Genomic DNA, 56,859 nt, shown 5'->3' on the forward strand with positions numbered 1-56,859 from the left:
GCGCATTGGCGAGAGTCAATTCACAGGTGGACTCCAGGACGTTCCATATTGGCTTCCACAGCACACCGGTGCTCTCCATCGCTACCTCTCGGCACTCGCGCTCCTCGAGCCAATCCTGCAGCTCCAGCAATTCGCGGGTAGTGGTACCGAACGTGCGGATTTCGGACTTGGGTTTGTGTTCCAACGAACCCGACAAGACGCATGCAACTACGGTTTCCTGATGGACATCCAGACCAGCACAAATTTGACGTACAGCATCCATACCAACACCCTCTTGTTTCAGATTAAACAGACCATGCAGTCCTAAAGGAGAGAGTTTATACGCGTCTTTAGGGACAATGGGCGGCTCTCGCAAACTGCAATAAGACGGATTACTCAACGGGGGACCAATAAATTTCCGTCTTTTGATCTGTTCATTATCTGTTTGTCCAGAATGTAAGAAGGATAAAAGGATGCGTACGACCACATTTTCATCTATGGCGGTGACGGTAACGTCATAGGGGATTACTCAAGTGTGTGCGGATCGTTGCGGACGACGGGTCGAGATGAGTCGTTACGACTCAACTGGAGAGACGGCGTGCGTGGAGAGGCGGCAAGATGAGTAATATTTACTCAAGTGCGTGCGAATCGTTGCGCAAGGCGGGTCGAGATGAGTCGCCACGACTCGACTGGAGCGCGGAGGGCTGGCCGACTTCCGAAGCGAATGTGAGAAGGCGGCACAGCCGCCAACGCAGCTTTGCCGCCTTCTTCGTTACCTTACCCGAAGCCATTTCTGAATCGGGCTTCTCATTCGGCGCATCGCCCTACGCCGTCTTGCGATGCCGAAGACCGTCGTGCCGGCTCCCAAAGCCAGGAGCGACATCAGCGTTCCGCGGTTGTTCATTTTCCTCCACATGGAAGAGATCCATTGCATTCGGGTTCACCGCCTTTTGAAGGATTGAGCCTCATGCCTTGAATCGGATTTAGTTTGCGAACGAACCGGCCGCCCCATACAGGAACATGATGACAACGATGGCGGCGCGGAACGCGAAAAACCATGTCTTTCAATTGCTTTGCGCAAGCCGCTGACGCTGCGCCTCGAACAGCAGGGCCGTTGCCGCCATGGCGACGTTGAGCGATTCCGTCCGCCCCGTCATCGGGATGATGATCGGACGATCGACAAACTCCATAACATCGGGCGACAGGCCGCTTCCCTCGTTGCCCATCAGCAGCCACGGACTGCCGGACAAATCGCAATCGTAGCAGGATTCCGACGCCCGCAGGCTGGTCCCGAACAGCGGGATGCCTCGCTCCTTCGCCTCGGAAAGCAGCGACGGCAACTCGGCCTCCAGCACCGGTATGTAAAATAAAGCCCCCATCGTCGAACGCAGCGTCTTGGCATTGTACAAGTCCGCCGTGCCGCGGCCGAGCACGACCGCCGCCGCTCCGCTCGCCGCCGCGCTGCGGACGATCGTCCCGACGTTGCCGGGATCCTGCACGCCGTCCAGCAGGACGACCGGTCCGCCGTCCTGGCGGAAAAGCCATTCCGGCTCCGCCTGCTTGCGCAGCGCCACGGCAAATACCGGCTGCGGCGTCTCCGTCTCGCTGCACTTCGCGATAATGTCGGGCGACGCCGGTATCCATGCCGGAAGCGTGGCGCCGGCATCGACAACATCCGCCCGATCAGCATACCCGATCAGCTCCTCCGGAATGCCGAGCCCCTCGTCGAAAACGACGCATTCGAGCGGCCACCCCGCCGCGAGCGCCTCCGCGACCAGGTGAATTCCTTCCAGCTTGAAGCGGCCTTCCCGCTGCCTGTATTTCCGTTCGGACAGCTTGGCCCAGCCTTTGACTCGCGGGTTCGAAAGCGAAGCAAGCGCAGGCTCAAGGTTCGGCATACGCTTGCTCCAATCGGTTGAGCTGGTCGTTGCGGCCGACGATAACGAGCACGTCCTCCGAATTCAAAGACTCGTCCGGATGCGGCGTAATGTTCATTTCGCCGTCACGCTTGACCGCAAGGACGTTGCAGTTGTATTTGACCCGAATATCGAGCTGCTTGAGGTTTCTGCCGACGATTTGCGAAGGCACCTTCATTTCCACGATACTGTAGTCGTTGGATAACTCGATATGCTCCAAAATATTCGGCGAAACGAGATGATGCGCGACGCGCAGCCCCATGTCCCGTTCGGGAAAAATGACTTTGTCCGCGCCGATTTTGCTCAGCACCTTGCCGTGCAGTTCGTTTTGCGCCTTGACGATAATTTGCTTGACGCCCAGATCCTTCAAAATCAGCGTCGTCAAAATGCTCGCCTGAATGTCTTGTCCGATGGCGACGACGACGACATCGAAATTGCGGATGCCGAGCGCCCGAACGGCTTCTTCGTCCGTCGAATCGGCCGATACCGCATGCGTCACAATGTGGGCAACGTCCTGCACGAGTTCCTCGTTTTCGTCGATCGCCAGCACTTCGTATCCCATTTCCGACAAAAATTTCGCGACGCTTGAACCGAAACGGCCAAGACCGATAATGGCGAATTGCTTTTTGTCCATGACTGACAGCTCCCTTTTCCGATTGCATCCATTGCTTCTTATTATAGCACAGCGTCACAAGCATAAGCTCGAACCCGCGGGGTACCCTATTGGGGATCATCCTTCCCATCCGCCAAAGGAGGTACTCCCTGTGAATATGACGATGAGTTTGCGCCAGGCCATCCTTCATCGGGTCAAAGACGACACCCGCGAAGAGCTGAGGGAAGTCATTCAGGATTCCATCGGAAACGCGGAAGTGACGCTGCCCGGTCTCGGCGTCCTTTTCGAATTGATTTGGAAGCACAGCGCCGAAGAGGATAAAGAGCGAATGCTCCAGGTGCTGTACGATCAGGTTCAACAGGAGGCTTCGTCGTAATCCGCATAGTCCCTCGTCTCCATAACGAGGGTGCCGCCCACGACCGTCCGGCTCGCGAGCGGACATCCCCGAACCTCTTTGACCACGATCAGATCGGCCCGTTTGCCCGGTTCCAGAGAACCGATGTCGTTTTGTCGGCCGAGCGCCCTCGCGGGATGGAGCGAAGCCATCGCAACCGCGCGTTCCAGCGGGATCCCCTCGCGGTGCAGGACGAACACCGCTTGCAGCAGCGAAGCCGGATGGTAATCCGAGCATAAAATGTCGGCCGCTCCCGCCCGTACCGCGTCCAGCGCCTTCAGGTTCAAATCGTGCGAGCCGCCGCGCACGACATTCGGCGCGCCCACGCAGACGCCGAGCCCCTGCCGGGCGGCATAATCCGCCGTTTCCAAATTCAGCGGAAATTCCGCGATTTCCGCCCCGAGCCGGCGGGAACGGTCGACTTGCTCCGGAGAATCGTCGTCATGAGAGGCGACGGCGATGCCGTTTTTTTTCGCTTTTGCCGCGAGCGCCGCGAGCTTGGACCAATCGACGCGCGCTCGGCGCTCCTGCAGCTCCGCGACGATCCCGTGCACTTCGGCCAGGGCCACGCCCTGGTTTTTCATCACGTACCGCTCGAACGAGCCGGGACGCTTGTATTGTCCGATGCCCGGAGCATGATCCATGAACGACAAATAATCGATCAGCCCTTGCTCGATGCACCGCTCCGCCAGCGGAAAGCCGGTCAGATGGGACACTTCGTAGCGCAAATGGACGCGGTGGCGAATCATCGCCCGTTCCTTGCGCCATTCGGCGATGCGGCCGATCAAATCCGCCACCAGATGCTCTCCCCGAAGGCTCAAGCCCACTCCCAGCGAAAGCGAATGGAACATCGTCGTAATGCCGTGACCCGCAAGCTTCCGCTCGAACTGCAAAAAAGCCATATCCGCGGGAAAAAGCGTGTTCGGACGCGGCTCGATTTCCTTTTCGATCGCGTCGCAATGAATGTCCACGAGGCCGGGCAGCACCCATTCGCCTTCGGCCTCGACAATTCGGTCTCCGGGCAGGGCGTTGCGTTCCGCGGCGTCTGGTTCGATGGCTGCGATCCGGCCGTTTTCCACGAAAACGTCCGCTTCCTCGACGCCTTCCGGCGTCACGACCCGTCCGCCTTTTACAAACAGCCGGTTGCTCATCCGTTCCCCGCCTTTTTTCTGAAATGGTAGACGAAAACACCCCGCTTCGACCAGGCGGCCGCGTTTCGTTCCGCTCCGCCGTCGTCGCAAACGGGATGTCGTTCTGTCGCTCTTGTCCGCGCTTACGGTGCCGTCTCCAAAAACTTCACGTCCGGCATCCGTTCCATCGCCGTCCGCATCGCGTACTCGTTTTCGAACAGGGCGACGTAGTTGTCGCTTTTGTCCTTGACCAAAGTGGAATTGATGCGGAATTTGCTCGGGTCCACCTGATTGGCGACGATCCACCGGGCAAACTGGAACGTCGTCCGTGCCAGTTGAATGTCGACCCCGTATTCGTTCTTCATCCGGTACTCGAACACGTCGAATTGCAATTGTCCGACGACGCCCAGGTACGTATCCTCGAACGGGCCGATCGAGCGGAACACCTGCACCATGCCCTCTTCGGTGAGCTGGTCGAGCCCCTTTAAATATTGCTTTTGCTTGAGCGCATTCTTCACGCTGACTTTGGAGAAAATCTCCGGCGAAAACGTCGGCAGCTCGTCGAACGTAATGCTGCTGCCTTCGCTCAAGCTGTCTCCGATGCGGAAAATGCCCGGGTCGAACAAGCCGATAATATCGCCAGGATAAGCCGTGTCGACGATTTCTCGGTCCTGCGCCAAAAATTGCTGAGGCTGGGACAGCTTGATTTCCTTGCCGACGCGAACGTGCTTCACGCTCATTCCGCGTTGGAACTTGCCCGAGCAGATGCGAAGGAAAGCCAGCCGGTCGCGGTGAGCCGGGTTCATATTCGCCTGAATTTTGAAAATGTAGCCCGAAAACTTTTCGTTTTCCGGCTCGACCGGTCCGTCCGTGCTGCGGCGGGGCGTCGGCGCCGGGGCGAGCTGCAGGAAGTTTTCCAAAAACGTCTGCACGCCGAAATTGTTGACCGCGCTGCCGAAAAACACCGGCGTCAGTTGGCCTTTCATCACTTTGTCGTAATCGAACGGATCGCCGGCCACGTCCAGCAGCTCCAGCTCCTGGGCCAGCTGATCGGCAAGATATTCTCCCGCCATCTCGCGGATGATCGGATCGTTATAATCCTCCGCCTTGCGGACCTCGATTTTGGAGTGATCGTTGCCCTGGAACAGTTCGACCTGCTTTTTCATCCGGTCGTAAATGCCGCACAGCTCGCGCCCCATGCCGATCGGCCAGTTCATCGGCACCGAGCGGATGCCGAGCACGCGTTCGATCTCCTCGAGCAGGTCGAACGGATTCTGCCCTTCGCGGTCCAGCTTATTAATGAAAGTAAAAATCGGGATCCCGCGCTTCGCGCATACCTGGAACAGCTTGATCGTCTGCGCTTCGACGCCCTTGGCGACGTCGATCAGCATGACCGCGCTGTCCGCGGCGGTAAGCGTCCGGTACGTGTCTTCGCTGAAGTCCTGGTGGCCCGGCGTGTCCAGAATGTTGACTTTATGCCCGTTGTATTCGAATTGCATGACCGAGGAAGTAACGGAAATTCCCCGCTGCTTCTCGATTTCCATCCAGTCGCTCGTCGCGTGGCGGGCCGCTTTGCGGGCCTTGACGGAACCGGCGATATGAATCGCGCCCCCGAACAGCAGCAGCTTCTCGGTCAGCGTCGTTTTCCCCGCGTCGGGGTGGGATATAATCGCGAAGGTACGGCGCTTGGCCGCCTCTTGCTTCAGTTCTTCGCGGGTCGTTTGGCTCATCGGTTCAAAGTTCCCTTCCATAGGAAAATAACAGCTTCCATTATAGCACAATGTGCCGCGGAAAAGGGAACGCCTTCGGCCGGAGCAGGCGATGCCGTCGCATTCTCGCGACGGCGTGTTAAGGAGTTTAAGCCGTTCAGTCCTATTGCGCTGCCGCTTGCGGTATCAGGAGGCCTGGAATTCAAAACGATTGCGGAGGAGCCGGTAGTTGGAAATTTGTATCGGCGATGAGGGCATGGATACACAGGGAGATTACCAGCCGGATTGCGGAGATGGGGGCGAAATTTTCGAGTCTCCTCGAAACGGCAATCGTCCCCCGGCACACTTGGCCAGGGGACGATAACCCGTTACGCTATTGGATAATGCCGACCTGGCGCAACGTCCGCGCGATGTCGGCCTTTGCCTCTTCGCCGAGCGTGCGGAAAGGCGCGCGAACCGGCCCCGAGGGCAGTCCGACCAGTTCCATGGCCGCTTTCGCCATCGCCGGCTGGCCGTATTTGCGGGCCAGCTCCCGGATCGGCTGCCAGCGATAGTAGCGTTCAAGCGCCCGGTCGTTTTCCCCGCGCCGGAACTCGTCGTACAGGGCAACGAATTCTCTCGCCATAAAGTTGGCGTTCGTCGACGTGCAGCCCGGCAGTCCGCTTGCAAGCGCGCCGAGGATGAGACCGTCGGACCCGCACATGACCGAGATGTCGCCGCCCGCATAAGCGACGGTCCGGACGAGCGCGTGCAGATCGACCGCGCCCTGCTTGACGCCGGCGACGTTATCGAGCTTGGCCAGCACGGCGATTTCCTCCGGCGACAGATGCACGCCGATACTTGCGCTGTTGTAGATCAAAATGGGCAATTCGCCCGCTTCGTTCAACAACTCGAAATGATGCAGAATATCCCCGGCGCGAACTTCCGAAACGTATGGAGGCGTCACCATGACGCCGTCCGCCCCCGCCGCCTTCGCCGCCTTTCCGAGCTCGATCGCTTCGTACGTTCCGCTCGCCGCGGTGCAGCAAAGCAGCGGCACTCGCCCCGCGACCGCTTCGGCGGCGGCGGAAAACAGCTCCTTGCGCTCTGCCGTCGTAAGGCTCGGATATTCCGCATAGGTCCCGCCGACGATAATGCCGTGCGCTCCCGACGCGATATAATGGTCGATATTTCGTTTCAGCGCCGCCGCGTGAAAAGAAAAATCTTCTTTCATCGGGGTGAGCGCCAGCACGTAAACGCCTTTTAATCGTTCTTTCAGATCGGTCGTGGTCATCGATGTCTCCTCCTTCATGTACGTAACGCCGATACTAGCCTTTCAAGCCGAGCAGCGCTTCCATTGCCGCAAGTCCGCCCTGCATTTCGGGCAGGGCAACGGCATACGACAGGCGCAAATGCCGCGTGCTCCCGAATCCGGTGCCCGGCATGACGGCTACGCCCGCATCCTTGAGCAAAATGTCCGCCAACTCGTCCATTGAACCGACGGTTCTCCCGTTCAGCGTCCGACCGATCCAGAAGGAAGCGTCCACCCAAACGTAAAACGCGCCCTCCGGCTTCAGACAGTCCAGCCCGCGGATGCGGCGGACGCCTTCGACCAGAATATCGCGCCGCTCGATGTACCGGTTCCGAATCGTCTCCAAATCATCCTGCGGTCCCTCGATTGCGGTAAGCGCGGCCTTCTGGGCGATCGACGAAGGGTTGCTGGTCGTATGCGACTGAAGGAGGAGCATCGCTTCCGAAACTTCGGCGGGAGCCGCCGAATAGCCGATACGCCAGCCGGTCATGCTGTACGTTTTGGACACCGCGTTGATGACGACGGTGCGCTCCCGCATGCCCGGAAACGACGCGATGCTCGTGAAGCCTTCCGACGAAAACGCGTATGCGGCATAAACCTCGTCGCTGATGACCCAAATGTCGCGCTCCCGGCAAAACGCCGCCAGCTCCGCCAGCTCTTGCTTGTTGTATACCGCGCCGGACGGATTGTTCGGCTGGTTCAAAATGAGCAGGCGCGTCGATTCGTTCGTCCGTTTGGCGAGAAGTTCCGGCGACACTTTATAGCCCCCGGAAGCTTCCGTCGGAACGAATACGGGCTTCGCGCCCGCGAATTTGACCTGCTCCGGAAACGAAACCCAATACGGCACCGGAATCAGCACCTCGTCTCCCGGCCGGCACAGGGCGCAGATCGCGTTGAACAACGCATGCTTTCCTCCGACGCTGACGACGATCTCGTCCGGCCCGTAGTCCAATCCCATATCGCGTTTCAACGCATGCGAGATCGCCTGGCGCAACGGCAAAATTCCCGCCGTATCCGTGTAGCCGGTAAAATCGTCATGGATCGCCCGGATCGCCGAATCCTTCGCGCGCTCCGGCGTTGGAAAATCCGGCTGCCCGAGGCCGAGTCGATACACCGTCCGACCTTCCCGCAAATAGGACGCCACCGTCGATTCCAGCAGCGCGGTCGGAGACGGCAGCAGCCGCTGTGTCCATTCCGCCAGCCTTGCGGGCTGCAATGAAATGTTCGATCGGGATATCGCCATAACCATCACCTCTTCGTTTATTTCGTCTTGGCTGCAACTTCCCAGGCGATGGAAGCATAAACCCGCGCAGCTTTCTCCAGTTCGGCCAGCTCCACCCATTCGTCGGCTTTGTGCGCCACGCTGAAATCGCCGGGGCCGTAAATGACCGAAGGAATGCCCCGGGCGACAAAATGAGTCATGTCGCAATTGGCGGTCAGACCGACAAGCTCGGGGGCGCGTCCGTATACGCTTTCGATCGATCGAGCCGCAAGCGCGACCAGCGGATGGTCCGGCGGCGTTTCCGACGCCTCGCCCGTCGTCGGCACGAGCCGGTCGATCCGCACCCGACCGTTCATCCCGGGCAGGCCGGAAACGACGGCTTCGATTTCCCGGAGCGCTTCGGCTTCGTTTTCTCCGGGAATAAGGCGCCTGTCGATCAGCGCCTCGCACCGGTCCGGAATCATCGATTCTTTGATGCCGCCGCGCATGACCGTGACGGACAACGTCGATGGCCCCGTCAGCGGATGAATCCTGGACGAGAGCGTTCGCTCGCCGAAATCGTCGAGCGCGACGAGCGCGCGGGCCATGAGCATGACGGCGTTGACGCCAAGATGAGGCGTTGACGAGTGCGCGGATACCCCTTCCGCCGCCAGAACGGGACGCACGCTGCCCCGATGGGCGATCGCCAGGTTGCCGTTCGTCGCCTCGCCGATGACGGCTAAATCGCCTTGCAGATGGTCCGGCAGCCGCCTGGCGCCGATGCTGGCCGCTTCCTCGTCAATGACGGCGGCCAGCACGATGTCCCCGGCCGGTTTCTCGCCCGACGCGGCAATCGCTTCGATCGCCGCCATCATCGCCGCAAGCGGGCCCTTGGCGTCCATAACGCCGCGGCCGTATGCGCGGCCGTCCTTGACGATCATCTCGAACGGATCGGAGCTCCATCCTTCTCCGGCGGGGACGACATCCATGTGCGTGTTCAGGATGACGGTGCGTCCGCCGCCCGTTCCCTTCAGACGGGCCAGCACGTTGGGCCGGCCCGGCTCGACTTCCTGAAGCTCGACCTCGCAGCCGGCAGCCTTCATCGCCTTGGCGATATAGGCCGCCGTTTCCCCCTCGGAGCCGGTCGGATTGACGCTTTTGAACCGGATCAAATCGCCAAGCAGCTCAAGCGTCCGCTCCGGCCGGAGCGCCAGGCGCACGTTGTCCGGCAGCTCCGGCGCCGTCCTTGCGCTCTCCGTTCCGTTCCCCGCGCTCATATCGACCTCACCATCCCGCCGTCCACCAGCAGCGTTTGGCCGGTCACGTAGCTGGCCCCGTCGGAGCAAAGAAACGCGACGACCCGCCCGAGCTCCTCCGGCTTGCCGTAACGGCCGAGCGGAATGGCCGCTTCCGTTTTCGCTTTATAGTCTTCGGCCGTAACCCCTGTCTTCTCCGCGCGCAGCCGGTCGAGCGAACGGACCCGGTCGGTGTCGATCCGGCCGGGAGCGACCGTATTGACGCGAATGCCGTAGCCGGCCAGTTCCTCGGACAACGTCTTGCTGAGGCCGGCGACGCCCGTCCGCATCACGTTCGAGAGCGTAAGTCCCGGTATCGGCTGCTTGACCGACGAGGACGCGAGATTGACGATCGCCCCGCCGCTCTCCTTCAAGTGAGGCAGCGCGAAGCCGACCAGCCGGACTATGCTCATCAGATTGAGCTCGAACGCTAACCGCCAATCTTCCTCCTTCAGCGCCTCGAACGTTCCGGCCGGAGGTCCGCCCGCATTCGTGACGACGATGTTCAGTCCGCCGAAAGCGGCGACTGTCTCCTTCACGCAGCGCTCCAGATCCTCGGCGGAGCAAACGTCCGCCTGCAGCCCGAGCGCCGGCGATCCCGTTTCCGCCGAAATCGCCGCCGCCGTCTCGGCGGCCGCTTCCGCGTCCCGGCTGAACAGCGCGACCCTCGCGCCGCCGCGTGCCAGCTCGAACGCCACCGCGCGTCCCAAGCCTTTGCTTGCCGCCGCTACCAAGGCGGTTTTTCCCGCGAACATGCCGCTCATGCCCTCGCCCCCTCTGCGATCGTCAGTTCCCTCGGCAGCGTCGTCAGCACTTCGCAGCCCGTCTCGGTTACCAGAATCGTTTCGCTGAAGCCGACCCCGTACCGGTTCGGCACGCGCAGCGCCGGCGGAATGTGGAATACCATTCCCGGAAGGAGCACTCGCTCGTCGTCCCGCTGCAAGCTCATGATGTGGCCTTCGCCCCAGTCGGGAGCGAACGCGATGCCGATCGAATAGCCGGTCCGCTTGCGGAATTGCTCGTACATGCCGGCCCGCTCGATCGTGCCGCGGCAAGCCTCGTCCACCTCTCCGGCGGTGACGCCCGGCTTGATCGCCGCTAGCGCCGCGTTCAGCGATGCAATGCACACTTCGGTCGCCCGCTTGATCTCGTCTGTCGGCGTTCCCGTATAGGCGGCGCGCATCAAAGCACCGTGGTACCGGTTGCGCGCTCCCGCCACCTCGAGCAGCAGCGTCTCGCCGCCGCCGATAACTTTATGCCCCCAGGCGGAGTGCATATTGCCCGAGCGATAGCCGGAGGAGATGAACGGCTCCATGCCGAGATATTCACCTCCGGCCAAAATCATCGCCGAAAACATCGCCGCGGCAGCCTCGTCTTCGTTGACGCCGGCCCGAACCGCGTCCAGGCCGGCTTTCATCGACTTGTCCGCTACCTCGCAGGCCTCGCGGATATAGGCGATTTCCGCCGGCGACTTAACGACCCGCAGCGATTCGACCGTGCCCTGGGCGTCGACGAGCCGGTATTCCCCGAGCAGCCGCTCAAGCTTATGATAGTGGCGAACCGGCAGAAACCACGATCCCGTTTCCAGGCCGATATTGCCTTTTCCGATGCCCATCTCGGCGACCGTCTCAGCGGTCAGCGCCACCGGATCGTTCGTGTCGTCGTACGTCCGGACCCCCTCCATCGGCAGCCAACTGTAAGCTTGAACGTTGGAAAGCTCGCCGCGCCGCAAAACGAGCACCGGGCGGCCGGACGCCGGCACGACCAGGCATTGGTACATATAATAGCCGGGGCTTTGGTAGCCGGTCAGATAAAAAATATTTTCCGGCGTATGAATCAGCATCCCGTTCAATTCCCGTTTGGCCAGTTCGGCCTGTATGCGCTCAAGGCGGGTTTGAAATTCCTCCTGCGAAAAAACCAGATCTGTCGTCGTTCCCATGTTCGTCTTCCTCTTTTCCGGATTGAATTTCAAGCCCGATAGCCGTAAGTTTCGATTCTAAGGTCCCGCAAATAAGGGATCGAAGACGAAGTCTTCTCGTTTTGGGCCAAATCGATTTCCAGCAGCTGCATCGTTTCTTCGTTCATTGCTCCGTCCAGCAGCAGCTCTCCCCGTGGATTCGCGACCTTGTTGTTGCCGAACAATTCGAACGCTCCCGCGCCGCCTACTCCGTTCACCGCGGCCACGAAACGCGTATTCTCGAGCGCCCTCGCCGGAAAGTACAAATCCCACCGATGCTTGTCCGGCAGCGAAAAAGCCGACGGCACGACCAGCAGTTCGGCTCCTTGCAAAGCGAGCGTGCGCGCCGCTTCCGGGAAGCCCGCGTCGTAGCAAATGAGCACGCCCAGCTTGCCGAAATCCATCTTGAATACTTGAAAACCGCGCCCCGGCGTAAAATAGTTTCGCTCATCCTCCCACAGATGCACCTTGCTGTAAACGCCCGCTACCTTCCCTTCGCGGTCGATTACGACTGCGCCGTTGCCGATCGCGCCGTTCTCCTCAAGCTTCAAGGCCATCGGAACGACCAGGTTGACGCCATGGCTTTTCGCCGCGATGCGAAACGCGTTCACGATCGGCCCGTCAACCGGCTCGGCCAGCTCGCGATAGCGCACCCCGATCCGATCGGTGTCGTATCCGGTAACGAACAGCTCCGGAAAAACGACCAGATCGGCCCCCCGTTCTCCCGCATCCCGGACAAACCTCAAAGCCTTGCGAACGTTCGCTTCCGGGCGCATCGGCTCGCTTTCGAATTGCACGAGCGCCAGCTTCGCCTTCCTCATGTTCCGTTTCCCCTCCCTTCGCCGTCGTCGATCCTGTTGTCCTTGCCTCGGCAGGAGTCCGCCGCGTCCCCGTTGCAAGCTCAATAATGCGTAATCTGATTCAAAAACTGCTTCAGCCGCGGATGCTTGGCCGCTTCCTCCAATTGCGAAGAAGGCAAATCCTCGACGACTTTTCCTTGATCCATGAAGATGATCCGATCCCCCACCCGACGCGCGAATTCCATTTCGTGGGTGACGATGACGACCGTCATTCCTTCCTGTACGAGATCGACGATGACGTCGAGCACTTCTCCCGTCATTTCGGGGTCGAGCGCCGAGGTCGGCTCGTCGAACAGCATCAGCTTGGGGTCCATCGCCAGCGCCCGGGCGATTGCGATCCGCTGCTGCTGTCCGCCGGACAGCTGCTCGGGATAATAGGTCGCCCGCTCCTTGAGCCGCACCCGCTCCAGCAGCGAGATCGCCCGGGTCCGCGCTTCCTTGTCGCTCGTTTTTCGCACGACCTTCGGCGCCAGCATGATGTTGTCGATCGCGCTCAGGTGCTGAAACAGATCGAACGACTGAAACACCATGCCGATTTCGGCCCGCGCGCCTTTCGATTCGTTGATGTCCTTGCCGTTAAAGCGGATATGGCCCCCTTCGATCGTCTCCAGACCGGCCATGCAGCGAAGCAAGGTCGATTTTCCCGAGCCGGACGGACCGATGATGACGACGCGCTCGCCTTCGCGGATTTCGAGGGACACTTCTTTTAAAATCGGTTCGCCGTGATACGACTTGGACACGTTTTCTACACGCAGCATAGATGTCAGCTCCTCTCGAATCATGCGGCTTGCTCGGAGTCTCGCCCGGACATTCGCCAAATCCGCCGTTTGGCGGGACGGGAGGTTCTCCGGCTAATGTCCATCCTGCGTTCCAGATACGATTGAAAAAGGGTGAAAATGGCCGTAAACGCCAGGTAGTAGACGACTGCGGCAACGAGCGTATCGACGTAGTTGAAGTTGGCGCTCGCCGTTTGCTGAGCGGTCATCAGCAAGTCGGTATAGCCGACGACGGAAGCCATCGCGGACGTCTTCAGCATGCCGACGAATTGGTTTGCGGTCGGCGGCAAAATGACGCGAAACGCCTGAGGAAGTACGATGTGCCGCATCCGCTGCCAGCTGCTCATGCCGAGCGCCCGGCCTGCCCGTTGTTGGCCTTTGCCGACGGAGGAAAGTCCGGAACGGACGATTTCCGCCATGTAGGCCGCTTCGTTTAACGCGAGCGCGACGAAGGCCGATTCGAAGGGAGACAGCTTGATGCCGAATTGCGGCAGGGCGTTGAAGACGAAAATCAATTGCACGAGCACCGGAATGCCGCGGAAAATCCAAATATAAGCCGAGGCCAACCCCTGCAGCGCCTTCCAGCTGGACATTTTAGCGAGGGCGAGAACGAAGCCGAGAATGACGGCCGCCGCCTGCGCCGCAAGCGTAAGTTTTATCGTGTTGAGGGCGCCGATGAGAAACGAACGGGAAAAAATATAGTCGCCGACGCCGGCGATCAAGTCCTGAAACCCGGTCATGCGTAAACCTCCTTTGCGGCTCCGCCGGAACCGGCGGGCGGCTTGCGCCAGCCCGTCCCGATTCCGGCGGCATGCGTTTCTTGGTGTCCGTTACGCGGTTTAGAACAAGCTCATTTCGTCCGGCAGGTTGTATTTTTTCATCAGTTCGGCGTACGTCCCGTCTTCCACGACTTTTTGCAGCGCGGCTTCGATGGCCGATTTCATTTCGGCGTCGCCCTTCTGAATGGCGATCCCGATTTGCGTGTCCGAGTTCATCGTGGCCGCAATTTCGAATTCGCCGGGCAATTCCTCCATCAGATAAGCCGCCCCCGGGGAGGAGTGAAGAACGGCGTCCGCACGTCCTTGTTGCGTGGCGAGCACGGCGTCGTTCGCCGTCGGCAGCGCCAAAATCTTGATCGGTTCCTTGCCGGCGGACTTGAACAGCTCGTTTTGCTCATTGGCGTAAATTTCCTCGATAGCGCCGCGCGTTACCGCAACCGTGAGGCCGGAAAGGTCGTCCATCGATTGAATGTTTTTCTCGTTGCCGGTTTTGACGACGATCGAGCGGCCGATGTGCATATACGGAACGAAGTCGACCTGCTCCTCGCGCTCCGGCTTGATATACATGGCGGAATTGATAATATCGATCCGTTTTCCCTGAAGCGCCGGAATCAAGCCTTCGAAGTTCATCGATTGAATATTGACTTCAAGGCCCATTTGTTCCGCGATGGCTTGTCCCAGCTCGATGTCGAAGCCGGTGAATTGTTCGTCTTTCATATATTCGAACGGAGGAAAGGTCGCCGCCGTGCCGTAGGTCAGCTTGCCGGCTTCGGCCAGATTGGACGGAGGAGCGACGGCCGCCGTTTGCTGCACCGGCTGGGTGCCGGACGAAGAAGGGACCGGCGCGCTGGCGGAGCTGCCTGCATTGCCGCCGCTATTCGAACCGCATGCGCTAATTACGAGTAATGCCGCTGCTGCGACCGCGCCGATAAGCGCTCGCTTGTTCTTTTTCATGATGGATGAGTCCTCCTTAGTTGTTGGGTTGAATTCGCATGACGTTTAAAACGACTTTTTGCGTTTTGCGATTATGCTCTTCCAGGTAGCGGCTCGCCTCCTCGGCTTTGCCGCGGCTCATCAGCTCCACCAGATGACGGTGCTCGTTCAGGGAACCGTCCACCATGCCCGGCTGAACCAGCAAAATCCGCCGGTACCGTTCGCTCTGCTCCCACAGCCGTTCGATGATGCCCAGCAGCACCGGACGCCTCGCAAGTCCGTAAATGTACATGTGGAATTCGCGATTCGCGGACAGAATGAGCTCGGTGTCGGCATTCGGATGGTGAGCCAAGGCGTCCTGCCGATGCAGCATGTCTCGCAAAACGTTCAGGTTATCCTGACCGAGCTGCTCGGTCGCAAGACGCACGGCCAAGCCTTCCAACTGGCATCGGACAAGGTAAATGTCGTCCAGATGCTCCTCCGACAACCCTTTTACCGTCGCCCCCCGGTGAGAATGAAGCACGACCAGATCCTGGGCGGCCAATTTCTCCAGCGCGCTCCGAACGGGCATTTTGCTGACGCCGAGCCGCGCGGCCACCGCGTCCTGATCGATTTTTTCTCCGGGCGCCAGTTCACCGGACAACACCCATTGCTTGAGCACGACGTAAACATGCTCCGAAGCCGTGACGATTGCGGGAATCTTGCTCAACCCCTAGGCCCCTCCTTCTGCTCCCATACGCTCACAATTTTGATATTTGATCAAATATCACTGATCATCTTGTGAAGTTGTCTCACATTCTACGCTCTCCCTATTTTGTTTGTCAACATTTTTATCATAAAAAGTCATGATCTGCGGAAAAAACGCGAAGAAAGTCGAATTCTTTCGTGGATTTAGTTGCAATATCTCCAGATCCGTTTGTATAATGGCAGATATATTTGATCAAATATCAAATATTGCAATATTTATGTAAAGTTATGTGACTCGATTATAACGAATAGGCGAGGTGCTCCTATGTTCATCGTCGGAATCGACGTTTATCGCAAAGATCTTCGACTCGATCCCCCGTTTACCCATGCCTCTTCGGGCACCGTCACCCATTTAAAAGAAGTTTACGTCCGCATCCGCACCGATGCCGGATGGAGCGGCTGGGGCGAGGTGCGCGGAAATTGCGAATACGTGACCGGCGATACGCCCGAACGAGTCGTGTCCGTCCTGCGGCATACGTTCGCTCCCGCTATGCTGGGCAAACCCGCGCTGAACCGCAATGCGATCAACGCCGCGCTCGATCGCCTCATTTCGGGCAACAGCGCGGCACGCGCAGCCGTCGATATCGCGCTGCTCGATCTTGCGGGCAAAGCTTTGAACGTGCCTGCCTCCGAGCTCCTTGGCGGAAGGCTGCGAACGGCCGTTCCGAGCGACGCGACGATCGCGTTCGGGACGCCGGAGGAGGCGGAGATGGAAGCGGAGGATTATTTGGAGGCCGGCTTTCGAACCATCAAATTGCGCGTCGGACCCGATCGCGCGGGGGATCTGGAGCGCATCCGCAGAGCCCGCGCCGCTATCGACCGAAAAGGCCTCGGCCGGGAAACGCTGCTGTGCGTCGATGCCAATCAGGGCTGGACGCCGAAGCAGGCGGTCATCCGCCTTCAGGAACTGGAGCCCCTTGGCGTGGAATGGGCCGAACAGCCCGTCCCCGCCGACAATTTGGCGGGACTTAAGCTAGTCAAGCAGCGGACGAGCGCCTCCGTCGTCGCGGACGAAAGCTGCCGGACGCCCGCCGACGTGGCCCGGATCGCGGCCGAGGAAGCCGCGGACATTGTGCATTTGAAGCTGATCAAAGCGGGCTCCGTCGCGAACATGCAGAAGATGATGGCCGTGGCGGAATCGTTCGGGCTGCCCTACATGCTCGGACAAATGGACGAGGGGAGACTCGCCACCGCCGCTTTGGTGCAAATCGCCGCCGCTTCGAAGGCCGGCCACTTCGAAGTTTGGGGATTTCAGCGGGTACGCCCGGAAGACGATCCGGTATCGGGGCTTGCGATCGCGGGCGGCTCCGTGATCGTTCCCGCAGGGCCCGGCCTCGGCGTGACCGTGGACGAGTCGCAGCTGGAGCCGATATTCTCGGTGCGGGCGGAGTAGGAGTGCCGGAGCGATCGGATCAATGGCGGACTGAGATGAGGCACCACGACTCATCTGAATCGTTAGCGTGCGACCGGAGAGGGCGAGATGAGTAATATTTACTCAAGTGCGTGCAGTTGGTTGCGGATGGCAGGTTGAGATGAGTAGCCATGACTCAACTGGATCGTTAGCGTGCGACCGGAGGCTGTGAGATGAGTAATATTTACTCAAGTGCGTGCGGCTGGTTGAGGATAACGGATTGAGATGAAGTAAGTGTCAAATAATCGCGTCAAGCACGGAAAGCACTGAAGCCGTTTTATCGCGCCCCTCGTCGCTACCTCTGGAACAGGCACTTCGGCTTTATGAAATTCAAGAAAACAACGGCCCCATCTACTTCCGAAGATGAGGCCGTCGTACCGTTTTTTCGCACCTTGCAACCTAACCGTCGATAAACTGCAAATAGCGAAGCATTCGTCTCAATACGGCCGCGCATTCGGCGCGCGTCGCCGGCTCCTTCGGGGCGAAGGCGCGATCGTCGACGCCCTCGGCAATTCCCGCCGCAAGCAGCCCGGCAATCGCTTCCTTGGACCATTCGGCCATATCGTCAACATCGACATATCGCTCCAACGCAGCCGCGTTCTTCGGCGCTTTTCCGGCAAACTCTAATGCCCGCGCCGTCATGGACGCCATCTGTTCGCGCGTGACGGGAGCATCCGGACCGTACGCTCCGTTCTCGTCTCCGTAGACCAGTCCGACTTCATAAGCGGTCTTCAACGCCCCCGCGTGCCAATCGTCCTCCGATACGTCGGAAAAAGCGGTTGCGCCGGCCGTTTCGGTCAATCCGAGCGAGCGGACGAGCATCGCGGCAAACGAGGCGCGTGTAACCTTTTCGTGCGGCGCAAACAAATTTTGGCCGATTCCGTTTACAAGCAGTTTGTTGGCAAGCAGTTCGATATCGTTTTGAGCCCAATGACCCTGAATGTCGGCAAACGTCTGCTCCGATCGGATCACGGTATACGAGCTGTTGTGCGGAACGTAAAACGTCGCCAGCGTTTCACCGTTCTCCGCCGCAAAGACCGATGGAACAAATTGCGGCCGATGGTCCGCATCCAGCCGTACGACCGTTGATTTGCCGGGATCCGCGGCCGAATCAAACGTTATCGTTCGTTCCGTATAAACGCCTCCGAACGATGTCATTTCCAGCCCATCGATGTAAACGGTAAAATCCACCGGAGCCGCGAGCATCGAAAACCCTTGTTCCGCCAATGCGTCGTTCCGTTCTTCGTTCGCAAAGTCCGTTTCTTTTCCGATGGCGACCGTGATGACCGCATCTTCGCGGACGCCGTTCCAAACACGAAGCGGAAGCGTGTAGCTCGCTCCGTTCACCCGAATCCCTATCGTAGCCCCGGGCCTGCGCCCCTGAATATCGATTAGTCCCGCAGCGGGCAAATCGACTTTTACGACAGGGTTCGCGTTGTCGATTTCGATGACCGCATTCCCGTTATCCGAATACAGATCGTTTATCAAGGCCGAGTCAACGACGATTCGCGTCACGGATCGTCCGTCGGGCATCTTTTCATTTAAAACGGATAACCATACATCCCGGCCGTTAAGTTTAACGGCCATTTTCGGCGTTTCATCCGGCAGCGGAACCGGTATTCCCGGATAGGCGGTAGCTTCGGCCTCCATTTCGATTCGGCCGACATCGGCCGTTTCACCCGCTGCGACATCCACGGTAATCTCCCTTGGTTTGTAACCGGCGGCCGAAATCGAGATCGTCCTGCCGCCCGGCTCGACTTCCGTCAGCGTAAAGGCTCCCCGAACGTCGGTCTTGACGCCGATCTCATCGACCGAAACCGTCGCTCCCATGAGCGGGACATCGCCGGCTCCGTACACCTCGCCCTTGATCGTCCCGACGGTTGGCGGCGCCGGCAGTACCGTCACGCTCGCGCTCGCCTGGAACGCTCCGTCAGCCGTCGTCGCCGTAATCGTCGCCGTTCCCGCGCCGACCGGCGTCACCTCGCCCGTCGCGTCCGCCGCCGCCACGTCCGGGTCGCTCGTACTCCACGCGACCGCCTTGTTCGTCGCCTCCGCCGGCTCCACCAGCGCCGTCAGTTTCTGCCCCGGCTCCCCGACCGTCAGCGTCAGCGCCGACGGCGTCACGCTCACGCCCGTCACCGGCACGATCACCGGCGGCGCCGGCAGCACCGTCACGCTCGCGTTCGCCTGGAACGTTCCGTCAGCCGTCGTCGCCGTGATCGTCGCCGTTCCCGCGCCGACCGGCGTCACCTCGCCCGTCGCGTCCGCCGCCGCCACGTCCGGGTCGCTCGTACTCCACGCGACCGCCTTGTTCGTCGCCTCCGCCGGCTCCACGAGCGCCGTCAGCTTCTGCCCCGGCTCCCCGACCGTCAGCGTCAGCGCCGACGGCGTTACGCTCACGCCCGTCACCGGCACGATGACCGGCGGCGCCGGCAGCACCGTCACGCTCGCGCTCGCCTGGAACGCTCCGTCAGCCGTCGTCGCCGTGATCGTTGCCGTTCCCGCGCCGACCGGCGTCACCTCGCCCGTCGCGTCCGCCGCCGCCACGTCCGGGTCGCTCGTACTCCACGCGACCGCCTTGTTCGTCGCCTCCGCCGGCTCCACGAGCGCCGTCAGCTTCTGCCCCGGCTCCCCAACCGTCAGCGTCAGCGCCGACGGCGTCACGCTCACGCCCGTCACCGCGATTTGATCTTGAAAATGAACGTCAAACAGCAGAACGATTTGCCACGCCCGTATCCGGGACGAGGCATCGATCTCGTACATCGTCAAAAATTGTCCCGGACTTGCGCCTGGAATATCGCGGCCGAGCGTGTAAGCGACCGCGTCTTCCGGAAGCCCCTCCCCGAGCAGCGGGCGTTCCGCCCCAACATCGTCAAGCATATAAGCAAATGCATGCTCGGAATCCGCAGGCTCCGCCGTCACGCTCGTCGTCCCGAACGCCTTGCCAGGCCCGATGCCGAAATCGGCGATTTCCGGCGCGCGTTCCGCCACGGTCAACCGAAGGGTCGCCGAAGCGGTCGCTCCCCCGGCATCCCTTGCCGTGATCGCAACGTCGTAAGCGCCGGTCTCCCGGGGCGTGCCGTGCAGCAGCCCGGAAGCGTCCAACGCCAAGCCTTCCGGCAGTCCCGAAGCGCTCCAGTCGATTCCGCCTCCGGCGCCGTCGAACGCCTCGAGCCGCAGCGAATAAAGTTCGCTCTTGACGCCGTCCGCCAATCCTGTCGTCAAGATAACGGGACGCAGGTACGGATACCCGTCGTTTATGGACGGATGCAGAGCCCAAACCTCCTCGAAGTTCCAGCCGACATACGTCGACGGATCCCGCATCTCGGCGGTGGACTTGCCGACCGCCCCGCTTTGGTCGGGCCCGTCGCTTGCGCCGATGCCGACCGTTTGTCCCGTCGTCAACCTGTCGAAGTAGGAACCGCTCACGGAGCTGCTTCCGGCAATCTTCACGATCAAGCCGTTAAATAAGGCAAAGAGCGTTCCGTCGGCATTCGAGTCGTCGACGTGACCGGCCGCATACGTATTGACAATGTTGCTGTGTATGCTAAACGCCGCCAAACCGGCGGCTTGCAGGTAATATAAGCCGCTGGCCGTTTGATTGGAAACCATCCCCATCGCATAGGAATTCCGGATTTCGCCGTTGCCTGACGACCCGACCAGCCCTCCCGCATACATATTTTTGGAAGCGGCGACTTCGACATAAGCACCGGAAAAGGAGTTCGCAATCGTTGCATGATTCGCGATTCCAGCCAACCCTCCGGCCGAAGTGGAATCCGGAATCGCGTTTGCCTTCCCCGAAACCTTGCCTGTTGAATAGGAGCGCTCGACGCTTCCTCCGGACAGATAACCCGCCAAACCTCCCGCATGAACGCCGCCTTCGATTTCAACCTCCACGCCGAGGTTCCGGATCGTGCCGGAAGATTGGCCGAAAAATCCCGCATACTCCAGCGCATCGTCGACGACCCGAATGCCGGAAACGACATGCCCTCTCCCGTCGAAGGTGCCGCTGAAGGCGGGACGCCCGTTGCCCCCGAGCGGGATCCATTCATAACCGGTTAAATCGATATCGCTTGTCAGCCGGATATTTTGCGACAAATAAAGCTCCTGGTTTTGGGCGACAGACATTAGCTGCTCCGCCGTCGAAACCCGGACCCATCCGTCCTCGACCGGCGGAGCGTGACTTTCGTCCGCATGGGCCGTATGCCCTCCCCATCCCGAAGGCAGGAGCTGAAGCCCAAGCAGCAGACAGACCCATATCGTCGTTAATCGTTTCATGTTATTGAAGTCCTCCGATGCCGATATGTAGTTTAAGAGCGTTTATATTTTAGTGTAAAATATAAATAACCTTTTCAACGTTTCATTTTTGTTTCATATTTTGACATCGGGAAAGAAGCGTGGAACATGGAACGGGTACCATCGGCTGACGGCCGCGTTTCCCGCGTGATCGGCTTTGCGAAAGAACTGGAAAGCCTCGAAGAGTGGATGGCCGACCCGGCTGCCGGAACGGCGATTTTTTCGGTATCGGGAATCGGGGGCATCGGCAAAACGACGCTGCTGACGGAGATGGCCCGCAAGTCGCGGGAATCGTCTTTTGCGACCCTGTGGCTGGACGGGCGTGGCGAGCTGTCCTCGTCCGGGACTTTTTTAACGAGTATCGAAGCGAACCTGGAAAACGAATACGGAAGAACGAGAAAGCCGGAGACGCCGCTGCTCCCTTATGTTGTCGCGGAATTGTCGAGCCGGCGAACCGTATTGCTGATGGATAACTGCGAGGACATCGACCGTTTGGAAGGGTGGCTGCTGTCGAGCTTCTTGCCGAAGCTCGAATCCGCGAGCGTACTTCTCGTCGTCGCTTCCCGGAACGAACTGTCCGTTCGATGGCGCGCGAATCCCTATTGGGGGATGCGATTGCGGTCGTTTCCGCTGCGGCTTTTTACGCGGGAAGAAGTGCACGACTATTTGGCCGGCCGCGGCTTTGCGGAGGAACTGCGAATGGACGTCGCCCAAAAAACGGACGGCCACCCGCTGCTTCTGGCGCTGACCGTCGATTGGCTCCGCTCCCGGAAAGGGGAGGAACGAAGCGCCATGCTCGAGATTCCCGGCATCGTGAGCGCCGAGCTGCTGAGGGAAGTCGCTTCTCCGTCCCTATATCCGGCTTTGGCGGTTCTTTCGTTGCTTCCGTCGGCGGATCTGCTGCTGTTGAACCGTTTTCTGGAAGTTCCTCTCGATGCCCCGGACTATCGTGAACTCGGCAAGCTGTCGTTCGTCCGCATGTCGCCACAGGGGCTGGTTCTGCATCATGTCGCGGCCCGGCTGCTGCGGGAGGAATATGCGGCGCGGCAGCCCGCGGCATTCCAGCAGCTCCGGCAAAAAGCGTTCAGGCTGCTGGCCAAGCAGTACCACGCCGTGGACAAACGGCTGCAAATGCGGTTCGCCGCCCACATTTTGGAATTATATCGCGAGTTTTTGCCTTCCGCCCACGCCTACGCGAACTTCGCTTCCCGCCTGCGGGCCGGCGAAATCCGCCCGTTCCGGCCGGAGGACCTGCCGCACCTGCAGCGGTTTCTCGCCGCCTCCGCGGCCAATTGGCAATCCGAGCTGATCCGTGCTCAGGATCATCAGGCGCTGCTCGGGGATATCGCGAAGCGGAGTCCCGAGGGCATCTGCGTCGTGCGCAACGACGACGGTTTGCCGCTGGCGTTTTGCGCCGGCGTATGGCTTCACGCCTCGACTTTGCCGCTGATCGAGCGGTACGCGCCCGGCTTCATTCCGATTCTAGGCGAAGAATTCGACCGGCTGCACCGGGTTTCTCCGGAGGCGGCGGATTCCTTATGCGTTCTCCTCGCCGCGGTCGACGTGGAACACCCGCTGTATCGTCCGGAGGAACTGGGCGCTCTGCTCATGCAGCAATGGCTGATCCGAATGGCGATCGGCTTGCGGGGCGTAATGGTAACGGCGGATCCCCAACTGAAAACGCTGCTCCCGGCGTTCGGCTTCAAGGAGCTGGGCCCCGTCGAGTCGGAAACGGCGGAACTGACGAAATGGGAGCTTGATTTCCGGCAGTCTTCGTTTGACGATTGGATTCAAAACGTCATCCGGCAAACGGAACCGGCAGCCGCCTCCCGGTCGGATTACCCGCGGGAGGCGGCCGCCAGAGCGATCGACGCCAAGGAAATGAAACAAATTCTGGAGCGGCTGTTCGACGACGCGCTGAATCGACTCCCCGCCGTCGCACGGCTGAACCGGACGGGGGCCGAGGTCAGGCAGACGGTGCTGCAGCTTCTGGAGGACGAGCGCCCCGCCCCCCCGCTGACGCACTTGGAGCAGCGGATTTTGAAGGAAACTTACGTGCAAAAGGATCGGAACAAAGAGCAGCTCGCCGGCGCCTTCCATATGAGCAGGACGACCTTTTACCGGCACTCGCAAACGGCCGTGAGGCATCTGGCGAGCGTGCTGGCGCGCGCATTCGTCCCGTCGGCGGATTAACCCGCCGGCCGTTATTGGCTTCCTACTCGCCCGATTCACGCTCCCGCCCCCGTGAATGAGGCGCTCGCTTACCGGCTATGGCTTTTTCCGGGCACCGTTCACGCGCTCCCGTCGCCGCTTTTCGGGGGACTCGTCGCGCCTCCCCGTCCTCCCGCTTTACCGGGCACAGCTCGCGCCTACCGGTTGTCCACCTTTTCCGGATACATGTCATGGTTCATCAGCCGATGATCGGCCATCCGCTCGTACTTCGTCCCCGGGCGCCCCCAGTTGCAGTACGGGTCGATCGAGATGCCGCCGCGCGGCGTAAACTTGCCCCACACCTCGATGTAGCGAGGCTCCATCAGAGCGATCAGATCGTTCATGATGACGTTCACGCAATCTTCGTGAAAATCGCCGTGATTGCGGAAGCTGAACAAATACAGCTTCAGCGACTTGCTCTCCACCATCCGAACGTCCGGAATATACGAAATGTATATCGTCGCGAAATCCGGCTGCCCCGTCATCGGGCACAGGCTCGTAAATTCCGGGCAATTGAATTTGACGAAGTAATCGCGGTCCGGATGCTTGTTGTCAAACGTCTCCAAAATGTCCGGCGAATACTCGAATACGTATTTCGTCCCCTGATTGCCGAGCAGCGTAACGCCTTGCAAATCTTGCTCGCTTCTTCCCGCCATGCCGACTCACACGCCTTTCGTCGCTTTATTTTCAAACGCCCCGCTTGTTGCCCCACACCCAGGCATGGAGCTGCGGCAGCACGTAAACGTTCTTTAACTTGTCATGTTCCATGACGCGCCCGATCAGCCACTCGTATTTGCCGGTCAAGTAGGTCAGCAGGCGCCGGGAATCCGTTTCGGTCCGCTCGCCGTTGCCCGCCTGCAAATAAAACGGAACGTCGGGGTAACGCTCGTGCGCCCCGGCCGCAAACCGCAAATCCGTTTCGTCGAACACGACGATTTTCAGGCTGAACGAACCCGTTCGCCTGCCCCGTTTCAGCTTGTCGACGATTTCGTCCAGCACCCGCCAGTCGGCGACCATGCCCGAGCTGGGCGGCTTCGGGGACAGCGTCAGCTCGTCGACGGCCGGAAACCAATCCTGCCAACGGCTGCCTTGCGTCTCGACCGCCACCCGGATATCCCGCTCATGAAGACGCTCGATCAGTTCCCCCACCTGCGGGTACAAAGCCGGATTGCCGCCCGATATCGTCACGTGGGCAAACGTTTCGCCGCCCGTTTCCCGAAGCGCCTCGACCGCCTCATGCGCCGACATCATCCGGATTTCTTCCTTGGCGCTCCCGTCCCACGTAAAGGCGGAATCGCACCAGACGCAGCGGTAATCGCAGCCGGCCAGGCGCACGAACATCGTTTTGCGCCCGATGACCATGCCTTCTCCTTGAACGGTAGGGCCGAAAATTTCCATCACGGGGAGCCGATTTTCAGCCATAATGGCTTCCCCCTTTCCGCTTCGGCCGATACACGCAGTAGCTGGTCGGCGTTTCCCGCAAAAAAACCTGCACGCAGCGGGGCCGGTTGACCGTGTCGTCCAAATAACGCTGCACGATTTCGCAAATCGTCCGGGCGACGATTTCCGTCGTCGGAAACCGCTCCGGCACGTCCCCGCCGAACCATTCGGCGTCGTCGTTCAGCACCGCATGGTCGAACCGGTCGTGAATCAGGCGCTTCAAATCCGCGAAGTTGACGAGAAATCCGGATTCGTCCAGCTCGTCTCCCGCTACCGTAATGTTGGCAAAATACGTGTGGCCGTGCAGCCGCCGGCATTTCCCGGCTTGCTCCGACGGGATGTAATGCGCGGCCGCGAACTGCATATCCTTGTTCAGCTCGTATTCGTAAGGATGCTCGACGGAAGGATAGATTTGCTGCATCATCGCGGCGCCGCCTCCCTTCCCGAGCGGGCCGAATAACGCTCCAGCCCTTTGCGGCGCAGCTCGCATGCCGGACACTCGCCGCATCCGTCGGCTACAATGCCGTTGTAGCAGGTCAGCGTTTTGTCGCGCACGAATTCGAAGGCGCCGAGCCGGTCGGCCAGCTCCCACGTTTGCTCCTTGTCGAGCCACATCAGCGGGGTGTCGATGACGAAGGAATAGTCCATCGCGAGGTTTAACGTCACGTTCAGCGATTTGATAAACACGTCCCGGCAGTCCGGATAACCGCTGAAATCCGTCTCGCAAACGCCCGTGACGAGATGCCGGGCCCCGATTTGCTTCGCCAGCACGGCGGCGAAGGAGAGAAACAGCAAGTTCCGCCCGTCGACGAACGTGGACGGCAGTTCGCCTTCCTTGCGCTCGATCGCGATGTCGCCGCGCGTAAGCGCGTTGGGCGCTAACTGCTGGAGCAGCGACATATCCAGCACATGGTGCTTGACGCCGAGCTCGCGCGCGATAGAACGCGCGCATTCCAGTTCGAGCGAGTGGCGCTGGCCGTAATTGAAGGTGACGGTTTCCACCTCCGCGAAGCGTTCCAGCGCCCAAAACAAACAGGTCGTGCTGTCCTGGCCGCCGCTGAACACGACGACCGCTTTCGAGGTTGTTTCGGTTTGTTGCATGGTGCCATCTCCCTTTGGATGAAGAGAGAGATTCTTGCGCCGGTTGCTCCCAAAACTAAAGAATCGGCGCGAAGCTTTAAAGACCAGCTTCGCGCCGAACGCCAAAACGACGTCACCCTGACGGGCCGTCGCTAAGGGATAGTTTTTTATAGAGGGAGTTCGCGAACCTCTCCCGGCAAGCGCGACTTCGGGTTATCGAAGCCGGGGCCGGAATTCTTCTTTAGTTGTCTTTCGTACTATATCATAGCGGACGAAAGAAGGGAACCGGAAGTTATCCTCATTCAATGGCAATGATTTGCATGCAGTTCCGGATTTCCCGGCGCGCGTCCGCTTCCTTCCATTCTCTGCGGTATCCCAGGCAAGCGCAAATCATTTCCGTCCCCCGCTCGGCATGCCGCTTCCGGTAATGGACATGGCCCATGATCCCGTAGCGCACGCCGTACTTCTCATACAGCGCCGCATACTCCGCGCTCCCCAAAAACGCGTTGAAGTATTCCCACTGCGGATGAGGCATCGGAACCTTGAAATAGGGATGCGTCAGCATATGCGTCACCATGATGACCTGTTTTCCCCGGTATTCGGAAAGCTCCCGCTCCAGCCCTTCATAGAAGTACCGGTGGATGTCGCGGTTGCTTCTTCCCCAGTCGACGTACAGGCTGTCCTGCCAGGTACGGTCCGGGGTCCGCATTTTCTCGAAATCGCCAAACCCGTACTTGTCCTCGCCCAGCGTATAATCGTACCAGCCGGAGTTTCCGATGACGACCCAATCTTCGTTCAGCGCCCGGGGCGACTCGCTCAAGCATCCGTCGTACGTCCGAAACTGCCCGTATATTTCCCACGTGTCCGTTATTCCGTTCTCTTTGCTCCAATAATCGTGGTTGCCGGGAACGAACAAAACCGGGATGCCGCTCGCGTCCCGCAAGCCGTTCAACACCTTCAGGCTGAGGCGGACATCGTTCGAAATATCCCCGGCAATGATCAAGGCGTCCAGCCGGCTTTCGTCGACGACTTCCAGCAGCGCCTGTTCGACGGACGGCTCTCCCGCCTGTTCGTTCAGATCGACATGAAGATCCGATATGACTCCGATGCGCATTTGAATCTCCTCCTATACCAAATGACAGCTGACCATCCGGCCCGTTCCGTGCGCTCGCAACGCGGGGGCGGATTGCCTGCATCGGTCGGTCGCTTGCGGACAGCGAGGGTGAAACGCGCAGCCCTCCGGGGGATGGGCCGGACTCGGCATATCTCCCTTCAGTACGATTCGTTCCCTCTCCCGCTCCCGGATGCGGGGAACGGCCGAAAACAGCGCCCGGGTATACGGATGAAGCGGTTCGCCCCCCGTTTCGGCGACGTCGAAAATCTCGACGATTTTTCCCAGGTACATCACCGCGATCCGGTCGCTCATATATTGAACGACGTTCAAGTCATGCGAGATAAACAGATACGTCAAACCGAACGACCGCTGCAGCTCTTTGAGCAAATTCAGGATTTGCGACTGGATGGAAACGTCCAGCGCGGACACCGCTTCGTCGACGACGATGAATTCGGGATTCAGAACGAGCGCGGTGGCGATGCCGACCCGCTGTCTTTGACCGCCGCTCAACTCATGAGGGTACCGCTTCAGATAGCTCGAATCCAGACCGACGCGCTCCAGCGTTTGGTCGACGATCTTTTTCCGCGTCTGCTTGTCCCCGATCCGGTGAATGATCAACGGCTCCTCGAGAATCCAGCCGATCGGCTTCTTCGGATTCAGGGAAGCGTACGGATCCTGAAACACGATTTGCAGTTCGCGGCGAAACGGCTTCATCTGCCGTCCGGACAAATTCGCAACGTTCCGGTCCCGATAATAAATATCGCCTCCCGAACGTTCCAGCAGCCGTACGAGCATCTGGCCGGTCGTCGACTTGCCGCACCCGCTTTCCCCGACCAGGCCGAACGTTTCCCCTTCGCGAATTTGGAACGACACGCCGTCCACGGCTTTGACGAAGCGCGGCCGCTCCCTTAAGCCCTGCCGCGGCATCGGATAATATTTGGACAGCCCTTCCACCCGAATGAGGTCCGGCTTCATCGGCTCGCCTCCTTGTCCGCGTACAGATGGCATCGCACCCGATGGTGGGCCGCCCTCCGCTCCAGCGCCGGCAAGCGGGTCGCGCATTCCGGCTCCGCATGGGCGCAGCGTCCGGCGAACGGGCAGCCGCCTTTCCGCTCGGCCAGCGAAGGAACCCTTCCGGGTATGGTGTACAACGGCGCGCCTCTTTGGCCGATATCGGGAATGGACTTCAGCAGGCCGATCGTATACGGATGCAGCGGACGATCCAGCAGCTCCTTCACGGGGGCCTCCTCGACGATATAGCCGGCATACATGACGATGACCCGGTCGCAGATTTCGCGAATGACGCCCAGATCGTGCGAGATGAACATCATCGCCGCACCCGCGTTCTCTTTCATCTCCCGCAGCAAATCGAGAATTTGCGCCTGAATGGTCACGTCCAGCGCAGTCGTCGGCTCGTCGGCGATCAGAAGCTGCGGCTTGCAGATCATCGCCATCGCGATCATGATCCGCTGCCTCATCCCTCCCGACAATTGGTGCGGGTATTCGCGGTACAAATGCTCCGTTCGGGACAGCCCGACCTTCCTCATCATGTCCAGGGCGAGATTTTTGGCTTCCCGTTTCGAAACGGGCAGATGGGTCGACGCCGCCTCGGCAATTTGCCGGCCGACCGGAATAAGCGGATTCAGGGCCGTCATCGGATCCTGAAAAATCATCGCGACTTGCTTTCCGCGGACCGAACGCCAGTCTTCCGGCGTCAAGCCGTTCAGGATTTTGCCGTTTAGCCGGGCCTCCCCGCCGGACACGGCCGCCCCCTTGGGCAATAACCCCATGACGGACAAGGCGGTCAAGCTTTTCCCGCAGCCGGATTCCCCGACAATCCCGAGCGCTTCCCGATCCCGAACGGCAAACGAAATCTCCCGCAGCGCCGGGTAGCTTTCCTGTCCGGCGGAAAAAGCAACCTGGTAGTTCTGCAGCTCCAACAATGCCGGCGCCATGCGCGCACCTCCTACTTCTTCTTGTCGTACAAATCCCGGATGCCGTCGCCGAGCAGATTAAACCCGAGCACCATCGCCGTGATGACCCCGCCGGTGATCAAAACATACCATGGCGCGTTCACCAGGTACGGTTGGGCTTCGCTCAGCATGCGGCCCCAGCTCGGATCCGGAGGCTGCACGCCGATGCCGAGATAGCTGAGCCCCGCTTCGGCCAATACCGCGCCGGAGAACCCCAGCGTGGCCGCCACGATGAGGGGGGAAGCCATGTTGGGGAGAATATGCAGAAAGATGATCCGCCACGGCCCCGCACCTTTCGCGACGGAAGCCTTGACGAAATCGAACTCCTTGACCTGGATGAATCCGCTTCGGGCAATCCGCGTAAAGGAGGGAATGCTCATCATGCCGAGCGCCGCGATCGTGATGTTAAGCCCCGGCCCGAACACGGACACGAACATGATCGCCAGCAAAATGCCGGGAAAAGCGAGCATCGCGTCGACGATCCGCATGATGACCTCATCGACCCAGCCGCCCAAATAGCCGGCGGCGGCGCCGATCAGCAAGCCGAAGACCAGGCCGATGGAGACGGAGCTGAAGCCGATCAGAAAGGCCGTCCGCGCTCCTTCCATGATCCGGCTGAAAATATCGCGGCCGAAATTGTCCGTTCCCCATAGATGGGCCGGCTGGGGAGGCGCCAGACGCATTGCGGTATTCATTTCATTCGGCTCGTAAGGGGTGTAGAACAAGCCGACCAGCGCGAAGAGCAGCAGCGAAACGACGAGAAATCCGCCGATGACCAACGGTTTGCTTTTCAACCACAGTTTCAGATTCATCGTCTCTCACCTTTTCAATCGAATGCGGGGATCGATGACTTTATACAGAATATCGACCGCGAAATTGATGCCGACCACCAGAACGGCGATATACAGAACCAGCGATTGGACCAAAGGCAAATCCCGCGTTCCGATCGACGTAATCAGCAGGTTGCCAAGTCCCGGAAGCGCGAACACGTTCTCTACGACGATGCTGCCTCCGAGCGTTTCGGCGATCAGCAGGCCGACGATGGTGACGACCGGAATGAGGGCGTTGCGCAGCAGGTGCCGGTACATGATCGCGCTCTCTCGCAGCCCTTTGCTCCTGGCGGTCCGCACGTAATCCATCGTCGCCTGGTCGAGCAGCGTATTTCGCAAATAGCGGACGACGACGGCGATGGAGGGAATCGCGAGCGCAAGGGACGGCAAAAACAGCGAACGGATCGTGCCCGCCGGATCCTGGCTCCAGGGAACGTAGCCATAGGTCGGAAACAGCCTGAACGTTACGGAGAAAAGCAGAATCAAGAGAAAAGCGAGCCAGAAAGACGGAACGGATACGCCGAGCTGGGTAAAAGCCGAGATCAGCACCGAGGATAATTTGCCGTCTTTTCGGGCGACATAAATGCCGAGGGGCAGACCGATCGCCAAGGTCAACCCCAGGGAGAAGAGCGCCAGCGAAATTGTGACCGGCAGGCGCTCCGCCAAAATTTCCGACACCGGCCGCTGGTAGCGCAGCGAATCGCCGAGATCGCCGGAAACGGCATTGGCCATCCACGTCCAATAACGCTCCCCGACAGGACGATCAAGCCCCATGTCCTGCCGGAGAGCGGCCAGCTGGTACGGATCGGCGTCCACGCCCAGAACGATCTGGGCGGGATCTCCCGGCAGCACCTGAAACACCAGAAACGTGATGACCGAGACGAGCAATACCGTAGCCGCCAGCGTAAACGACTTGCGAATATAAAATCTCAAGGCCGCTTCCCCTGCTTATTCGGCATAGTACATTTCGGCGAAGTCGTACTTCTGGACCGGGTACGTTTTAAATCCGTGCAGGTTCGATTTCATCGCCACCGTGCGGCTCGGATCCATAATAAAGACAGCGGCCGCCTGTTCGGTCAGAACGGTTTGCGCTTCCTTGTACAGCGCGGCGCGCTTGGTTTCGTCCAGCTCCGTGCGGCCTTCGTTGACCAAACGGTCGAATTCGTCGTTGCTGAACTTGAAGAAATTTTTCGGATAGGTCGTCTCGTATCGGCCCAGCACTTCGTGCGGATCCAGCTTGCCCGTCAATCCGACGATCGTGGCCTCGTATTTCGCGTTGTTGTAGACGTCCTCCAGCCAGCTGCTCCATTCGATTTGCTTGATTTCGGCCCGAATGCCGACCTGTTTCAGCTGTTCCGCGATCACCTGGGCCGTATCGACATGGAATTGATAGTTCGACGGAACCGTGATCGTCAGATCGAACCCGTTCTCGTATCCCGCTTCCCGCAGCAGCTGCTTGGCTTGCTCGGCGTTAAACGAATACCTGTCCTCCAGCCCTTCCTGATAGTACATCTTCATCGCGGGACTCATGTTCGAGCCCAGCTTCGTTCCGTTCCCCTCGGCCACCGTCTCGATGATGACGTCCTTGTCGATCGCGTAGTTGATCGCCTGGCGAACCTTCGCGTCATCCAGCGGCTTCACGGAATTGTTCAGCGCCATCAGTTGAACCATGTTCTGCGGGCCGGAGACGAGGGTGAAGCTTTCCCCGAGCTGAAGCGCGCCTTGAGCGCTGACGCCCGGAACCATGTCGATGTCGCCGGACTGCAGGGCGAGAATCGAAGAGTTGACGTCGGGCATGATTTTGAATTCGACCCGATCCAGCTTCGGCGCGCGCTCCGGGTCGTAAAATTGCTCGTTCTTTTCGAGCGCCAGCTGCTGTCCCGGGGTGTATTCGACAAACTTGAAGGGGCCGGCGCCGACCGGATGCTCGCTTTGCTTCTCGTAATCTTTCGGCACGATGGCGATGATGTTGGCGGAGAGGAAGGCGGCATCCCGCTCTTTCAGCTTGACGGTCACCGTATAGTCGTCGGGCGTTTCGATGCTTCCGATGCCGGAGAACTTGGAGGACAGCGGCTCCTGGCCGTTCAGGCCCGCGAGCTTGGCGTACGAATAATACACGTCCTCCGAGGTGAGCGCGGACCCGTCATGGAACGTCACGCCTTGCCTCAAGGCAAACGTGTACGTCAACCCGTCCTCCGACACTTGATACGACTCCGCGATGGCCGGAACGAGCTCGTTGTTTTCGCCCGCTTCGAACAAGCCGTCGAACACGTTGTCCATCATCGAGCCGGTATCCGTCGCTGCCGACAGGTAAGGATCCAGATTGTCCGGTTCCGTCGCCATCGCCACCCGGACGGTTCCTCCGGAAGACGGGCTGTTCGTGCCGCCGTCCGCCGATGCCTGGGATTGCGGCGTCTCCGACGAGCCGGAAACGGGACTAGCGGACGGAGTATTCGTGCCGCATCCCGAAACGATCACCGTCGACAAGGTCAAAGCGAACAAACCTCTCCTCATGTTCATCTTCCAAGTCATTTTCAATCATGCCCCTTTCGGAATAGTCCGTTGAATTCCTTAGATGTTCAGCTTCATTCCGCCAAAAGCCAGCCTTGTCTGTCCGTCGAACCGTGAGGAGGCTTCCGCCTCCAGTTGGCGAAGATCGCCGTAATGGGGAAAATGCGTCAGCACCAACTGGCCGGGCTTGGCCAAAGCCGCGATCTCGCCCGCCTCCCCCGCCGTCAGATGCCCCCGCATCGCGCCCTTCTGCCAATCGTAGAAGCTGCTCTCCAGCACCAGCACGTCCGCCTGGCGGGAGAACTCGACGATGCTGTCGCAATATCCCGTGTCGCTGGAGTACACGAGCGATTTGCCGTCAGCGGCGGTCACTTTGACCGCGCAGCAAGGAACTTCGTGCACGTTCTCGGAAAATTCCAGCGTCAGTTCGCCGATTTGCACCTTCTGCCGAAGATCGATCGGATGCACTCTGACGCATTCGGGAAATTGAAACCCGAGCTTGTCCGGATCTTCTCCGTAAACGTAAACGTCCAGCGGCTTCGAACGTTTTCCGGTTTGCATCAGAACCAGAGCGGCGAATTCCAGCGTCAACGCGTCCGCGATATGATCCGCATGCGTATGCGTGATAAAGACCGCGTCCAACTGTTCCAACGGCACCTCGTTTTGCAGCCTGGACAAGACGCCGCTGCCGCAATCGAGCAGAATCGACAGTTCCCCGCGCTTGATCAAATAACCCGAAGTCGCTTCGTTTGGGGCCGGGTACGCTCCCCAGCAGCCGATTACCGTTAATTCCATGCCCGCTTCCTTCCCGCGATGGTCACTTTGTTTTATTCATCCATTCGAAGCTGTCCTGAAATTCCTTGAACATCAGCTCCATTTTCTCCAAATGGCGTTTCACCCTATCTTTCTCCAAATACGAAATCTCGTTAATGATGGCGCCCACGACCGACAGCGGCGCGGTGTATGAATCCAGAAACCCGGTGGATTTGCATTCCGCCAGCAGCGTCAGATCGGCCAGCTTCGCAAAGGGCGACAAGCTGGAGTCGGTCAGCGCGATCACCCGTGCCTCCTGTTCCTTGGCCAGCTTGGACACTTTCAAGGTTTTGGAGCAATAGCGGGGAAAACCGCTGACAAAAACGACATCGCCGGAACGAATGTACGTTGCGTACTCGGCAACACCTCCTTGCGGAATCAACTCGCAATTGCCCAGCATATATTTCAAAACGAATTGAAAAAACGCCGTGACCGACAAGCCCAGCCTCCACCCGGCGATCCAGATGCGGTCGGCATCCAGCAGCAGCCTTGCGGCCTGATGAATCCGGGCTTTATCGGTTTGCTGCATCGTTTCCCGAATATTCTGCATTTCCTGGGCAAAATGCTTCTCCAGCCAGGACTCCTCCTGACGGGTTGTCGATTGCATGAAATTGTAGACGGCCCGCTGATCCTTGATCACGAATTGCTGCAATTCCTGATGCATGTCGGAAAACCCGGAATACGAAAGCGCCTGGGCCAACCGATGAACCGTCGCCTCGCTGACGCCCGATTTCTCCGCGATTTTTTGGGCCGATTGCAGCGCCGCGTCCTGGATATGGCTCTGAATGTAATGCGCCGCCCGTTTCTGCCCCGGGCTTAAAACGTCAAACGTTTCCTGAATTCGTTCCAATATGGTCGACATGTCGTTCTCCCTCGCTTAACGACGGGCTGCCGACTCCCTGCAGTTGACTCAAATAGGCGGCGACCTCCCGAATGCTGGAGATGACCCGATCGTAATTCAACTCCTCGATGCCTCTCGTTCCGTACGGATTGATCAGCAGGCAGTCCATGCCGGCTTGACGCGAACCGACGACGTCATCGTAGTAATTGTCGCCGACATACAGCGACTGCTCCGCGGTCGCGCCGCTTTCGGACAGGGCGATTTCGAAGATGGCCGGATCCGGTTTTTCGATGCCGATTTCCGAGGAAATAATCGCGAAGTCGAACTCTTCGTCAAGCCTGTTCGCCTTCAGCACTTCGCGAGCGGTCCCGTCCCAGTTGGAGATGAGGCCCAGCCGGTAGCCCGCTTCCTTCAACGAGCGCAAGGTCGGCTTGCTGAAATCGAACGCCGTCCACCGCATTCCTTCTTCTTTCGCCGCCTTTTGCTGCAAAGAGATCACTTCCTCGATGGGAAGCGAGAGCCCCAAATAGTAGTTCAAGACGCCGATATACCAGGGCAGAAAGTGACGGCTGTCCTTGCCGAGCACCCCCCGGTATTCCCGCATGAACAGCTTGTCCGCCAAATGATAGGCGATCGTGATTTCATCCCGGGTTTTGACGATTCCGAGCGTCTCCAGCGTTTTCCGATAGATGTCTTCGCGGTTGGTTTTGACCAGGGTATAGCCGAGATCGAACCACAAGTACCGAATCATAGGGCTGTTCATCACTGCTCCCGATTGAAGGATTTCCTTCATTTTTGTCAAAATGTTCTCCAAGCTTCATTGCCCCTTCATCATAAAGGCCGTATATTCGGCGAAAATCAACTTAAATTGCGGTTTTCGTAAAAAATCGAAACGGACCTGGCGCTTCGGCGATCGACGCGCGGTCAAAAAAAAGCATCCGCCCAAGGCCGCGTTCGGCCAGGGAGGATGCTTTCCTCGTGCTCGGTTTTACTTTGTGTTCGTGACCCAGATGACATTGTCTTCGTCCTGTCCGTTGACCGGCCACCAGAAGAAGCCGTCCCGGCTCAGCAGCTCGTCGGCCTGCGCGGGTCCCCACGTGCCGGCGGGATACGTCGCCACGCGTTCCGGCGCCTGGCGCCAGGCGGCGGCGATCGGATCGACCAATTGCCAAGCGGCGGCCAGCTCGTCCCAACGGGTGAAATACGTGGAATCGCCGCGGGCGGCGTCGTAGATCAACCGCTCGTAAGCTTCCGGCGTGTTGATGCCGACCTGGCAGCTTTGGCAAAATTCCATCGCCACCGGCTGGATCGTCATATCGTTGCCGGGCTTTTTGGCGTTGATTTTAATGTAGATGCCTTCCATCGGGTTGACCCGGATGACGAGCAGGTTCGGCTGCAGCTGGCTGCGGCTTGCGAACAGCACATTGTTCGGCACGTTTTTGAACTCGATCACGATCTCGGTCGATTTGACCGGGAGGCGCTTGCCGGTGCGCACGTAGAACGGCACGCCCGCCCAGCGGAAATTGTCCACGAACAGCCGAGCGGCGAAAAACGTCTCGGTTGTCGAGTCGGACGGAACCGAATCCTCGTTGCGATAGCCCTTGACCGCTTGTCCCCGGAACTGGCCGTCGGTGTACTGCGCCCGCACGACGTCCTGTTCCACTTCTTCGGCAGAGCGGAAATTCCGGACGGAACGGAGCACCTTGACCTTTTCGTCATGAATATCTTCGGGATCGAGACGGCTCGGCGGCTCCATGGCGATCATCGTCAGCATCTGAAGCATGTGGTTCTGCACCATGTCGCGCAGCGCCCCGGACTTATTGTAGTAGGCGCCCCGCTCCTCGACGCCGACCGTCTCGGCGAGCGTGATTTGCACGTTCGCGATGTGGTTATTGTTCCAAAGCGGCTCGAAAAACGCATTGGCAAACCGGATGACCTGGATGTTCTGCACCATTTCCTTGCCGAGATAATGGTCGATCCGGAACACTTCCTCTTCCCGGAAAACGTGGCGAATTTCTTCGTTCAGCTTTTCGGCGGACGGATAGTCGTAGCCGAACGGCTTCTCGATGACGAGCCGGTGCCAGCCTTTGCTTTCCAGCATGCCGCCGTCGCGAAGGTTGCGCGATACGGCGCCGAACAGCTCCGGGGCCAGCGCCAAATAAAACAAGCGATTGCCCGGAATCGAATAGCGGGCTTCCAGCGCTTCCGTGGACGCCTTCAGCTCGCGGAAGCCGTCGACGTTTCCGATGTCCAGCGGGTGATAGGAGAAATGCGCCGCAAAGGCTTGCCAATTGGCGTCATCGGGCTTGTACCGGCAAAATTCGCGGATCGACTCGTACACGTCGTCCCGGAACTGCTCGTCCGTGCGCGCGCGGCGCGCAAGCCCGACGACGGCGAACCGTTCGCCCAGCTTTCCTTCGAGATAAAGGCTATACAAAGCGGGGAACAGCTTGCGCCGGGCCAGGTCGCCCGTCGCGCCGAAAATAAAATAGACAGCGCCGTCAGCCGCGGCGGTCGTCTCAATGGTTTTATCCGTCATGTTCCTCATCTTCCATTTTCCGAAATTTGAATACACGTACTGTAGTTTATCACACTTAAACGCCGTTTGCTATCGGATTCAAACCATCGCTTTTTCCGCTTCTGCCGGCGGCTTTTCGCGCGACTGGGTACGCGTCCATGCGCAGGAGCCCGCGGGTGAATATACTGGTTCCGAACGAGGTTCAAGGGGGTGAAGGGGATGGATGATCATATTCCGGCTGACGAAAAGAACCTTCTGAAGCTCAGGGGGCATCCGGTATGCGTCGTCATGAACGACGGCGCCCGGTATTACGGCCTGTTGACCGGCTGCGCGAAGGGAAAAGTGGTGCTGAACGGCGATATCGACGAGGAACCGGAGGCCGATCGCACGCAAGCGAAGCCGAAGCCGGCCAAAAAACGCTCCGCCGGCCGGACGCGGCGGAAAGCCGGCATTCGGACGGAGTCCGACTCCGCGGGCGGACCTCCCCCTGCGAATCCGTATTGGGGAGCGCTCGAACTCGAGCCCGTTTCCCGTACGAAAATCGTGCTGCCGCTCGACCCCATCGAAGCGGTTCTGCTGCTCTAGCCGGCGGGGCCGTCGGCGCCCGCCCACGACCGGGACGCTCGCCCGCGTCCGGGCCGTCGAAATGCCGCCGCCCCGCAATCCGGGCGTGATTGCGGGGCGGCGCGGCCATCCAGATATGGCTGGTTATGTACGGCATAAACGCCGATCTTATTTGGCGATTCCGTTTCGGTGGGCATAGATGGCAGCTTGCGTGCGATCCTCGACTCCGAGCTTGCCGAACAAATTCGTCAAATGGTACTTTACCGTCTTGATGCCGATAAACAGTTCGTCGGCGATTTCCTGGTTCGATTTTCCTTGGGCGATCAGCTGCAATACTTCCATTTCCCGATCGGTCAATTCCTCGTGCGGCATGGAGGATGCCGAAACCGGCTTGCGGAACCGGTTCATCATTTTGGAAGCGACCTGGGACTCGAGCACGGCCTGGCCGCGGGCGGCCGCCCGGATGGCATCCGCGATTTCGGAAGCGCGCGACGTTTTGAGCAAATAGCTGAAGGCGCCGGCTTCGATGACCGGATACATCTTCTCGTCGTCGAGATAACTCGTCAGGACGATGACGCGGCAATTCGGGTGTTCTTCCAGAAGCCGGCGCGTCGTCTCGATGCCGTCCATCCCTTCCATCACCAAGTCCATCAGCACGACATCCGGATTATAGGCTTTGGCCAGACGCAAGCCTTCGGCTCCGTTGCCGGCCTCGCCTACGACCTCGATGCCGTCTTCGGTCCCCAGCACGGCCGCCAGTCCGATTCGGACCATTTCATGGTCATCCACCAGCAGGACTCGGATCGGATTGTACTCCGCCATCGTTCCAACCTCTTTCTTCCGCCGTTATCGGCACTCTGATTTCGATTCTCGTCCCCTTGCCCGGGGCGCTTGCCACGTTAAAGGAGCCGCCGAGCTCGTTCGCCCTCTCCTCCATGCTGACCAGGCCGTAAGACGTCTGTTTCTTCTCCAAAACGTCGAAACCGACGCCGTTGTCGCGAATCGCCAGCCTTACCGAGTCTCCGCGGCGGTGCAGGGCGATGTCCATCTTCGTGGCTTTGGCATGGCGCAGCGTGTTGGACAGCGCCTCCTGCACCATGCGGAACAGGTGATTCTCCATTCCTTTATTAAGCGGCAAATCCTCGTCCATATCCAACGAAATATTTACCGGCACCTTGGCCTGCATTTCCTTTACAAGTTCCGGAATCGCATCGGCCAGCCGCTTGCCGTCGAGATGGACCGGACGCAAATGAAGCAGCAGCGCCCGCATTTCGGACTGGGCGACGGCGGCCATTTCCTCGATCAGTTCGACTTGCCGCCTCGCCCGGTCGAAATCCTGCTCGAGCGTCCGGCCGACCGCGGTGGCCGTCATGGAAATAGCAAAAAGCTGCTGGCTGACCGCGTCATGCAGTTCCCTCGCCAGCCGCTGCCGTTCTTCGATCACCGCGCTCGTCCGCACCTTCACCGCAAGCTCCGTATTGTTGGTCGAAAGGCGCTGCAGCGTCGCCACCTGCTCTTCCCACTTTCGGCTGATGCGCGACAGCTGTTCCGCCAATCGGCCGATTTCATCCTTGCCCATGTCGGGCAGCGGAGGCGCCGGATTCCCCTTTTCGAGCATGAGCATCGAATCGCGCATCCATTCGAGCCGGTTCCGGATCGGATAACTCCGGTAAAATCCGTATGCCGCCCCCGCAACGATGAGGACGCCGATCGCCGTTAACCCGAAGGAGATGATCGTCGACCAGGACTCGAAGGGAGCGGCAAGATCCTGACTTTCCAATAAATATACGATGACGAAACCGATGCCGAGGGAAAATAAAACGGTTTCGCCCATATGACGCCACACCATTCCTTATCCCTCCTACATCTGCCGAATTCTTATATTCCCTACGAGATAGAACAGCTGGAGTTTCACCTGATGCTCCTTCTGTTCGTAATCCGGGGATCGCCAGACGACTTTCTGGGCGACTCCTCCCTCTTGAATCGCGTTCCAGTGGATCTGGCCGAGCAAAACGGAAGCCTCGATCTGCAGCCCGTAATCTTCCGGAACGATCCATTCGGCGTCGCCGACGATGCCTTGCAGTACGACGGTCGTCTCCCGCTCTTCCGGCACGGCCATCGTCAAGTCCACCCGCGATTCGCCGAACGCGTGCCAATACGCCATCGAGCGGAGAATCCAGGAAGGCTGGTCCAAACGCAGATGCAGCAACAGCCGGTGCCTGCTGACGAAGTTCCCCCCGGCTTGCGGCTTCGTTTTCCTATAAAACAAGCCCAGCGAGATGAGCACGATCGCGACGACCAGGCCGAACTCATTGATGATCAGCGTCAAGACGGCAATCGCGATCAAGACGGCGGCCAACCGATTGCGATCCCTTTTGAACCGGTCCACGCCCAGAACAAGAAGAACGATCGTATTCGCCGTTAAGTAACCCGCGATTCCGCCGAGCATGAGATAGCTGCCGGCCGCGATGAACACAAGCGCCTGATTCGATATCGACTTCAATACGGCCGCACCTCCTCCGCGGTTATCTAACGTTGACTTCGCGGCGAAGGCCATAACGGATTTGCATCCGTCATGGCCCATTCGTACCTTTGTAAGCATACCATATGTTTCCGGCTGTCGGAAACGGTTGCTTTAGCTTTTCTTTAGCCGGATTCCCGGCCGCTCCGTTGTCCCTTATTCATCCGAGGATGCGGTGCTTTGCGCGGGAGCCGAAGGAGCGATACGGCTCTTCAGCGCGGCCAGTTCCTGTTCGACGCGGAACGTTTTTTCCGGATCGACGTTGATCGGAGAAGCGCTGAGCGGCGAGCCCGGCATGCGGACGACGTCGGCTTCGGCTTCCATTTGCATGATTTTTTCTTCCATCCGGTGGAAGCCGCGGGCGGCGGAGCCGCTTTCGATCGTGTGAAGCGAGCTGATTTGAGCCATTTGCTTGCGGGCTTTTGCCATTTGGGCGCGGGCCGAAAGCTCGTTGCGCTTGTTGCGAAGCTTGTAGTACTCGTCCTTCATTTCGTGCAGCTGCGTCGTCAGCTCGCTCACTTGGGCTTGCGCCTGATCGTGCAGGCCGAGCACGTCGTTCGCTTGCTTGTCGTAGTAAACTTTCTCTTCCAGAAGCTTGCGGGCAAGCGTTTCGTTGCCGGCGCGCAGCGCTTGTTCGGCTTGCGATTCGCGTTCGGCGCCGATGCGGATCGCCTCGTCGAGGCGCTGCTTCAGACGGCGTTCGGCGGCCATTTGCTTGGCGACCGTCACTTCCGCTTCGTGAATTTCTTTTTCCATATCGCGCAAGTATTGGTTCAGCATGACGATCGGGTCCTCTAATTTGTCCAGCATGTCGTGAATGGAAGCCTTCGTCATATCCTTCATCCGTTGAAATACACCCATCTTTTTATTCCCCTTTCGATTGTTCTTCAAATTTGGCAATGCGCGCTTTCAGTTCTTCCAGTTCCTTGCGGAGCGCTTTTTTTTCGATATCTTCCATCATGGCGTCGAGTCCTTCCGTCTCCCGCGGCGTCGCGGAAGGTTGGGGCTTTGCCGCCGTATAACCCGCCGTGCCGCCATAACCGCTTTGTCCGGGGGACCAGCCCTGTCCCGCCGGAGGGGGAGAGCCTGCCGGAGGCGTCCAGCCGTAATTGGTCGGGCCCGGCCGCGTTCCGCCGTTCCAAGGGTCGCCGTACGGGGTGCCGTAGGGACCGGAATTGAATGCGTTATGAGTCGGTTCCTGCGGAATGATGAACCCGGCGATCAAATACACGAACACTAGCGATCCGGCCGAAAAAACGGTGACGACAACAAGCAGGATTCGCAGCAGCGTTGCATCTACGCCCAGAAAATCGGACAGCCCGCCGCAGATGCCGAATATTTTGCGATCTCGGGTCGAACGGTACAATTTGCGCATTCGTTAACCTCCTTGTTGCAGTTTGCGTTTGAGCTGCTCCAGCTCGCGGTCGATCGCGTTCTGGGCGGCCGTTCCCGCGTGATAAGACGTTTCCTGGCCCATTCGGCGCAAATCCCGCAAGCTCTTCGTTTCAAGCTCGATATCGGTCAGGCGGTCGTTCAGCTTGCGGAACATGTTGGCGGGGCCTTCCGCCGCTCCCGGCCCGAATCTCGCGTTAAGCCGCTGCTGCAGCCGCAAGGACTCCATTCGGGCAAGATAAAATTGGCGCTGATCGTACACGAGCCGATATTCGTCTCTCAATTCTTGCAGCAACTGCTCCAGTTCAGCAAGCTCGCCTTTGCTTTGTTCGTAGAGGCCTTCATATCGGATCGCCTTCTCTTCGAAAGCGACTTTATCTTGAAGCGCCATTTTGGCGACATGTTCTTCTCCTGCTTTCAAAGCCGTCAGCGCTTGTTCCTCGCGCCGGTTTTTCCATTGGACGGCATCTTTCCATTGCCTGAGCAGGTGTTCGGTGTGCGCGGCGTATTGGCGCTGCAACTGTTCGCATTGGACGATTTCCTGGTGGGTCGACCACAAAAACTGATCGATCAGGCGGACCGGGTCTTCCGAGTTTTCCAACCTGTCGTTCAAAGTGGCAACGGTCATGTCACGAACCCGTTTGATGACGCTCATATCGCTCCTCCTTCATTAAAAAGTCTGCGTCGACTATATTCGTCTTGTCCGATTACGGGTCAGCATCGTAATTCCGAAAACAATCAGGCCGATCGCGGCGATCCAAAAGATGACGGCGGACAATTTGCCCAGCAGCATGAAACCGCCGATGACCATCAGGATGCCGCCGATAAATCGGTTGCCGTTTCTCCAGCCGATTACGCCCAATCCGATGACGAGCAGCGGAATCAGCAGGCCGATCAAAAATCCGAACAGGTTGCCGAGTTTACCGACTAGCAGCAGGATGCCGATGAGAATGAGCACGATGGCCAATCCGTTTCCTTTTTTCAATGGCTGCACCTCCTTTTTCAGTTCGACGGGCTTGGGGCCAGCCGATTCGTTTACCTCACAAACCCATTGTAAACCGAACGCGATTTCGGCATAACGGACCCGCGAATGTTTTTGGGCCTAGACTGTGGTCGAGGACGTCGACCGCCTTCGGACCGCAGGCGGATCGGGCTTGCGGACGCGGCCGGATCGGAGCGTGCGGATGCGGTGGCAACATTTGAGGGTTACATCCGGCCGCCGGCCTGTGTTAGCGTATAGGTACTACCTGATGGAGGTGCTGAAATGAAACTTCTTGGACTATCGATACTTGCTTTCGGGATCGCGGCCGCGGGTTCATTTGGCGCATCCGCCGGTCATGCCGCGGCGGCGCCGGCTGCGAAATTCGCAGACGTCGGCCAGGCGAACGAACAAGGCAACATCGCGAATGCGGCAACTCCGGCTGCCGATTCGTCCAAAATAGAGCAAGTAATTGCCGAGGGCATGAAATATAAAGGAACTCCTTATGAATTCGGGGCGGACCGGGAGTCGGACGCGGCGTTCGACTGCTCCTCGTTCCTGCGCTGGATTTTCAGGGAAACGCTCGGCGTCACGCTGCCGGGCGATTCTAGGGCCCAGGGCGACTACGTGAAAAACAACGGTTCCGTCGTCACGGACATCGGCCAGTTGAAGCGCGGGGATCTGGTGTTCTTTATGGAATACAAAGGCGGAGACGAAGGCGACTATGCGGGAATCGACAAATCGAGCGAACGCATTACGCACGTCGGAATTTACCTTGGCGACGGCAATTTGCTGCACACGTACTCCGTCGAAAGCGGCGGCGTGACCGTCACCTCGATCGTGGGCAATTCGTGGGAGCACCGCTTCCTGTTCGGAGGCAGCGCGCTGTAAAAACGAAAGAAGCCGTTCCGAAAGGTCAAAATGGACCTTAGGGACGGCCTCTTCTGTCTAAAGGGGACGATATTTTGCTTCGATCCCGTATCGGGCCCCGTCGCGCGGGGCAAAATAACGACCTCCCGCTATTTCGGCTACCCGATTCGAGACCTGACTTCCTCGTCGAGCCGAAGCAGCCGTTCCCGCACCTTGACGACTTCTCCCACGACGATGAGGGCGGGGTTGCTCAGCTTCATGGCCGCCGCCAGCTTTTCGACGTTGTCCAGCGTGCCGGTCCAGACCCGCTGACCGCTTGTCGTTCCCCGCTCGATGAGCGCGACGGGCGTCTGCCGGTTTTTCCCGTAAAGCAGAAGCTGCTCGCGAATATGGCCCAACTGGCTGACGCCCATATAAATGACGAGCGTATCGACGCCGTCCGCAAGCTTGTCCCAGCGGACGGGGGCGTCGTGATCGTGGCAGCGGCTGCCGGTGACGATGGCGACGGATGCCCCGAGCCCCCGATGCGTCAACGGTATGCCGGTTGAAGCGGAAGCTCCGATGGCCGACGTGACGCCGGGCACGACTTCGTAAGGAATGCCCGCCGCCGCCATGGCCAGCGCCTCCTCTCCGCCCCGGCCGAAGACGAACGGGTCTCCGCCTTTCAGCCGGACGACATGCTTGCCCTGCGAGGCGTGCTCCATCATCAGCGCCTGAATCCGCTCCTGCGGCATCGCATGCCGGCCCGGCGCCTTTCCGCAATAGACGCGAACCGCATCTTCTCTTGCATAGTCGAGCAGCTCCTCGCTAACCAGACGATCGTACAAAAGGACATCGGCGGCCTCGATCCGCCGCAGCGCCTTCAGCGTGATCAGCTCCGGATCTCCCGGCCCCGCTCCGACGATCGATACGTACCCGGGCTTGTTTCCGGCCATCGCTCCCGTCCTCCCCTTGATCCGAATCAGGCTTTCGCCGGATTACAGCTTAACGTAGATCGACCCGCTCGCCGAATCGACTTCGACGTCGAACGTCGTGACGCAGCCGGTATCCGGCTCTTGCACGCGCCCGTCCCGCAAATCGATTTTCCAGTCGTGCAGCGGGCAATGCACCGTGCTTCCGCACACCATGCCTTCCGAAAGCTTCCCCGCTTTGTGCGGGCATTTGTTTTCAACCGCCAGAACGTCTCCGTCCGAGAGCCGAAACAGGGCAATTTCCAAATCGTCCACCCGGACGGTCCGCGCGCCCTTTTTATCGATTTCCGCGACGTTCCCAACCAGCAGCTTGTTCATTGTAATCCTCCCCTCGGCTCAAACGGATGCCGGAACGCCGGCGAGCGGTTCGAAATTTTTGCGCAATTCCTTTTCTTCGACGATTTCCTTCCACGGGTCCTTCGTTACGCCGAGCGCCGTCTTGATTCTTTCCTGAAGCGCAAGCCGGTCTTCCTTCTTTTCCAATGCCTGCTTGATGCTGTCCAGGCCGACCCGTTCCACCCAGTTCGAGGTCCGTTCGTTCCATTGCGCGTTTTCCCGGTAATATTGAAGGAACGCGCTGGCCCATTCGACGACCTCGTCCTCCGTTTTGACGACGCAGAGCAGATCCGTCGCCCGGACGTGAACGCCGCCGTTGCCGCCGACATGCAGCTCCCAGCCGCCGTCGATCGCCACGATGCCGAAATCCTTGATGGTCGCTTCCGCGCAGTTCCGCGGGCAGCCGGATACGGCCAGCTTCACCTTGGCGGGAGTGTTCAGGCGCTCGAACTCTTTTTCCAGCCGAATGCCCATCCCCATCGCGTCCTGGGTGCCGAAGCGGCAGAAGGTCGATCCGACGCACGTCTTGACGGTGCGAAGGGCCTTCCCGTATGCGTGTCCGGAGGGCATATCCAGCTCTTCCCACATTTTGGGGAGATCTTCTTTTTTCACGCCGAGCAGGTCGATCCGCTGTCCGCCGGTAAACTTGACGAGCGGCACTTCGAACTTTTCCGCCACTTCCGCGATTTTCTTCAGTTCCGCGGGGGACGTGACCCCGCCGTATATGCGGGGAACGACCGAATACGTTCCGTCCTTCTGGATGTTGGCGTGATACCGCTCGTTCGTGAACCGAGATTCTTTCTCGTCCTTGTATTCTTCGGGCCAAAGCATGCCAAGATAATAGTTCAGGGAAGGACGGCACTTGGAGCAGCCTTCTTCGTTGTTCCACTCCAGGACGTTCATCACTTCTTTGATCGTTTTCAGGCCCATGCGCTTGATTTCGGCGACGATTTCGTCCCGGCTCAGCGTCGTGCAGCCGCAAATGCCTTCCTTGACGGACACGACTTTATCGCCGGCATAAATTTGCAGCAGCTCCGCGACTTCCGGCTTGCAGCCGCCGCAGGAAGCGGAAGCTTTCGTGCAAGCTTTAATGTCGCCGACGCTCGTGCAGCCTTTGGAAAGAATCGCGTCCTTGATCGCGCCTTTCGAGACGCCGTTGCAGCCGCAAATGATTTCGTCGTCCGCCATCGCTTCCAGACGGCTCGCCGAAGACTCCGATTGGCCGCCGGCCGCGATGCCGAGCAGCTCCTTTTCCCGGCCCTTGATCGATTCGCCCTTTTTAATGAGAGAAAACAGCTTGGCGCCGTCGCCGGTATCGCCGAACAGAACCGCTCCGATCAGCTTGTCGTCCTGAATGACGAGTTTTTTGTAAATGCCGTCGATTTCGTCCTGGTAACGCAGCGAACGGGCACCCTCCGGCTCCTTGAAAACGCCCGCCGAAAATACGTTCACGCCCGATACTTTGAGCTTGGTCGACGTAACCGAGCCCGCATAGCCTTCCGTCTCGACTCCCGCAAGCCGCTTGGCGAGCACGGCCCCCTGCTCGTAAAGCGGAGCGACGAGCCCGTAGAAAATTCCCCGATGCTGGGCGCACTCGCCGACGGCATATACGCCGGGAACGCTCGTTTCCATATAATCGTTGACGACGATGCCCCGGTCCACCTCGATGCCGGAGGCCTTCGCGAGCTTGACGTCCGGCCGGATGCCGACCGCCATGACGATCAAATCCGTTTCGATTTGCGAGCCGTCGGCAAACTTCAAAGCCTGCACCCGTTTGCGGCCGACGATCGATTCGGAATGCTTTTTGAGCAAAAATTTCATGCCCTGGCTTTCAAGCTCCCGGCGCAGCATCATGGAAGCGGCCGTATCCAACTGGCGGTCCATAATATGTTCGTGAATGTGCACGACGGAGACGTCCATGCCCAAATTGAGCAGGCCTCTCGCCGCTTCGAGCCCGAGCAGGCCGCCGCCGATGACGACCGCTTTTTTATACGTTTTGGAGGTTTCCATCATGATTTCGCAATCTTTAATATCCCGGAATCCGATCACGCCCTCTTTGTCCGCGCCGGGAAGGGGCAGCATGAACGGATTGGAACCGGTGGCCAAAATGAGGGAATCGTACTCCGCTTCGGCTCCCTTGTCGGAAAAAACCTTGCGCCGCGCCGTATCGATGCGAGTGACGGCGTGCCCCATAAACAAGCGGATGTTGTTTTCCGAATACCAATTCAAATCGTTAAGAATGATATCCTTCATATCCGCTCCCCCCGCAAGCACGGAAGACAGCGCGATCCGGTTATAATTCGGGTACGGCTCGGCTCCGAAAATCGTGATGTCGTAAGCGTCGGGCGCCAGCTTCAGCAAATGCTCGATCGCGCGCACCCCGGCCATTCCGTTTCCGACGAGAACCAGTTTTTGGCGGTTGGTCATGCGTTTCCCTCTCCTCTCTGTATCCGCAAAACATAAAAGCCCGCTCCACTTCGCGGGGAAAACAGACGTTTCCCATCGCTTGAAGTGAAGCAGGCTCCATTGCCTCTTCTTTCGAATACCCCTTTGTATTCGTGAAATGATTCGGTTTTATTATGAAAAATATACACTATCGCTTCGAAAACGTCAATAAAAATCACATGAAAAAAATGATTTGGGCAAATTATCGACAAAAGCAAGGGGTTTGTGTTATATAAATTAACGCAAGACTTTTTCGTCACGAAATTGCAACATAAATAGGCGTTTATTATTAGATACCGATAAGAAAGGGGCGTCGGTTCATGCATTCCCTGCTGGTTATTTATAATAAGTCCACAGCACCGGAACGAAAGCCGTCTGCCGAATCCGTTTCGCTGCCGGAAAACCTTCTCCGTTCCTGCGGTTATCTGGTCGAGACGGCGGATGATCCATCGCTCGCATTGGACCGGGTGCGCGACGCCGACGCCTCTATCCTGCATATCCCGATATCGGATATTCAGTCCTGGTCGAGCTCCCTTTTGCAAAAAAAGATCGTTCCCATCCTCTGGTGGTGCAGCGATTCTACCGCCACCTTGTCCGTCGAGGCTTGCGAAGACCGGATTATGGTGGACGGCATCTTGTCCCCGTCCATGCTTCCGCAGGAGGTTCATTGGGCCCTGCATTTCGGAGCCAAGCAATGCTTCGAGCGCCAGCAGTGGAACAAGGAACGGGAGCAACTTCTGTCGCGCCTTGAGGAACGGAAGTGGATCGATATGGCCAAGGGCGTGCTCTGCAAAGTCAAAAACATTTCCGAATCCGAAGCTTACGACCTCCTTCGCAAGCAGGCGATGAACGAGCGAAAGCGAATGGTCGACGTCGCCACCTCGATCGTCAAAGTTTACGAGCTGCTGCAGGATCAAAAACAAGGGAGGGCGAAGAAATGATCCATCTGCTGAAGGAAGTCGCGCGAGGCAAGCGAGGCGCCCGGGACCTTACTTACGACGAGGCCTTTCAGGCTGCCGAATATATCTTGAACCTGCAGGCCACGCCCGCGCAAATCGGAGCGTTTCTCGCTGCCGAGAGAATCAAGCTGGAAAGCGTGGAAGAACTGGAGGCGTTCGTGGCCGTCTGCCGCAAATATGCCGAACGCCGGCCCGTTCACGAAGGAATCGATTTCGCCGGACCGTACGACGGCCGCAAAACTTCGTTTATCGCGACCTTTCCGACCGCCTTCCTGCTTGCCGCCGCCGGGATGCCCGTTACGCTGCACGGGTCCGCGTCCTTGCCGCCGAAATGGGGCGTCACGCTGCTCGATTTGCTGAAGGAAGCCGGCATAAACGCGGCGACGCTGTCGTCGGAGCGGTGCGTCGAAGCCGCGGCGCAGACGGGCGTTCTGTTCGTCCCGACGGAGCAATGGTGTCCGCCGCTGGCCCGGATTCGCCCGCTCCGCCAGGAGATCGGCATGAGGACCATCTTCAATACGGCGGAGAAGCTGATCGACTTTTCGTTTTCTCCTTACCTTGTCTTCGGCATCTACCACAATACCGTGTTCGACCGCCTCTCGCGGCTGATGGTCAAGCTCGGCTACAGAAAAGCGCTGATCGTCCAAGGCGCGGAAGGCTCCGAGGACTTGTTCATCGATCGGCCGACCCGCGTTTACGCGGTTGAAAACGAAGCATTCGAGCTGAACATCGTCGACCCCGAGGCGATCGGCCTGGAAACGGAAGTTCCCGAAACGCAGTGGAACGCCCGGGAGCAGCTGAGCACCGCGGAAGCGGTGCTGCAAGGCGGCGGCCACATGGCGTTCTACAATCAGGTATTGCTGAACGGCGCCGTGAGGCTGAGCCTGACGGGCAAGGTCAAGTCGGTGGAGGAAGGGCTGTACACGTGCAAGGCGCTGCTCGACAAAGGCGACGCCTGGGACGTATATTCCCGTTGGAAACAGGCGATGCTCGGCAACGGAACCCGGGAGGCGAGCACCGTTTGATTGCTGCGGCTGGCCGCAGGGCGCCGCAAGCGGCAGTCTGCAGGGGCCGACCCTCTTGGCGCCGGTCATGCGGATCGGCCGGGAGCGAACCGGACATTGGGAGCCGGCCTCCGCATTTTCACGGCAATACCGATTCGGACCGCCCGTAAGGGCGGTCCTTTTCGCGTTTGCGATTCTCTGCGTCCGAAACTCGCTTATCCGCCGCCAAATTCGAACATGCCCGGCTTTGCGGCAAGCGGGTTCCAGCCGTCCGCGCCGGCAAGCACCCGGTCAACGGTCATATCGTCCGCTTCCTCGCTCGTCAACTGACGGCTCCAATCGACCCGCGCGGCCGCCGTCCGCCCTTCGGGCGCGGGGCCGTTCGCGGCTCCCGCCCGGCCGTGTCCGCCCGGAGCGCCGGGGCCGGCGCAGCCGTATTCCGCGAATCGCGCCGTCCGCCGCGCGCCGGGCTTGTCCCAGTCGTGCCAGCCCTCCGGCCGGATATGCGCCCCCATGTCGCACCGCACGAACGCCGCGCTCGCGAAATCGCGCCAAGGGCGTCCGAGGTAGACGGAGCGAGGCGGAGCGTCGCCGGTCAGACGGCACGACAAAAACAAATAGCCGAAAGCCGCGTCCTCCGGAGTCGACGGCGCCGCAATCCAGCCGTGAACGCGGTCTTCTCCGTCCTCCGGCGATTCCCGGCGGGCTTTCGAAAACAGCTCGCACCGGTTGAACACCGCCGTCGCCGACCCGAAAATGAAATCGACGTCGCCCTCGATGTAACAGTCCTCGTAGTATTGGCGCGAGGGCCGGCGGGGAGCTCCTTCTCTCGGGCCGCCGAACGTCGCCCGTTCGACCGGGCTCGGCGGCAGCGGCCCCGTAAACAGCGTATCCTGCCACCCGATCAGTCGGCACCGCCGGAAAACCGCCCGGTCGCCGTCGGCGTACAAGGCTACCGCCTGTCCGACGTCCTCGCCGCGGCCCGCGCCGTTGACGATCGACAAGTCTTCCGCGATGAAATCGTCCGCGCCCGCGAACAGCGTATACGTGTTGAACGTGTTGTACGGTTCTCCGTCCGGAAACGTCTTCAAGGCGTAATCGTCCCACCGGATCGCCGTCCGATCCGCTCCCTCGCCGATCAGGCTGACTTTCCGGCGGTCGATAAACACCTTTTCCCGGTATTCGCCCTGACGTATGAAAATCGTCACCCGTTCCGGAAAATCCGGAGGGATCGCGTCGACGGCCGCCTGAACGGACGCAAAGTCCCCGCTGCCGTCCGCCGCGACGACGAAGCTGCGCCTCGCCGCCGTTTCCGCAAGGTGAAACGCCGGATTCCGGTCCCTCTCATGACTCATCGCCGATTTCTCCCCCTCCCGCTATCTCTCTTCCTTGCACGCCGCGACCGAATTCCGCTGCTGGATTCGCGGCCGAACCACGATCGGGTATTCCGCCGGCTCGTCGCGAATCAGCGCCACGATCAGCTCCGCCGCTTGGGCGGCCATCTCGTCCAGCGGGGGGCCGACGGTCGTCAGGGCGACCTCGGCGTTTTGCATTTCCGGCAAATCGTCGTAGCCGATCAACGAAATATCGTCCGGCACATGGAAGCCCGCCTCAAGCAGCGCCCGAAGCGCCCCCCTCGTTACCAGGCTGTTCAAGCCGATAAACGCGGTCGGCGATCCTTCCCCGAACGGGAAACGACGCACGGCGAAATAGCCGTCTTCCCAGCTCGAGTGCGCCGGCAGCACGTGGTCCTCCGAGAACCCGAGCCCCAGGCGCCGAAGCGCTTCCTTGAAGCCTTCGAGCTTGATGTCCTGCGAATTGCCGATGAAGCCGATTCTGCGGTGGCCGAACGCGTGAAGAAATTCCACCGCTTTGTAAATCCCTTCCTTCCGGTCGATCATGATGTAGGGGGAGTTCGGATTGTCATCCGCGCCGAGCGAGAACCAGGGAATGCTCAGGTTCGAAAAATCCTTCATGAAATCGTTATGCTTGCCGGGCCGATAGTCCCAGAAGATGCACCCGTCGACCCGCAGCTGGCTGAAAATTTCGTAGCCGTCCATCGAGACGACGAGAATCATCTGATAGCCCCGCTTTCTCAGCTCCTGGTGCAAGCTTTTGGACATATGCGCGAACAGCGGGTTGCTGCTCAATTCGTCAAGGACAAACCCGATAATATTGCTTTTGCCGGAGGAAAGCTGGGTGGCCAAAATATTTTTCCGGTACTGATGCTTTTCGGCGATTTCCAGCACCTTCTTCCGCGTCGCCGGCTTGATGAGAGGATTGCCGTTTAGCGCCTTGGACACCGTGCTGTAGCTTACGCCCGCCAGCTTGGCGATATCCTTGATCGTGATCATCGCTTGCGTTCACGCCCTTTCCGACCGAACCGTCAAACTTCTCCGTTACCCTAACAATACCGAAATTTCCCCTCGAAGGCTAGCGCTTTCAAAGCGGGCGGAGAAGTGTCTGCCGACGCCTCCCCGCGCCGCTCTCCATTCCGTTCGGCTTTTGTTACGCGTTGGCGGCCAAGTACCGGTCGTACTGCGCCTGCTTGACCTCGATCACTTGCTCGATGCCCATTTTTTGCAGATTGGCGATGTATTTGCCGAAATTGCCCAGGTTCTCCTGTCCGGTGATGAACTTGTAGTGCATTTCTTCGACGTACGTCGAAATATCCGTCATGTACTGGCTCTCCACGCTCGCTTCCTCCGGCAGGGCGTAGACGAACGGGAACGGCGCTTTAATATACTTTTCCATCTCCTTGTCAATTTCCGCATGCCACGGCGCCACCAGCACGTCCGTCGATTCGGTCGATTGCGAGTTCGGCAGGTTCACCGGGCCGATGCCGAGCTTCTGGATGAAGTCGTTGCTTTTGCCCTGCTCCGTAAACCGCTTCTTGCCGTCCGCGATTTCGTACGTGACGCCTTCGATCCCCCAGGTGTAATACGTCTGCGCCTCTTCCGAAGAAGCGTAGTCGAGGAATTTGAACGCAAGCTCCGGGTTTTTGGCGTTTTTGGAGATGCCGAAAATGCCGCTGACCGGCGTCCGGCCGACGTAGAACCGGTCCCCGTTCGGTCCGGCCAGCGGGGCGATGCCCTTGATCAGCGGCACGTTCGGGTCGTAATCCTCGAACAGCGGGCTGTACACCATCGACGTGTACCAGCTGAAGTTAAACGTGGCGCCCGTGACGTTCTGGGAAAACCGCGAGGTCACCTGATCGCTCGTCGCGCTCGCGAAGTCGACCGGCAGCAGCCCTTCCCCGTACAAGCCGTTCAAATACGTCAAATAGTCCTCGTATGCCGGCTCATAGTAGCCGAAATGCACTTTTCCCGCGTCGTCCGCGTAAAACTGGGTATACAGATCCATGCCGAACGAGGGCCCGAACGCCATCGGCAAAAACTTCGGATCGAGCGAGAACGGAATTTCGTCCGCCTGGCCGTTCCCGTTCGGGTCGTCCGTCTTGAATTTGCGCAGCATCTCCGTGAACTCGTCGAGCGTGGCGGGCTCCTTGAGGCCGACGGCGTCCAGCCAGCGCGTGTTGACCATGAACAGCGGCATGTAGTTTTTCGTCAGCACCCGCTGCGGCACGTAGTACATCCGGCCGTCGGGCGTCGTCAGGCTTGCCTTGATGTCCGGATTTTGCTCGTACAGCTTTTTCAGATTCACGCCGTATTTTTCGTAATACTCGTCGATCGGAAGAAACAAGCCGCTTTTAATGTACTTCATCAGCTGATCCTGGTCGGGCAGATAGACGATATCCGGGAGATCGATGCCGGAAGCGAGCCGCGGACTGACCGCATCGGCGTAATTTTGCGGCGGCAGCAGCTGCCAGTCGACCGTCACGCCCGCCTTGTCGACGATCGTCCGGACGATTTCCGCCGTGGCCAGGTCGACGTTCGTCGTCCAGGCGTTCGTCGCAAGAATCGTCAGCTTCTCCGGCGCGTCGGTTATCGGCCCCGAGCCCGTATAGACGTAGCTCGACGAGGACGCCCCGCCGCTTGCCGGCGTCGCGCTCCCCTTCTCTTCGCTTCCGCCGCCGGAGCAGCCGGCGACCGCCAATGCGAGCAGCGCCAGACCTGCCGCGCAGACCAACCCTTTTCTTCTGTTTGCCATTTTTCTTCCCTCCTCGTAGTTTGGAAAGCTATATACAGAAAAGGGCGGCTACCCTTTTACTGCCCCGAGCGTAATGCCCTTGACGAAATAGCGCTGGATGAACGGATAGATCATGACGATCGGCACGATGCTGACGACGATCGACACATAGCGAACCTGCAGGGTCGACACCGCGAGCGCGCTCGTCGACGTCCCTCCGCCCATCTTCTGCATAATTTCCGGCGACGCCATGACGAGCACCCGCCTAAGGAAAATTTGCAGCGGCTGCAGCTCCTGATTGCCTAAATACAACAACGCGCTAAAAAAGTTGTTCCAGTGGAACACGGCATAATAGAGCCCGAGCACCGCCAGCGTCGGCTTGATGATCGGAACCGCGATCCGGTACAAAATCGTCAGGTCGTTGGCCCCGTCCAGACTGGCGCTCTCGAATATTTCGCCCGGAATGCTTTCGAACGCCGAGCGGCAGATCATGACGTTAAACGTCGAGACGAGCACGGGAAGCACCATCACCCAACGGGTATTGTACAAGCCGAGCGAGGTGATGAGCATGTACGCCGGGATGAGGCCGCCGGAAAAGTACATCGTGAACGCGATGAAAAAATTGAGCTTGCGCCGCAAAAAGAACTTGGCGCGGGACAGCGGGAAAGCCGCCAGGCACGTGGCGAACAGGTTCAGCGCCGTGCCGACGACGGTGTACCAGATCGTGTTGTAGTAGGAAGTCCAGATTTCCTTGTACTGCAGCACCATTTTGTAGCCGTCAAACGTGAAGTCGACCGGAAACAGCCACACTTGCTGTTTGTCGATAGCGCTTACAGAGCTGAACGAAACGCTGAGCACGTACAGGAACGGATAAAGCGTGGCGATGACGGCCGCAACGGTCATCAGATAGACCAGCGAATAGTACGTGCGGTCTGCCGGCGATTTTCTCATTGAATTGGCTCCTTTGCCTCGAGATGGGGCGGGAATGGCCGCATTACCATAACGACAGGTTCGTAGCCCGCCTTGACAGCGCGTTCGCCGCAAAGACGAGGATGAACGTGACGAGCGAATTGAACAGGCCGATCGCGGCGGCAAGCCCGAAGTTTTGTCCTTCGATGCCCATCCGGTAAACGTAGGTCGACAGGACGTCCGCCGTCTCGTAGGTCGAGCCGTTATAAAGCAGATACACCTTCTCGAACCCGACGCTCATCAGTCCGCCGAGCGACAGCAGCAGCAGAATGACGATCGTCGGCTTGATGCTCGGCAGCGTCAGATGCCACAGCTCCTGAAACTTGTTGACGCCGTCGATTTTGCCGGAATCGTACATTTCCGGATCGATGCCCATAATGGCGGCGATGTAGATGATCGAGCTGAACCCGAAGCTCTGCCAGATTTCGGAACCGGTGAAGATGGCGCGGAACCAGCCCGGCTCCATCATGAAGTTGATTTTTTCCATGCCGAGCCTGGCGAGAAACGAATTGACGATGCCGTCCGTCGGCGACAAAAAGTTGATGATCATGCCCGCGATGACGACGGTGGATATAAAGTGCGGCAAATATGTAACCGTCTGGGCGAAGCGCTTGAACGCGCGGTTTTTAATTTCGACGATGCAGACCGCGAACAGAATCGGAATCCAGAAGCCGAACAGCAGCGGGTAAAAAGCGAGCAGAAACGTATTGCGGATAAGCCGCCAGAAGTAAATCGAATCGGCAAACTGCCCGAACCACTTGAGCCCGACCCATTCCCCGCCCCAAATGCCTTGCCCTGGAGCAAAATCCTTGAAGGCGATTACAATTCCAGGCATCGGCAAATACATGAATACGGCGTAATAGACGAAGATGGGAGCAAACATCAACAGCAAATATTTATCCCGTTTGATCAGATGAAGCAGTTTCGGCTTTCGATTCTCCATCGTGCCGGCACTCCTTGTTCCCGTTCCGCGGCGCGAATCGGTTATTTTACAACGTTTGAATTTTAATCCGAAACGAAAACAAAAAAATTATGAAAAGTATCGTTTTTCCACCCCGTTCCCTCCAATCGACCTTTAATTACAACGTTGTAATTATAGCGCGATTTGAAGCGCTTTCAATTATTGTGTTTTCATTCTACCAGCGGCTGCCGTTTTATGCAATAACAATTTCGAAATATGACGAAACGACTTGTCCGATATATAATACATATATTGCCACTCTAAAACAGGAGATGCCCATGGACATTGTTCAAATCGACCTGAGCCTTATCGACGAAGACAAGCATCAGCCCCGTTCCCGCTTCGACGAGGAGGCGTTGCAGGAGCTGACCCGCAGCATCGAACAGCTCGGCCTGCTGTCTCCGATCAAGGTGCGGAAAGCGGAAAACGGAAGGTATACGATCATTTACGGCAACCGGCGCTATCTCGCCTGCAAGACGCTCGGACTTCCCTCCATCCCCTGCATCGTCTCTGCGGCGACGGACGCGATGGAAATCTATCTGGAGCAGGTCGCCGAGAATTTGACGCGCGAAGGCTTTTCCCCGATCGAAGAGGCGGAAGCTTACCATAAGCTGCTGCACGAATCCGCGTTCAACAGCTCGCTCAAATATTTGGGCGCCAAGCTGGGCAAAACCGAAAGCTATATCAAGAAAAAGTGCGACCTGCTTAACTTCGGACCGGCCGTGCGGGAGTTGATCGTCAAGGGAACCGAAATCCGCAAGGACCGGCTGACCGAGGATCAGGCGTTGCCGCTCAAGGACTTGCCGATGGAGTACCGGGATTCCCTCGCCTTGACCGCCGCGCGGGACGAGCTTCCCGTCGGCGACATCAAGCGGATCGCCCGCCTGTTCAAGGATCCGGACATCTCGGACGCCACCAAAGCCAAGCTGCTGTACAAGACGGGACCCGCGCTGCTGGAAACGTGGTCGGTATACGAGAGCAACAAGGCCGAACGCGGCAAAAAGCCCGAGCCGAAGGCCCGAGCCGGTACATCGGCCGGACGGGAGGCAACAGGCGGACCCGGGCAGGAAGCGGCCGAACGGGAAGGCGGGGACGGATCGGCGCGGGAAGCGGCCGGAGCCGGGGCGCAGGAGCCCGCGGGCGCGGCGGAGAGCGGGACCGATGCCGGCGGACCTGCCGCCGCCGGCTCGGGTGCCGCCCCGGCCGAAACGGACGGAACGGCGCGCGGCGGCGGCGAAACGCCTGCATCCGCGGAGGCCGCCGTCCGGGCCGGAATGCAGGCGCTGCTGGCCGCGCTGTCGGCAGCGGAGCTCTCCGCGGAAGCGCTCGAGCGGGCGGCGGAGTCGATGGACCCGGCGGCGCGGGAAGCTTTTGCCGAGCAGGTGCATGCGCTGACCGGGAAGCTTGAGCTGCGTCTGGCGGAATGGACGGCGGCCGGGAATCGGATTGCCGGAAGTCGTTCCGCGGATTCCGCGCGCCTTTAGCGGGCGGCGGCGACCGCCGCCGTTTCGTCCTGCGGACGGGTTTAAAACGCTTGCCGTACCGTTCGTACTTCATCGGCAATCAAAGGGGCTGTGCCGCGGCGGATGTTGTTCCGCGAGCGGCGCAGCCCCTTGCTATGCGCAACCGAGTGCACCACATCCGCGCCCCCAGCGCCGGATTCCCTCCATGTAGCGCACTGGATGCACCACATTCGCGCCCACAGCGCGGGATTCCCTCCATGTAGCGCACTGGATGCATCACATTCGTGCCGCCAGCCCCGAACTCCCTCCAAATAGCGCACTGGATGCACCACATTCGCTCCGCCAGCGCCGAACTCCCTCCATGTAGCGCACTGGATGCACCACATTCGCTCCGCCAGCGCCATACTCCCTCCATGTAGCGCACTGGATGCATCACATCCGCGCCCCCAACGCCGGATTCCCTCCATGTAGCGCACTGGGTGCACCACATTCGCTCCGCCAGCGCCAAACTCCCTCCATGTAGCGCACTGGATGCATCACATTCGTGCCGCCAGCGCCAAACTCCCTCCATGTAGCGCACTGGATGCGCCACATTCGCTCCGCCAGCGCCGAACTCCCTCCATGTAGCGCACTAGATGCACCACATTCGTGCCGCCAGCCCCGAACTCCCTCCATGTAGCGCACTGGATGCGCCACATTCGCTTCGCCAGCGCCGAAC

53 protein-coding genes and 1 riboswitch are annotated in these 56,859 nt (G+C 59.2%); of the genes, 8 read left to right on the forward strand and 45 right to left on the reverse strand.

Annotated features, from left to right (window positions below):
* The 3 genes from B7E11_RS29510 to B7E11_RS10935 all read right to left on the reverse strand — a co-directional run.
* Positions 1-262: IS110 family transposase (locus tag B7E11_RS29510; RefSeq protein ID WP_245809678.1), on the reverse strand; the 262-nt coding region annotated here is incomplete at its 3' end.
* A 781-nt stretch (positions 263-1,043) separates the two neighbouring features.
* Positions 1,044-1,877: a TrmH family RNA methyltransferase gene (locus tag B7E11_RS10930; RefSeq protein ID WP_080834293.1), complete on the reverse strand. Its 834-nt coding sequence runs from the start codon at positions 1,875-1,877 to the stop codon at positions 1,044-1,046.
* The gene (locus tag B7E11_RS10935; RefSeq protein ID WP_080834295.1) at positions 1,864-2,529 is read right to left on the reverse strand and encodes a potassium channel family protein; all 666 of its coding nucleotides are present in this window, start codon (positions 2,527-2,529) and stop codon (positions 1,864-1,866) included. Before B7E11_RS10935 ends, B7E11_RS10930 begins: the two co-directional genes overlap by 14 nt.
* A 136-nt stretch (positions 2,530-2,665) precedes the next feature.
* Here B7E11_RS10935 and sspI point away from each other — a divergent pair, with 136 nt between their 5' ends.
* On the forward strand, positions 2,666-2,884 hold the full coding sequence (sspI, locus tag B7E11_RS10940; protein WP_080835456.1) for a small acid-soluble spore protein SspI: 219 nt from the start codon (positions 2,666-2,668) through the stop codon (positions 2,882-2,884).
* Here sspI and B7E11_RS10945 read toward each other — a convergent pair.
* From B7E11_RS10945 to B7E11_RS11000, 12 genes are all read right to left on the reverse strand, one after another.
* Positions 2,863-4,053 carry an alpha-D-ribose 1-methylphosphonate 5-triphosphate diphosphatase gene (locus tag B7E11_RS10945; RefSeq protein WP_080834297.1) on the reverse strand — a complete coding sequence of 397 codons (1,191 nt, stop codon included), beginning with the start codon at positions 4,051-4,053 and terminating at the stop codon, positions 2,863-2,865. The two genes, sspI and B7E11_RS10945, sit on opposite strands and share 22 nt — an antisense overlap.
* A gap of 122 nt (positions 4,054-4,175) precedes the next feature.
* A complete protein-coding gene (locus B7E11_RS10950) occupies positions 4,176-5,762 on the reverse strand; it encodes a peptide chain release factor 3 (RefSeq protein WP_080835458.1) in 1,587 nt (528 codons plus the stop codon).
* 352 nt (positions 5,763-6,114) lie between these two features.
* Positions 6,115-7,014, reverse strand: a complete 900-nt coding sequence (locus tag B7E11_RS10955; protein ID WP_080834299.1) for a dihydrodipicolinate synthase family protein — start codon at positions 7,012-7,014, stop codon at positions 6,115-6,117.
* Between the two features lie 34 nt (positions 7,015-7,048).
* Positions 7,049-8,275, reverse strand: a complete 1,227-nt coding sequence (locus B7E11_RS10960) for a pyridoxal phosphate-dependent aminotransferase (protein ID WP_176220695.1) — start codon at positions 8,273-8,275, stop codon at positions 7,049-7,051.
* A 17-nt stretch (positions 8,276-8,292) separates the two neighbouring features.
* Complete coding sequence (locus B7E11_RS10965) at positions 8,293-9,510, reverse strand: M20 family metallopeptidase (RefSeq protein WP_080834304.1); 1,218 nt, start codon at positions 9,508-9,510, stop codon at positions 8,293-8,295.
* Complete coding sequence (locus B7E11_RS10970) at positions 9,507-10,292, reverse strand: SDR family oxidoreductase (RefSeq protein ID WP_080834306.1); 786 nt, start codon at positions 10,290-10,292, stop codon at positions 9,507-9,509. The genes B7E11_RS10965 and B7E11_RS10970 overlap by 4 nt, the downstream gene beginning before the upstream one ends.
* Positions 10,289-11,467, reverse strand: a complete 1,179-nt coding sequence (locus tag B7E11_RS10975) for a M24 family metallopeptidase (RefSeq protein WP_080834308.1) — start codon at positions 11,465-11,467, stop codon at positions 10,289-10,291. Before B7E11_RS10975 ends, B7E11_RS10970 begins: the two co-directional genes overlap by 4 nt.
* 29 nt (positions 11,468-11,496) lie before the next feature.
* Positions 11,497-12,306 (reverse strand): nitrilase-related carbon-nitrogen hydrolase, encoded by an 810-nt coding sequence (locus B7E11_RS10980; protein WP_080834310.1) that lies wholly within the window; start codon positions 12,304-12,306, stop codon positions 11,497-11,499.
* An 80-nt stretch (positions 12,307-12,386) separates the two neighbouring features.
* Positions 12,387-13,103 carry an amino acid ABC transporter ATP-binding protein gene (locus B7E11_RS10985; RefSeq protein WP_080834312.1) on the reverse strand — a complete coding sequence of 239 codons (717 nt, stop codon included), beginning with the start codon at positions 13,101-13,103 and terminating at the stop codon, positions 12,387-12,389.
* A gap of 20 nt (positions 13,104-13,123) precedes the next feature.
* Complete coding sequence (locus B7E11_RS10990) at positions 13,124-13,861, reverse strand: amino acid ABC transporter permease (RefSeq protein WP_080834314.1); 738 nt, start codon at positions 13,859-13,861, stop codon at positions 13,124-13,126.
* Between the two features lie 99 nt (positions 13,862-13,960).
* The gene (locus B7E11_RS10995; RefSeq protein ID WP_080834316.1) at positions 13,961-14,854 is read right to left on the reverse strand and encodes an ABC transporter substrate-binding protein; all 894 of its coding nucleotides are present in this window, start codon (positions 14,852-14,854) and stop codon (positions 13,961-13,963) included.
* A gap of 16 nt (positions 14,855-14,870) precedes the next feature.
* The gene (locus B7E11_RS11000; protein WP_080834318.1) at positions 14,871-15,542 is read right to left on the reverse strand and encodes a GntR family transcriptional regulator; all 672 of its coding nucleotides are present in this window, start codon (positions 15,540-15,542) and stop codon (positions 14,871-14,873) included.
* A gap of 303 nt (positions 15,543-15,845) precedes the next feature.
* Between B7E11_RS11000 and B7E11_RS11005 the strand changes: the two genes are divergently transcribed.
* On the forward strand, positions 15,846-16,973 hold the full coding sequence (locus B7E11_RS11005; protein ID WP_080834320.1) for a mandelate racemase/muconate lactonizing enzyme family protein: 1,128 nt from the start codon (positions 15,846-15,848) through the stop codon (positions 16,971-16,973).
* Positions 16,974-17,390: 417 nt separating this feature from the next.
* Here the strand turns inward: B7E11_RS11005 and B7E11_RS11010 are convergent, their stop codons facing one another.
* Positions 17,391-21,269: an Ig-like domain-containing protein gene (locus B7E11_RS11010; RefSeq protein WP_080834321.1), complete on the reverse strand. Its 3,879-nt coding sequence runs from the start codon at positions 21,267-21,269 to the stop codon at positions 17,391-17,393.
* Positions 21,270-21,395: 126 nt separating this feature from the next.
* Here B7E11_RS11010 and B7E11_RS11015 point away from each other — a divergent pair, with 126 nt between their 5' ends.
* Entirely contained in the window at positions 21,396-23,480 is a 2,085-nt protein-coding gene (locus B7E11_RS11015; RefSeq protein ID WP_080834322.1) for an NB-ARC domain-containing protein, read from the forward strand.
* Between the two features lie 176 nt (positions 23,481-23,656).
* On the opposite strand, the gene queF is transcribed toward B7E11_RS11015, so the two are convergent.
* The 14 genes from queF to zwf all read right to left on the reverse strand — a co-directional run bounded on the left by queF (position 23,657) and on the right by zwf (position 36,639).
* A complete protein-coding gene (gene queF, locus B7E11_RS11020; protein WP_080834324.1) occupies positions 23,657-24,154 on the reverse strand; it encodes a preQ(1) synthase in 498 nt (165 codons plus the stop codon).
* A 31-nt stretch (positions 24,155-24,185) separates the two neighbouring features.
* On the reverse strand, positions 24,186-24,920 hold the full coding sequence (gene queE / locus B7E11_RS11025) for a 7-carboxy-7-deazaguanine synthase QueE (protein WP_080834326.1): 735 nt from the start codon (positions 24,918-24,920) through the stop codon (positions 24,186-24,188).
* Positions 24,913-25,362, reverse strand: coding sequence for a 6-carboxytetrahydropterin synthase QueD (gene queD, locus B7E11_RS11030; protein WP_080834329.1), 450 nt, complete (start codon positions 25,360-25,362; stop codon positions 24,913-24,915). Before queD ends, queE begins: the two co-directional genes overlap by 8 nt.
* Entirely contained in the window at positions 25,359-26,039 is a 681-nt protein-coding gene (gene queC / locus B7E11_RS11035) for a 7-cyano-7-deazaguanine synthase QueC (RefSeq protein WP_080834331.1), read from the reverse strand. The genes queD and queC overlap by 4 nt, the downstream gene beginning before the upstream one ends.
* A 132-nt stretch (positions 26,040-26,171) precedes the next feature.
* Positions 26,172-26,215: riboswitch (PreQ1 riboswitch) on the reverse strand.
* 101 nt (positions 26,216-26,316) lie between these two features.
* Positions 26,317-27,132, reverse strand: coding sequence for a metallophosphoesterase (locus B7E11_RS11040; protein WP_080834333.1), 816 nt, complete (start codon positions 27,130-27,132; stop codon positions 26,317-26,319).
* A 12-nt stretch (positions 27,133-27,144) separates the two neighbouring features.
* Positions 27,145-28,107, reverse strand: coding sequence for an ABC transporter ATP-binding protein (locus B7E11_RS11045; RefSeq protein ID WP_139787148.1), 963 nt, complete (start codon positions 28,105-28,107; stop codon positions 27,145-27,147).
* The gene (locus B7E11_RS11050; RefSeq protein WP_080834336.1) at positions 28,104-29,087 is read right to left on the reverse strand and encodes an ABC transporter ATP-binding protein; all 984 of its coding nucleotides are present in this window, start codon (positions 29,085-29,087) and stop codon (positions 28,104-28,106) included. The genes B7E11_RS11045 and B7E11_RS11050 overlap by 4 nt, the downstream gene beginning before the upstream one ends.
* A gap of 11 nt (positions 29,088-29,098) precedes the next feature.
* Positions 29,099-29,917 (reverse strand): ABC transporter permease, encoded by an 819-nt coding sequence (locus B7E11_RS11055; protein ID WP_080834338.1) that lies wholly within the window; start codon positions 29,915-29,917, stop codon positions 29,099-29,101.
* Positions 29,918-29,923: 6 nt separating this feature from the next.
* Entirely contained in the window at positions 29,924-30,868 is a 945-nt protein-coding gene (locus B7E11_RS11060; RefSeq protein ID WP_080834341.1) for an ABC transporter permease, read from the reverse strand.
* 15 nt (positions 30,869-30,883) lie between these two features.
* Positions 30,884-32,449 carry an ABC transporter substrate-binding protein gene (locus B7E11_RS11065; protein WP_245809679.1) on the reverse strand — a complete coding sequence of 522 codons (1,566 nt, stop codon included), beginning with the start codon at positions 32,447-32,449 and terminating at the stop codon, positions 30,884-30,886.
* A gap of 57 nt (positions 32,450-32,506) precedes the next feature.
* Complete coding sequence (locus tag B7E11_RS11070; protein WP_080834345.1) at positions 32,507-33,241, reverse strand: MBL fold metallo-hydrolase; 735 nt, start codon at positions 33,239-33,241, stop codon at positions 32,507-32,509.
* A gap of 22 nt (positions 33,242-33,263) precedes the next feature.
* A complete protein-coding gene (locus tag B7E11_RS11075) occupies positions 33,264-34,121 on the reverse strand; it encodes a MurR/RpiR family transcriptional regulator (RefSeq protein WP_080834347.1) in 858 nt (285 codons plus the stop codon).
* On the reverse strand, positions 34,084-34,863 hold the full coding sequence (locus tag B7E11_RS11080) for an HAD family hydrolase (RefSeq protein WP_245809680.1): 780 nt from the start codon (positions 34,861-34,863) through the stop codon (positions 34,084-34,086). The genes B7E11_RS11075 and B7E11_RS11080 overlap by 38 nt, the downstream gene beginning before the upstream one ends.
* Before the next feature lie 225 nt (positions 34,864-35,088).
* Entirely contained in the window at positions 35,089-36,639 is a 1,551-nt protein-coding gene (gene zwf / locus B7E11_RS11085) for a glucose-6-phosphate dehydrogenase (protein WP_080834348.1), read from the reverse strand.
* A 198-nt stretch (positions 36,640-36,837) separates the two neighbouring features.
* Here zwf and B7E11_RS11090 point away from each other — a divergent pair, with 198 nt between their 5' ends.
* Positions 36,838-37,203, forward strand: a complete 366-nt coding sequence (locus tag B7E11_RS11090) for a hypothetical protein (RefSeq protein WP_080834350.1) — start codon at positions 36,838-36,840, stop codon at positions 37,201-37,203.
* Between the two features lie 147 nt (positions 37,204-37,350).
* Here B7E11_RS11090 and B7E11_RS11095 read toward each other — a convergent pair whose 3' ends face one another.
* From B7E11_RS11095 to B7E11_RS11125, 7 genes are all read right to left on the reverse strand, one after another.
* Entirely contained in the window at positions 37,351-38,004 is a 654-nt protein-coding gene (locus B7E11_RS11095) for a response regulator (RefSeq protein ID WP_080834351.1), read from the reverse strand.
* Positions 37,964-39,031 (reverse strand): sensor histidine kinase, encoded by a 1,068-nt coding sequence (locus tag B7E11_RS11100; RefSeq protein ID WP_080834353.1) that lies wholly within the window; start codon positions 39,029-39,031, stop codon positions 37,964-37,966. Before B7E11_RS11100 ends, B7E11_RS11095 begins: the two co-directional genes overlap by 41 nt.
* A gap of 12 nt (positions 39,032-39,043) precedes the next feature.
* Positions 39,044-39,685, reverse strand: a complete 642-nt coding sequence (gene liaF / locus B7E11_RS11105; protein ID WP_176220696.1) for a cell wall-active antibiotics response protein LiaF — start codon at positions 39,683-39,685, stop codon at positions 39,044-39,046.
* 174 nt (positions 39,686-39,859) lie between these two features.
* On the reverse strand, positions 39,860-40,564 hold the full coding sequence (locus B7E11_RS11110) for a PspA/IM30 family protein (RefSeq protein WP_080834357.1): 705 nt from the start codon (positions 40,562-40,564) through the stop codon (positions 39,860-39,862).
* Positions 40,565-40,568: 4 nt separating this feature from the next.
* Positions 40,569-41,078 (reverse strand): PspC domain-containing protein, encoded by a 510-nt coding sequence (locus B7E11_RS11115; RefSeq protein WP_080834359.1) that lies wholly within the window; start codon positions 41,076-41,078, stop codon positions 40,569-40,571.
* 3 nt (positions 41,079-41,081) lie between these two features.
* The gene (locus B7E11_RS11120) at positions 41,082-41,750 is read right to left on the reverse strand and encodes a PspA/IM30 family protein (protein WP_080834360.1); all 669 of its coding nucleotides are present in this window, start codon (positions 41,748-41,750) and stop codon (positions 41,082-41,084) included.
* Between the two features lie 33 nt (positions 41,751-41,783).
* Complete coding sequence (locus B7E11_RS11125) at positions 41,784-42,080, reverse strand: LiaF transmembrane domain-containing protein (protein ID WP_080834362.1); 297 nt, start codon at positions 42,078-42,080, stop codon at positions 41,784-41,786.
* 279 nt (positions 42,081-42,359) lie between these two features.
* Here B7E11_RS11125 and B7E11_RS11130 point away from each other — a divergent pair, with 279 nt between their 5' ends.
* The gene (locus tag B7E11_RS11130) at positions 42,360-42,965 is read left to right on the forward strand and encodes a C40 family peptidase (RefSeq protein ID WP_080834364.1); all 606 of its coding nucleotides are present in this window, start codon (positions 42,360-42,362) and stop codon (positions 42,963-42,965) included.
* 137 nt (positions 42,966-43,102) lie between these two features.
* On the opposite strand, the gene cobA is transcribed toward B7E11_RS11130, so the two are convergent.
* From cobA to nirB, 3 genes are read right to left on the reverse strand one after another with little or no spacing between them, the layout of a single operon-like run.
* Positions 43,103-43,879, reverse strand: coding sequence for a uroporphyrinogen-III C-methyltransferase (gene cobA / locus B7E11_RS11135; protein ID WP_080834366.1), 777 nt, complete (start codon positions 43,877-43,879; stop codon positions 43,103-43,105).
* Positions 43,880-43,921: 42 nt separating this feature from the next.
* Complete coding sequence (gene nirD, locus B7E11_RS11140; protein WP_080834368.1) at positions 43,922-44,233, reverse strand: nitrite reductase small subunit NirD; 312 nt, start codon at positions 44,231-44,233, stop codon at positions 43,922-43,924.
* 18 nt (positions 44,234-44,251) lie between these two features.
* Positions 44,252-46,678, reverse strand: coding sequence for a nitrite reductase large subunit NirB (gene nirB, locus B7E11_RS11145; protein ID WP_080834370.1), 2,427 nt, complete (start codon positions 46,676-46,678; stop codon positions 44,252-44,254).
* Between the two features lie 338 nt (positions 46,679-47,016).
* Here nirB and B7E11_RS11150 point away from each other — a divergent pair, with 338 nt between their 5' ends.
* Both B7E11_RS11150 and B7E11_RS11155 read left to right on the forward strand, forming a co-directional pair.
* Positions 47,017-47,637 carry an ANTAR domain-containing response regulator gene (locus B7E11_RS11150; protein ID WP_080834372.1) on the forward strand — a complete coding sequence of 207 codons (621 nt, stop codon included), beginning with the start codon at positions 47,017-47,019 and terminating at the stop codon, positions 47,635-47,637.
* Positions 47,634-48,680 carry an anthranilate phosphoribosyltransferase gene (locus tag B7E11_RS11155; RefSeq protein WP_080834374.1) on the forward strand — a complete coding sequence of 349 codons (1,047 nt, stop codon included), beginning with the start codon at positions 47,634-47,636 and terminating at the stop codon, positions 48,678-48,680. Before B7E11_RS11150 ends, B7E11_RS11155 begins: the two co-directional genes overlap by 4 nt.
* A 194-nt stretch (positions 48,681-48,874) precedes the next feature.
* Here the strand turns inward: B7E11_RS11155 and B7E11_RS11160 are convergent, their stop codons facing one another.
* From B7E11_RS11160 to B7E11_RS11180, 5 genes are all read right to left on the reverse strand, one after another.
* Positions 48,875-50,014 carry a pectinesterase family protein gene (locus B7E11_RS11160; protein WP_080834376.1) on the reverse strand — a complete coding sequence of 380 codons (1,140 nt, stop codon included), beginning with the start codon at positions 50,012-50,014 and terminating at the stop codon, positions 48,875-48,877.
* Between the two features lie 21 nt (positions 50,015-50,035).
* Positions 50,036-51,013, reverse strand: a complete 978-nt coding sequence (locus B7E11_RS11165; protein ID WP_080834378.1) for a LacI family DNA-binding transcriptional regulator — start codon at positions 51,011-51,013, stop codon at positions 50,036-50,038.
* A 154-nt stretch (positions 51,014-51,167) separates the two neighbouring features.
* Positions 51,168-52,769 (reverse strand): extracellular solute-binding protein, encoded by a 1,602-nt coding sequence (locus B7E11_RS11170; RefSeq protein WP_080834380.1) that lies wholly within the window; start codon positions 52,767-52,769, stop codon positions 51,168-51,170.
* Between the two features lie 48 nt (positions 52,770-52,817).
* Entirely contained in the window at positions 52,818-53,699 is an 882-nt protein-coding gene (locus tag B7E11_RS11175) for a carbohydrate ABC transporter permease (protein ID WP_080834382.1), read from the reverse strand.
* A 43-nt stretch (positions 53,700-53,742) separates the two neighbouring features.
* Positions 53,743-54,660: an ABC transporter permease gene (locus B7E11_RS11180; RefSeq protein ID WP_080834385.1), complete on the reverse strand. Its 918-nt coding sequence runs from the start codon at positions 54,658-54,660 to the stop codon at positions 53,743-53,745.
* A gap of 296 nt (positions 54,661-54,956) precedes the next feature.
* Between B7E11_RS11180 and B7E11_RS30635 the strand changes: the two genes are divergently transcribed.
* Positions 54,957-56,162 (forward strand): ParB/RepB/Spo0J family partition protein, encoded by a 1,206-nt coding sequence (locus B7E11_RS30635; RefSeq protein WP_080834387.1) that lies wholly within the window; start codon positions 54,957-54,959, stop codon positions 56,160-56,162.
* The last annotated feature ends 697 nt before the right edge of the window (positions 56,163-56,859 follow it).

This window comes from Cohnella massiliensis (genome assembly GCF_900169535.1).
Lineage (GTDB): Bacteria > Bacillota > Bacilli > Paenibacillales > Paenibacillaceae > Cohnella > Cohnella algarum.

Excerpts from the sequence above, each read along its gene's own strand:
- B7E11_RS10930 (WP_080834293.1), bottom strand. The coding sequence starts at position 1,877 with ATGCCGAACCTTGAGCCTGCGCTTGCTTCGCTTTCGAACCCGCGAGTC.
- B7E11_RS10935 (WP_080834295.1), bottom strand. The coding sequence starts at position 2,529 with ATGGACAAAAAGCAATTCGCCATTATCGGTCTTGGCCGTTTCGGTTCA.
- sspI (WP_080835456.1), top strand. The coding sequence starts at position 2,666 with ATGACGATGAGTTTGCGCCAGGCCATCCTTCATCGGGTCAAAGACGAC.
- B7E11_RS10945 (WP_080834297.1), bottom strand. The coding sequence starts at position 4,053 with ATGAGCAACCGGCTGTTTGTAAAAGGCGGACGGGTCGTGACGCCGGAA.
- B7E11_RS10950 (WP_080835458.1), bottom strand. The coding sequence starts at position 5,762 with ATGAGCCAAACGACCCGCGAAGAACTGAAGCAAGAGGCGGCCAAGCGC.
- B7E11_RS10955 (WP_080834299.1), bottom strand. The coding sequence starts at position 7,014 with ATGACCACGACCGATCTGAAAGAACGATTAAAAGGCGTTTACGTGCTG.
- B7E11_RS10960 (WP_176220695.1), bottom strand. The coding sequence starts at position 8,275 with ATGGCGATATCCCGATCGAACATTTCATTGCAGCCCGCAAGGCTGGCG.
- B7E11_RS10965 (WP_080834304.1), bottom strand. The coding sequence starts at position 9,510 with ATGAGCGCGGGGAACGGAACGGAGAGCGCAAGGACGGCGCCGGAGCTG.
- B7E11_RS10970 (WP_080834306.1), bottom strand. The coding sequence starts at position 10,292 with ATGAGCGGCATGTTCGCGGGAAAAACCGCCTTGGTAGCGGCGGCAAGC.
- B7E11_RS10975 (WP_080834308.1), bottom strand. The coding sequence starts at position 11,467 with ATGGGAACGACGACAGATCTGGTTTTTTCGCAGGAGGAATTTCAAACC.
- B7E11_RS10980 (WP_080834310.1), bottom strand. The coding sequence starts at position 12,306 with ATGAGGAAGGCGAAGCTGGCGCTCGTGCAATTCGAAAGCGAGCCGATG.
- B7E11_RS10985 (WP_080834312.1), bottom strand. The coding sequence starts at position 13,103 with ATGCTGCGTGTAGAAAACGTGTCCAAGTCGTATCACGGCGAACCGATT.
- B7E11_RS10990 (WP_080834314.1), bottom strand. The coding sequence starts at position 13,861 with ATGACCGGGTTTCAGGACTTGATCGCCGGCGTCGGCGACTATATTTTT.
- B7E11_RS10995 (WP_080834316.1), bottom strand. The coding sequence starts at position 14,854 with ATGAAAAAGAACAAGCGAGCGCTTATCGGCGCGGTCGCAGCAGCGGCA.
- B7E11_RS11005 (WP_080834320.1), top strand. The coding sequence starts at position 15,846 with ATGTTCATCGTCGGAATCGACGTTTATCGCAAAGATCTTCGACTCGAT.
- B7E11_RS11010 (WP_080834321.1), bottom strand. The coding sequence starts at position 21,269 with ATGAAACGATTAACGACGATATGGGTCTGTCTGCTGCTTGGGCTTCAG.
- B7E11_RS11015 (WP_080834322.1), top strand. The coding sequence starts at position 21,396 with ATGGAACGGGTACCATCGGCTGACGGCCGCGTTTCCCGCGTGATCGGC.
- queF (WP_080834324.1), bottom strand. The coding sequence starts at position 24,154 with ATGGCGGGAAGAAGCGAGCAAGATTTGCAAGGCGTTACGCTGCTCGGC.
- queE (WP_080834326.1), bottom strand. The coding sequence starts at position 24,920 with ATGGCTGAAAATCGGCTCCCCGTGATGGAAATTTTCGGCCCTACCGTT.
- queD (WP_080834329.1), bottom strand. The coding sequence starts at position 25,362 with ATGATGCAGCAAATCTATCCTTCCGTCGAGCATCCTTACGAATACGAG.
- queC (WP_080834331.1), bottom strand. The coding sequence starts at position 26,039 with ATGCAACAAACCGAAACAACCTCGAAAGCGGTCGTCGTGTTCAGCGGC.
- B7E11_RS11040 (WP_080834333.1), bottom strand. The coding sequence starts at position 27,132 with ATGCGCATCGGAGTCATATCGGATCTTCATGTCGATCTGAACGAACAG.
- B7E11_RS11045 (WP_139787148.1), bottom strand. The coding sequence starts at position 28,107 with ATGAAGCCGGACCTCATTCGGGTGGAAGGGCTGTCCAAATATTATCCG.
- B7E11_RS11050 (WP_080834336.1), bottom strand. The coding sequence starts at position 29,087 with ATGGCGCCGGCATTGTTGGAGCTGCAGAACTACCAGGTTGCTTTTTCC.
- B7E11_RS11055 (WP_080834338.1), bottom strand. The coding sequence starts at position 29,917 with ATGAATCTGAAACTGTGGTTGAAAAGCAAACCGTTGGTCATCGGCGGA.
- B7E11_RS11065 (WP_245809679.1), bottom strand. The coding sequence starts at position 32,449 with ATGAGGAGAGGTTTGTTCGCTTTGACCTTGTCGACGGTGATCGTTTCG.
- B7E11_RS11070 (WP_080834345.1), bottom strand. The coding sequence starts at position 33,241 with ATGGAATTAACGGTAATCGGCTGCTGGGGAGCGTACCCGGCCCCAAAC.
- B7E11_RS11075 (WP_080834347.1), bottom strand. The coding sequence starts at position 34,121 with ATGTCGACCATATTGGAACGAATTCAGGAAACGTTTGACGTTTTAAGC.
- B7E11_RS11080 (WP_245809680.1), bottom strand. The coding sequence starts at position 34,863 with ATGAACAGCCCTATGATTCGGTACTTGTGGTTCGATCTCGGCTATACC.
- zwf (WP_080834348.1), bottom strand. The coding sequence starts at position 36,639 with ATGACGGATAAAACCATTGAGACGACCGCCGCGGCTGACGGCGCTGTC.
- B7E11_RS11090 (WP_080834350.1), top strand. The coding sequence starts at position 36,838 with ATGGATGATCATATTCCGGCTGACGAAAAGAACCTTCTGAAGCTCAGG.
- B7E11_RS11095 (WP_080834351.1), bottom strand. The coding sequence starts at position 38,004 with ATGGCGGAGTACAATCCGATCCGAGTCCTGCTGGTGGATGACCATGAA.
- B7E11_RS11100 (WP_080834353.1), bottom strand. The coding sequence starts at position 39,031 with ATGGTGTGGCGTCATATGGGCGAAACCGTTTTATTTTCCCTCGGCATC.
- B7E11_RS11110 (WP_080834357.1), bottom strand. The coding sequence starts at position 40,564 with ATGGGTGTATTTCAACGGATGAAGGATATGACGAAGGCTTCCATTCAC.
- B7E11_RS11115 (WP_080834359.1), bottom strand. The coding sequence starts at position 41,078 with ATGCGCAAATTGTACCGTTCGACCCGAGATCGCAAAATATTCGGCATC.
- B7E11_RS11120 (WP_080834360.1), bottom strand. The coding sequence starts at position 41,750 with ATGAGCGTCATCAAACGGGTTCGTGACATGACCGTTGCCACTTTGAAC.
- B7E11_RS11130 (WP_080834364.1), top strand. The coding sequence starts at position 42,360 with ATGAAACTTCTTGGACTATCGATACTTGCTTTCGGGATCGCGGCCGCG.
- cobA (WP_080834366.1), bottom strand. The coding sequence starts at position 43,879 with ATGGCCGGAAACAAGCCCGGGTACGTATCGATCGTCGGAGCGGGGCCG.
- nirD (WP_080834368.1), bottom strand. The coding sequence starts at position 44,233 with ATGAACAAGCTGCTGGTTGGGAACGTCGCGGAAATCGATAAAAAGGGC.
- nirB (WP_080834370.1), bottom strand. The coding sequence starts at position 46,678 with ATGACCAACCGCCAAAAACTGGTTCTCGTCGGAAACGGAATGGCCGGG.
- B7E11_RS11150 (WP_080834372.1), top strand. The coding sequence starts at position 47,017 with ATGCATTCCCTGCTGGTTATTTATAATAAGTCCACAGCACCGGAACGA.
- B7E11_RS11155 (WP_080834374.1), top strand. The coding sequence starts at position 47,634 with ATGATCCATCTGCTGAAGGAAGTCGCGCGAGGCAAGCGAGGCGCCCGG.
- B7E11_RS11160 (WP_080834376.1), bottom strand. The coding sequence starts at position 50,014 with ATGAGTCATGAGAGGGACCGGAATCCGGCGTTTCACCTTGCGGAAACG.
- B7E11_RS11165 (WP_080834378.1), bottom strand. The coding sequence starts at position 51,013 with ATGATCACGATCAAGGATATCGCCAAGCTGGCGGGCGTAAGCTACAGC.
- B7E11_RS11170 (WP_080834380.1), bottom strand. The coding sequence starts at position 52,769 with ATGGCAAACAGAAGAAAAGGGTTGGTCTGCGCGGCAGGTCTGGCGCTG.
- B7E11_RS11175 (WP_080834382.1), bottom strand. The coding sequence starts at position 53,699 with ATGAGAAAATCGCCGGCAGACCGCACGTACTATTCGCTGGTCTATCTG.
- B7E11_RS11180 (WP_080834385.1), bottom strand. The coding sequence starts at position 54,660 with ATGGAGAATCGAAAGCCGAAACTGCTTCATCTGATCAAACGGGATAAA.
- B7E11_RS30635 (WP_080834387.1), top strand. The coding sequence starts at position 54,957 with ATGGACATTGTTCAAATCGACCTGAGCCTTATCGACGAAGACAAGCAT.